This is a genomic window from Salmonella sp. SJTUF15591 (assembly GCF_043356435.1).
Taxonomy (GTDB): Bacteria; Pseudomonadota; Gammaproteobacteria; order Enterobacterales; family Enterobacteriaceae; genus Salmonella; species Salmonella enterica.
The window spans coordinates 1-57671 of the sequence record NZ_JBEUJO010000010.1 but is presented as its reverse complement, the minus strand read 5'-3'; the positions used below and the strand labels follow the sequence as shown (position 1 = coordinate 57671).

The following is a 57671-nucleotide window of genomic DNA, read 5'->3' as shown; positions in this document are numbered from 1 at the left end:
CGGCATCCCGGCATTTCGTCTGCCGCAAAACGTACTCGATCAGGAAATTGCCCGCATTGTAGAAATGGGCGTCAATATTAAATGTAATTGTGACGTGGGCGGGTCGCTATCGCTTGCGCAACTCAAAGCCGAATATCGCGCCGTGCTGATGACCGTCGGGATGTCCTGTGGCTCTGATTTACCGTTATTTGAGCAAGCCAGTCACGTAGAGATTGCCATTGATTTTTTACAGCGCGCCCGTCAGGCCGACGGCGATATTAGCGTTCCGCGTAGCGCATTAATTATTGGCGGCGGCGACGTAGCGATGGATGTCGCCAGTACGTTAAAAATTCTCGGCTGCCCTTCCGTCACCTGCGTGGCGCGGGAAGAATTAGCCGAATTCCCCGCCAGCGAAAAAGAATTTACCAGCACGCAGGCATTAGGCGTATCAATTATTGATGGCTTTACGCCTGTCGCCGTCAGCGGAAATAAAGTGACCTTCCACCATGTACGCCACTCAGGAGAACTGACGCTGGAAGCGGAAAATATTATTCTGGCCGTGGGGCAGCACGCGCGACTGGATGCCTTTGCGGAGATAAAAGCGCAGCATAATATTATCGACACGCACAATTATCAAACCGACGACCCGGCGATCTTTGCCGCTGGCGATATTGTTAAAGGCGATAAGACCGTCGTTTATGCGGTAAAAACCGGAAAAGAAGCCGCTCAGGCTATTCATCATTATTTAGAGGAGGCCTGCTCATGTTAACAAAAGATTTGTCTGTTACCTTTTGCGGCGTTAAGTTTCCCAATCCGTTTTGTCTTTCTTCTTCTCCGGTAGGCAATTGTTATGAGATGTGCGCCAAAGCCTATGATACCGGCTGGGGCGGGATCGTTTTTAAAACCATTGGTTTTTTTATTGCCAACGAAGTCTCTCCACGTTTTGATCACCTGACGAAAGAAGATACCGGTTTTATTGGTTTCAAAAACATGGAGCAAATTGCTGAACATCCGCTGGAAGAGAATCTGGCCGCCATTCGACGGCTAAAACAGGATTATCCGGATAAGGTGCTGATTGCTTCCATCATGGGGGAAAATGAGCAGCAGTGGCAGGAACTGGCGCGTCTGGTTGAAGAAGCCGGCGCGGATATGATTGAGTGTAACTTCTCTTGCCCGCAGATGACCTCGCACGCCATGGGAAGCGATGTAGGGCAAAGCCCGGAACTGGTTGAAAAATACTGCCGCGCCGTAAAACGCGGTTCATCTTTGCCAATGCTGGCGAAAATGACGCCGAATATTGGCGATATGTGCGAAGTCGCGCTGGCCGCCAAACGCGGCGGAGCCGACGGTATCGCCACCATCAACACCGTGAAATCCATTACTAACATCGACCTGAACCGCAAAATCGGGATGCCGGTGGTTAACGGTAAATCCAGCATCTCCGGTTATTCAGGAAAAGCGGTGAAACCCATTGCGCTGCGTTTTATCCAGCAGTTGCGAATGCACCCTGAACTGCGCGATTTCCCGATTAGCGGTATCGGCGGCATTGAAACCTGGGAAGACGCTGCCGAATTTCTGCTGCTGGGCGCGGCGACCCTACAGGTGACGACAGGCATTATGCAATACGGTTACCGCATTGTAGAAGATATGGCGAGCGGCCTCAGCCACTATCTGGCCGATCAGGGATTTGCCTCATTACAGGAGATGATCGGGCTGGCGAATGGCAATATTATCCCGGCGGAAGACCTGGATCGCAGCTATATCGTCTATCCGCGAATTAATCAGGAGAAATGCGTCGGCTGCGGACGTTGCTATATCTCCTGCTATGACGGCGGTCATCAGGCGATGGAGTGGGATGAACACAGCCGCACGCCGCATTGCAATACGGAAAAATGCGTCGGTTGTCTGCTGTGCGGTCATGTCTGCCCGGTCGCCTGTATTGATTTAGGCGAGGTCAAATTTAAAAAAGGCGAAAAAGAGCACGCGTTAACGCTGTAGCTCGCGGTATGAAGCCCGGCGCGCAGTTTCGCTGCGCCGGGTTATCTGATAAGCAAAGTAATAGGTCTGGATAACTACTTCTTACGCGCGTATTTCAGCGAGTCCAGCGCCACGGCGAAAATGATAATGCCGCCTTTGATAATGTACTGCCAGTACGGGTTTACCCCGATATAGGTCAGGCCATAGTTGATGACGGTAAAGATAATGACGCCGGTCACCACGCCGAAGACCGTCCCCACTCCGCCGCTAAACGATACGCCCCCGACCACGCACGCGGCAATCGCATCCAGTTCATACATAAAGCCGAGGTTGTTGGTGGCAGAACCAATACGCCCTGCTTCCAGTAAGCCGCCGAAGGCATAAAACACGCCGGAGAGCGCATAAATCATCAGCAGGTTCAGCGCCACGTTTACGCCAGAAACTTTCGCCGCTTCCGGGTTGCCGCCAATAGCAAAAATGTTTTTACCAAAGCGGGTTTTATTCCACAGCACCCAGACAAACGCTACCGCAATCAGAGCGTAAAAGGTGATGTATGAGAGCCGGAAACTGCCCATCGCCACAAAGCCCTGCGCAAAGGTGGAAAAGCCGCTGTCAAAGCCGGAAATGGGCGAAGCGCCGACAAAGTCATAGTAAAGAGAGTTGATCCCATAAACGATAATCATCGTGCCAAGCGTGGTAATAAACGGCGTCACATTCAGGTAAGCAATGATGATGCCGTTCACCAGGCCAATCACCGCGCCAATCGCGCAGACAATCAGGATGACCAGCGCAATCGGCATGGTCGCCATTTCCGGAAACACTTTGTTGGCGTTTTCCATTGATTGCAGTAATGTTGCCGCCACAACCGCCGCCAGCCCTACCTGACGCCCCGCCGACAGGTCTGTCCCCTGGGTGACGATGAGTCCCGCCACGCCCAGCGCGATAATAATACGTACCGAAGATTGCGTCAGAATATTACTTAAATTCAGCAAACTTAAAAAAGTCGGGTCCTGGAAAATAATAATCGCCAGCAACACTAAAAGAACGACGTAAATTCCGCCCTCTTTCAGCCATGTCAAAAAGCTTTTCTTGTTTAACGCACTCATAAGGAGCCCCTGATCTTAAAGGTGCAAAGAAGCAAGACGCAAAATTTCGTTTTGCGTTGTTGTTTTAGTATCGACAATGCCGGAAACGAGACCGTTACTCATCACCAGGATACGATCGGTAATCCCTAACAGCTCCGGCATTTCAGAAGAGATAATGATGATCCCCTTGCCTTTTTTCGCCAGTTCCGCAATAAGCTGATAAATTTCAAATTTTGCGCCGACATCAATGCCGCGGGTCGGTTCGTCCAGCATTAATATTTCCGGCTGCGTTAATAGCCAGCGACCAATGATCACCTTTTGCTGATTGCCGCCGGAAAGTGAACCAATTTGCGTGCGATGCCCCGGCGTTTTTACCCGCATGGAATCAATGACCCATTGGGTGTCGCTTTTCATCCGGGAATTATCCAGTAACCCCACTTTATTTTTATAATTACGGATATTCGAAATTAATGAGTTAAATCCGATATCCAGATAGGCATAAATTCCGGTGGAACGACGCTCTTCCGTCACCAGCGCAAAACCGTGGTTAATCGCTTCGTTCGCAGTGTGATTATTAATTTTCTTGCCATGTAAAGTGATTGTCCCGGACGACTTCTCACGAATGCCAAACAGCGTTTCGACGATATCGGTACGCTTTGCCCCAACCAGACCGGCAATGCCCAGAATTTCGCCCTTGTGCAAATCAAAGGAGACATCGCGAATGGAAGGCTGGCACAGCGAGGTCAGGTGACGAACCTCCAGAATCACGTCGCCCGGCTTATTTTCTTTATCCGGAAAGCGCTGGTTCAGGGAACGCCCGACCATCATCGCAATGATCTTATCCATATCCAGCCCTTCCAGCGGCTGGGTGGCAATCCACTGACCGTCGCGCAAAATAGTAATTTCATCGCACAATTGAAAAATTTCTTCCATTTTATGCGAGATATAAACAATACCGCAGCCGCGTTCTTTCAGCTTGCGAATAATGGTGAACAGATGATTAACCTCTTTCTCAGTTAACGATGAGGTCGGTTCATCCATAATAACGATCTTAGCGTTATAGGAAAACGCCTTCGCAATTTCGATCATCTGCATTTGCGAAACGGATAACGTTCCTACGCGCGCGCGTGGGTCAATATCGATATCCAGTTCATCAAATATCGCTTTGGTATCCTGGTACATTTTATCCTGGTCGACAAACATACCTTTGGTGGGATAACGTCCCAACCACATGTTATCCATGACCGAACGTTGCAATACCAGATTTAACTCCTGATGTACCATCGAAATCCCATTCTCCAGCGCTTCTTTCGCCGAATGGAAGTCCACTTCTTTTCCCTGAAATACAATGCTGCCGGAATCTTTTTGGTAAATACCGAAAAGACATTTTAATAATGTTGATTTGCCTGCGCCGTTTTCGCCCATTAATGCATGAATAGAGTGCGGACGAACGTTTAAGTTGACATTATCAAGCGCTTTCACGCCGGGAAATGATTTGTTAATGCCACGCATTTCCAACAAATATTCACCCGACGGCGGAGAAATCGTGCTGCCCATAATGATACCCTGTCGGCCTTTTTAATTATGACTATCCGCGCCGGATGGCAAAAGAAATACGTTATCCGGTCTGCGGCGCGTCACCCTTCCACGGTTTCAGGGCGCAACAAAATTGCGCCCACAGACGGAAAAGTTATTTTTGGGTAAATTCGCTCAGATTGTCTTTGTCCACGCCGACATAAGGCACGCGCACGATTTTGTTCTCAATCTTCCAGCTGGTGCCGTCAGCCGCGCCCTTGCCTTCGGCGAGGTTTTTCGCCAGATCGAATGTCGCTTTCGCCTGATTGTTGGCGTCATTCAGTACCGTACCGGCCATCGCGCCCGATTTCACCAGCGCCAGGGCTTCCGGTAACGCATCGACGCCAAAGACCGGAATCGACGATTTATTATGCGCTTTCAGCGCCTCTACCGCGCCCATCGCCATCGCATCGTTATTCGCGATAACCGCTTCAATCTTGTTAGCGTTCGGGCCAGACAGCCAAGCATCCATCTTATCTTTTGCCTGCGCGGTATCCCACATAGCGGTGTCTAACGCCAGTTGCTCGGTCTGAATACCTTTATCATTTAACTCTTTCACCACATACGTCGTACGGGCTTCAGCATCCGGGTGCCCCGGCTCGCCTTTCAGCAGAACATACTGAATTTTACCGTCTTTATTCAGATCCCAACCCTGATTCGCCTGCCAGTGTTTGGCAATCAAGTCGCCCTGAATCACGCCGGATTCTTTAGAGTCAGTCCCGACATAATACGCCTTGTCATAGCTGTCCAGCGCTTTGCGGGAAGGCTCTTTGTTAAAGAACACCACCGGCACATTTTGCCCGCGCGCTTTCTCAATCACCGTACCGGCGGCTGCCGGGTCGACCAGGTTAATCGCCAGAGCTTTAACCCCTTTCGCCAATAAAACGTCAATTTGATCATTCTGTTTGGATTGATCGTTTTGCGAGTCATTCATCAGTAGCTGAACATCCGGCGCGGATTTGCCATCTTTTTCAATAGCCTTACGCACCACGGACATAAAGTTATCGTCATATTTATAAATCGTCACGCCAATACGAGTATCAGCCGCGTGCGCGTGCGCGCCGAATAACAGACTTGCCATCACGGCAGAAAGGGTCAGTACCTTCTTATTCATGGTAGCTCCGGTTTTATTATGTAGGGTATAGCGTAAAAAAATGCCCGGCTGTTCAGCACGTTAACGCGTGTTACTGAACGCCGAAGCGTATTTAGAGCCTATCCCACCAGGCGTTATTGGCGCAGCCAGTTTGGACACGGACAGCGCGCAAAAACCGGAGCGTACACGTAGTACGTGAGGTTTGACTCGCTACGCTCGCCCTTCGGGCCGCCGCTAGCGGCGTTCAAAACGCTAACGCGTTTTGGCGAGCACTGCCCAGGTCCAAAATGGCAAGTAAAATAGCCCTAATGGGATAAGCTCTTATTCAACTCTTTATTTTTGTCCGGTAGTCGCGGGATATTGTGATAACGGTTTTTATAAGCGAAATACCCCAGCAAAACTGACAACTAACTGTTACACATTAGTTACAGTGCGACAAACGTTGTCATCATAGCTATCACAATGTTAATAAACTGTGAATTTACTCACAGATTGAAAACGGTTACATGCGGGGCGTAATCAGTTAGTGATCAGTACCGCATTCTGTCGCCACGCCACCGAATGGCGCCGTACCAGGGTCGGCATAAAGCAGTGCGTCGCCGTGATATCCAGCGTGCCTGCGGCCCCCTGTAACGCCAGCTCGGTCGCGATTTTCGCCATAGAAGCAATAGGATAGCGCACGGTAGTCAACTGAGGATCGGTATAACGAGCAATAGGGATATCGTCGAAACCGATGACAGACAGATGCAAGGGAATGGCGATGCCGTTATCTTTTAACGCCGTCAGCGCGCCCGCCGCCATGTTATCGTTATAGGCAAATACCGCCGTCAGCTGCAGATTGCGTCCCAGCAACTCAACCATTGCCGACTCGCCGCCCTGCATATCCGGCGTGCCGGTGCCAATCCAGCTCTCCGACGCAGCAACCCCCTGCTCTTGCAGCGCGTGTAACCACCCTTCTCTGCGCATCGCGTCATCTTCAATACGGTGGCTGGAGGCCAGGTAGCCGATGCGTTGATGTCCATTATTCAGCAACATTCGGGTCGCCATTCTGGCGCCGCTCACATTGTCGAGACAGACACAACGATGCGCATAACCCGGCACGATACGGTTAATCAGCACCATACCGGGGATCTGATCCATAAAGTCGCTCAGCTCGCGATCGGTTAAGGCTTTTGAGTGAACAATCAATGCGTTACAACGCTGACGGATCAAGACTTCAATCGCATGGCGCTCTTTTTCCGCCTCATGATAACTGTTGCCAATGAGAACATATTTCTGGTGCTGCTGCGCGACCAGATCTACGGCTTTCACCAGAGCGCCGAAAAAGGCATCGGAAACATCCATGACCACGACGCCGATGGTATCGCTCACCTGAGTGGCCAGCGCTTGCGCATTCGCATTTGGCCGATACCCCAGCAGGGTGACGGCCTGCATAACGGCGTCACGGGTGTCGGGACTGACCAACGCGCTGTTATTCAGTACGCGGGAAACGGTCGCTACAGACACGCCAGCCTGGCGCGCTACATCACGAATGGTGATCATATTCACTGCCCTGTTTGAGTTCAAAAATGCTCACAAATGCCCCGTTAGCAGGCGGCTATTTTGTCAGCACCCTGCCCAGGGCTGCGTGAGAAACATCACAGGGATGGAAACGGTTACAGCCATTTTGTTAATGAATGTGATCCAGATCGTTATCTGAGCGATCCTGACGCGCGCAACGTGAGTTGACGCCATAACCACTCGACCGGTCCCTGTCGCCAGAAACGTAGCCAGATGACGGAAAAGAGAAGGTTTATTGCCCATACCGGAACGACAAAGAACAAGAGTTCCAGTCGATTGAATTTCATAAATAAGCCAAACTGATAAAACAGTGTGGTACAGATGATCGTCTGCAGCAGATAATTGGTCAGCGCCATTCGCCCTACGCAGGCAATGGCGAGCGTCAGTCTGCATCGGCTAAGCTGCGGCCAGAAGCCAAACATCAGCGCGGCATAGCCCAGCGTTTGCAACGGCGCGCTCAGTTCGCGCGGCGCCTGCAATAAGAAGGCGCACCAGCGGTACGCCCAGTCCAGCCGCCATTGTAAAATGACCGCAGGCAGGTTGATCATTAGCCCTAACGCCACCAGCAGAACCCCGGTACGGCGATAGTGCCGCAGACTGTACTGACCTTTCAGCCAGCCGCTACGCATTAGCGCGGCGCCCAGCAGCATCATACCCGCCAGTTGCCAGCCATACTGCGCGCCGAGCGCCAGTAAACTATTCGACAGCATCTCTGCCCGGTTGCTGATAGCCTCCATGCCGCCATTCAGCTTCCAGTATTTTTCATACAATATTGCCGACGCATCCGGCGTCCAGGCGCGGCTGGTTTCGCTACTCGATACCACGCCCAGCAGCAGTAGCACGCCAATCCCGACCAGATAAAGGAGTATGCCGGTATTGAACAGGCTTTTTACCGAAGGCGCGTCGCGTACCAGTCGCCAGCAAATTAACCCGACCAGACCGTAGGCCAGCAGAATGTCGCCGTCCCAAAAGAATAACGCATGGATAAAACCTAACAGTACCAATAGCGTCAAGCGCGACTGAATCCACTGTTTACCACGCGGAAGCAGCATTTGTAGCCCCGCGCCAAACAACAACGCGAACAGCGTAAGAAACTTAGCCTGCGCCACAATATCGAGAATCGCCCAGGACCAGACGTCTTCGGGAACGATCGCGCCGTACCAGGCGGGATTGAGATAAGCCGCCTTCGGCAATCCAAAGGCGCTAATGTTAAGAAGCAGGATACCGAGGATAGCGACGCCACGTACAAAATCCAGCGTGACATTACGCTCCATCGTCTCCGCCTTAATCATGGATGATGGCGAACGGCACGCAGAAACTCCTGGCGCGTATTCTGGCTGGACTTAAACAATCCGCCCAGCGACGTCGTCGTCGTGGCGCTGGTTGCGTCACGAATACCGCGCGCTTTCACGCAGTAATGCACCGCATCAATCGATACCGCTACATTATTGGTGCCGAGCAAGGTTTGCAGCGCCGTCAGAATTTGTTGGGTCAAACGTTCCTGAACCTGCGGACGCTGGGCGAAGAATTGCACGATGCGGTTAATTTTCGACAGGCCGATCACGGAATCTTTGGGGATATACGCGACGGTCGCTTTGCCATCAATGGTCACGAAGTGATGTTCACAGGTGCTGGTCAGCGTGATATCGCGGACGGTGACCATTTCATCCACCTTCATTTTATTTTCAATGAGGGTAATTTTCGGGAAATTGGCATAGTCGAGGCCGGCGAAAATCTCGTCAACGTACATCTTAGCGATACGATGCGGCGTTTCCATCAGACTGTCATCGCTCAAATCGAGATTCAGCAACTGCATAATCTCAGTCATATGCCCTGCGATAAGACTTTTTCGCGTTTCATTATCCAGTTCATCCATAGGCGGGCGCAGCGGCGTTTCCAGCCCCCGGGCAACCAGCGCGTCATGAACCAGGGCCGCTTCTTTACTGAGTGATGGCATTAATCGTGTTCTCCTGCAGGTGTGGCGCCTCTGCCCTGCATGGGGCAAAGTTTGTCAATATTGTGACAGTGTGATTATTGTGCGTGAGGTAGCGCACATAATCCAGTATTCACGCCCATAATTGTTGAAATTGTCGCTGCCTTTCATGACATCTTTTCCGGTGCGAGAATGATGGCAGGACAAAGGGCATATTTGTTAACGCAACGTTATTTAAATGATGAAGCATGTTTATGTATTACGGAAGTGAAAGTTACTCACAACGCGGTGAATAATCTGTATTATGAAGAATCTGCATACCTTATCAGGTTCACCATAAAAGGAGCCCCCGCATGGAAATGCTCGAAGAGCACCGATGTTTTGGCGGCTGGCAGCAGCGCTGGCGTCATCATGCCGCCACGCTAAACTGCGCCATGACATTCAGCATTTTTCTTCCGCCGACTCAGGATAATGAACCGCCTCCGGTACTGTACTGGTTGTCCGGGTTGACCTGCAATGATGAGAATTTTACCACCAAAGCAGGCGCGCAGCGTATCGCAGCAGAACTGGGCATTGTATTGGTGATGCCGGATACCAGTCCACGCGGTGAACAAGTCGCCGACGATAGCGGATACGATTTAGGCCACGGCGCCGGGTTTTATCTCAATGCCACACAGCCGCCCTGGGCCAGCCATTATCGCATGTACGATTACCTGCGCGATGAGCTTCCGGCGCTTATCCAGACACAGTTTAACGTCAGCGACCGTTGCGCCATCAGCGGGCACTCGATGGGCGGCCACGGCGCATTAATCATGGCGCTGAAAAATCCGGGCAAATACACCAGCGTCTCTGCTTTTGCGCCTATCGTCAACCCCAGCCGCGTGCCGTGGGGAATCAAAGCGCTTACCGCTTATCTCGGCGAAGATGAATCAGCCTGGACTGAGTGGGATAGCTGCGAATTAATGCTGGCCAGCCAGCCGCAGGACGCCATTCCTGTGCTCATCGATCAGGGCGACAGCGATCAATTCCTCGCCGATCAGCTTCAGCCCGCCGTACTGGCGGAAGCCGCGCGGCAAACCGCCTGGCCGATGACGCTACGAATCCAGCCTGGCTACGATCATAGCTATTATTTTATTGCGTCCTTCATCGAGGACCATCTGCGCTTTCATGCCCGGTATTTACGGGACGAGCGTGAGACGTCACCAACATAATGAATTTTCCAGCGCCGCGCTGTAGTTCACCTCCTCCGACTGCGGCGCGGAAGATTTATTATTTAAATCCGCGGCCTGCTGGCGTACCTGAAGGCGGCCGCTGCCCTCTCCGCCTTCATAACTTTCGTGAAAATTACGCAGCTCGGATTCAAACAGCACCGCATCAAGATTATGCAACTTATCCAGCGCCCGCAGGAGAGAAATTAACGTATCAAGATTGAGCCCTCCCCCCTTCTCGATACGCTTGATGGTGGCAATACCAACGTGCGCGCGATCGGCAAGCTGCTGCTGGGTCATCGAAAGAGACAGACGCGTCTCCTTTAAGCGGGCGCACAACGACAGGATAATCTCGTCGTTATTCATCGTATTGTATTTCACGCTGTTACCCTCTCTTGCGCGGCTGAATTTTCCCCAGCGAACCATGATACGTTTCACGGTATTTAGCGCTCATGTCTTTACCGGTCTCGTACATCGCAGCAATGATCTCATCGAGCGAAATACAGGGTTCGCTTACGCGACTCATCGCCATCGTCGCCGCGTTTATCGCTTTCACGGCAGAGATGGCATTTCTCTCTATACAGGGAATTTGTACCTGCCCGCCCAGCGGATCGCAGGTCAATCCCAGATGATGTTCCATGGCAATTTCAGCGGCGCTCAGCGTTTGCTCCACGGATGCGCCCATCAGTTCAGCCAGGCCCGCCGCCGCCATTGAGCACGCCACGCCGACTTCCCCCTGACAGCCAACTTCAGATCCCAGAATAGAGGCGTTTTGTTTAAACAACATCGCGATAGCGGCGGCGGTCAGGAAGAAACGGGTCAGAGCACCGGGCTCCAGCGGCGTGACAAATTTATCATACCAGCAGAGCGCTGCCGGAATGATGCCGCACGCGCCATTAGTTGGCGCGGTAACAATCTGTCCGCCGCTGGCATTTTCTTCGCTTACCGCAATCGCGAAGGCATTGACCCAGTTCAGCGCGGTGAAAAAATCGCTGGCGGAGCGGTTAGCCTGTAACGTCTTATGTAACGCACAGGCGCGCCGCGGTACCTGATAGGGACCGGGTAATACCCCCTCAGTATGCAGGCCGCGATAAACCGCCTGCTGCATCACGTCCCATATTTGCGCCAGATAATTCTGCAACGTCTGTGGCGAGTGGCGGCACAGCTCATTTTTCATCATCAGCGCCGCCACGGACAGGCCATTACGTCGGCACAGCGCCAGCAACTGCGCGGCATGACTAAATTCAAAGGGCGACACTGTACGCAAAGGAAGCGATGGCGTCAGCGGCTCGCCATGTTTGCGAACTTGTCCGGCGCCGGTCGAAAACCAGGTCTCTTCATACACCGTAAAATAATCATCCCTGGCGCGAAACGTCATGGCATAAGGATGGCCTGGATGCGCCTGGTGATTGGCGATAATCTTGACTTTTATCGTGATTCCGCCCTCGTCGGAGAGCGGGAGTTCGATTTTGTTTTCATTTTCCGCACGCTTAATCACCGCCATATGCGAACGGAGATCGACATTCTCCGGCTGGTAACCCAGCAGCCCAAGATAAAGGGCGGTATCCACATTGTGGCACTTGCGGCTTAACGATAACGCGCCATACAGCTCGATTTCAATTTCCCGAATTAGCGGCAACGTCTCTTGTTCTCTGAGCAATGAAATAAAGTGACAGGCGGCGCGCATCGGCCCTACGGTACGTGAGCTGGATGGACCTATTACTATTTTGAATATATCAAGGCAACTCTCCATCGTTATATCAATCCTTTCAGTGTCATTCGCGTTCAGTAATAAATAACATCCTCGCACAGTTGGCATATCAAAAGTGATACCTTTTGTGTCTGAACTTTACCTGGTATCAAAAACAACGCTTTTTTAGCCCTTTTCTGGCTGTGATATCTGTGATAGCACAAGATTCCACGCCGCAAAAGAGTCATTATAATACCCGTAAATTAAGGGAGTTATCATATGAACATTATTTATTTTATTACTACACAGGATATCGATACGTTTCAGAAAAAATTACAGGAAACGTTATTTAATGCCGTCACCATGCCATTTCCGCTATTATTTGATAAACGTTATGCCGCGCTTATCAATACCGCTTATTTAAAGCTTACGCTGCCAGCGGAATGTCTGACGCCTGAATTTTATCGCTATTTACGCGAACTCTCATTGCAATGGCAGTTTGATTTTTTTATTAAGCCGCAGCCACTGCCTGCTAACGGTATTATCGCGTTTGATATGGACTCGACATTTATTGCGGAAGAAGGCGTGGATGAAATTGCCCGCGAGCTTGGCATGTCGACGCAAATCACCGCCATTACCCAACAGGCGATGGAGGGCAAGCTTGATTTTAACGCCAGTTTTACCCGACGTATCGGAATGTTGAAAGGCACACCGAAAGCAGTGCTGAACGCCGTATGCGATCGCATGACCCTTTCGCCAGGCCTGTTAACTATTCTGCCAGTCATCAAGGCCAAAGGATTTAAAACCGCGATTATCTCCGGGGGACTGGATATATTCACCCAGCGTCTAAAAGAACGGTATCAACTGGATTATGCCTTTTCGAATACGGTTGAAATACGCGATAACGTTCTGACGGATAACATTACCTTGCCGATTATGAACGCCGCAAACAAAAAACAGACGCTGGTTGACCTGGCTGCCCGGTTAAATATTGCCACGGGGAATATTATTGCCTGCGGTGATGGCGCCAACGATCTGCCGATGTTAGAACATGCTGGCACCGGTATTGCCTGGAAAGCGAAGCCGGTTGTACGGGAAAAAATCCACCATCAGATTAATTATCACGGTTTCGAATTGCTTCTTTTTCTTATTGAAGATGAATTATAACGCGACTCACCTCGCCGGAAGGGAATTTTAAAATGAGTATAAAAACATTTATTTTCAGCCAGCCCGATAAGCCGATTGTAAAAGAGAAAAAAGAGATAGACCAGACCTATAAAAAATTTCGTTTTGAGATTATCGCCTCGGTCTTTATCTCTTATGCCGTCTTTTATCTTACCCGTAAAAACTTCTCCGCCGCGATGCCGGCCATGCTGACGGAAACGTCGCTGACCGCAGAAGACTTCGCCATTATGTCTTCTATTTTTTACATTCTTTATGGCGCGATGAAGTTTGTCGGCGGGATGCTGGTCGATAAAATTAACCCGAAAGCCATGACCGGCCCGGTGCTGATTGGCGTGGGGATTGTAAATATTCTGTTCGGCTTTTCCGATAGCGTGGCGGCATTCTACGTACTGTACAGCCTCAACGCGATATTACAGGGCACCAGCTTTCCGCCGATGGCGAAAATTATGGCCTCGTGGTTTTCGAAAAACGAACGGGGACGCTGGTGGGCTATCGTTGAAGCGGCGCACAATATCGGCGGCAGCCTCGCGCCGCTGCTGACCAGCTTTGCTATCGCCTTTAGCGGTAGCTGGAAAATGGGGTTTTATGTTCCCGGCGCCATTTCGCTGCTGATGGGGATAGTGGCGCTATTTACCATTAAAGATCGTCCCGGTACGTTAGGTTTGCCCAACGTGGGGCAGTGGCGTAACGACCCGACGGAACTGGCCCAGGTCAAGGCCAGCCCGGTCAACCTGAGCTTCTGGCAGATTTTTGTGAAATATATCCTGACCAATCCACTGGTATGGATCATTATTATCGGCGATATGTCGGTTTATATTGCGCGCACCATCCTTAACGACTGGCCGCAGATTTACTATTCGCAGGTTCACGGCTGGAGCCTGATAAAAGCGAACTCAATTATTTCCTGGTTTGAGGCGGGCGGACTGGCAGGTGGGTTGCTGGCAGGCTACTTGTCTGACTTTATGTTCAAAAGTAACCGCTGGATGACCGGATTAATCTTCGCGTTAGCGCTGTGCATATGCATCGTGCTGGTGCCGCTGGTTCAGGATACCTCTTACACCCTCACCGCGATTCTGTTCACCATCATGGGCTTCGCCTTATACGGACCGCATATGCTTTTTGCCGTCGGCTGTCTGGATGTGACCCATAAGGATGCGGCAGGATCGATTACCGGCTTTCGGGGATTGTTCAGCTATGTCGGCGCGGCAATGGCCGGTGTGCCGGTAATTATGGTGAAAAATAGCTGGGCGTGGTCGGGCGTTTATATCTATGCGTTAATCGCCATTCTGCTAACGACTCTGTCGCTGGCGCTGCTCTCCAGGCTGCATCGGTTATAACATTCTGGCGACAGCGGCAAAACGCGGCTGTCGCCAGTCTCTGTCAGAAACGGTAATCCACCGCCATAAAGTAACGACGTCCGTCTTCGGTATAACCGTAGTCGTCGCGTTTGAGATCTTTATCGCCCACGTTCAGAACGCCCGCACGCAGTTTAACGTTTTTCGTCGCCTGCCATGCCGCGCCGGTATCCCAGACCACGTACCCGCCCGGCGTTTTCGCCGTTGCGCTGTCGGCCCGCTTACGCCCGGTATAATTCCCTGATACGTAGAATGACCAGTCTTCGAGCTGCGCCGGTTTCCAGTCCAGCGTACCGTTCGCGGTGTGGAACGGCAGATCGGAAAGCGGCTTGTTCCCGCCATTACTGACGTCGCGTCCGTCGTTATAGGTGTAATTCAACGACAGTTTCCACGCCTCGTTAAACGGAACTTTCAACTCGGTTTCCACGCCCTGAATACGTGCTTTATTCACGTTGTAATAACGGAAGACCGGAACGCGCTGTCCCCGACTGTTGGTTTCGAAACCGACAAAGTTGGAATAGCCGGGCGCGGCGTTAACGTCAGGGGTACGGCTAATGCTGATGCGATTGTCCACATCGTTACGGAACGTGGTAACGCTCGCTTCCACGCCCTCCAGTATGCCTTCTTCGCCCCGGTAATAAAGGCCGAGCTCCCAGCTTTCACTGGTTTCAGGTTTCAGATCCGGGCTACCGATAATGCGGCATCCGCCACGGCAGGAGTTGGTCGCCCAGTCCGGACTTAATTGCAATAGCGACGGCGCTTTAAAGGCCGTGGCCCACCCACCTTTCACCGTCAGGGTATCCGTTGCGTTATAGACCAGATAAGCACGCGGGCTCCAGTGATCGCCATAGGTTTCATGGTCATCCATACGAATACCGGTGGTCAGCGCCAGCGGTTCGAAGATGCGCCACTCATCTTCAAGGAACAGAGCATACTGGCTGGCGGAGGTTTTAGTACTGGAACCGCCGGTCAGGTTCACCGCATCGCTCAGTTTATCGTGACGCCATTCGCCGCCGAAGGTGAGGAACTGGTTGACAGACGCTAACGGCAGAACGTATTTCCCGTCAATCGAATTGCTTTCTGACGTGATAGGGCTACTGTTGCCGGGGTTTTTGTTTTCCACTTTTTCGCCGTAGAACTTGAGCTCGCTGTTGCCGAGATCCCAACGTCCGTTATGGCTCAACGCGTAGTTTTGCCGTTCCAGACGATTTTTATCCAGCGAGTCGGAGTCCCGGTCCTGGCGATCAAAACCATAGCCTGCGGTAACGTCATGATTTTCGTTTGGTGTCCAGGCAAACTCGACGTTTCCATCCCGGCTGGTAAATCCTTCAATGCGCGGCGTTTCACCCGTAGCGGTGGTGGCGGAGCTCTGCTGCTCGTCTTTTTCGCGTTTCGCCAGACTACCGTAGGCTTTCATTCCCAGCACGCCGTCGATCAGCGGACCGCTGGTAAAGAACTGACCGTTATAGGTATCGCCACGGTCGCGATGTTCCTGAATAGTGGAGTCAACCGTGACGCTGCCGTGCCATTTCTGACCAATTTTTTTGGTGATAATGTTGACCACGCCGCCCAGCGCATCGGAGCCATACAGCGAGGACATGGGGCCACGCACCACTTCAATGCGTTCGATAGCGTCAACCGGTATCCAGTTCAGATCAAAATCATTATGGCGGAAGACCGCGTTACGGGAGTTAACGCGCTTACCGTCGATCAGGATCAGCGTATAACTGCTGTCCAGACCACGAATACTCACGCCTTTACGGTTATCCCCTTCGTTAGTGAGCTGTACGCCCGGCACCTCTTTCAGGACATCTTTCAGGTTTTGCACGGGCCTGCGCTGTAAATCTTGCTGGGTAATGACGCTGATACTTGCTGGCGCATCTTTCAGATTTTGTTCGATGGCGGACGCGGTAACGACCATGGTTTCACCATCATCCGTTGCCGCGGCAACCGGCCAGGCCAACGTAACTGCGGACATACAAAGCCCTACCCGAACGAAAGGGTTAAACCTAAACATTCCATTTCTCCATGAGGTAAATACGACAAAAAAAATCGGTTATCGCTCACAACGCATTACGTTTCGCCTGCGATAACGGTTATCACGGCGAACTCTTTTTATGCAGGCGAGTCGGGCTCATGAGTGACGGTCGCGCCCGAATCTTCATCCTTTCTGATTTCGAGCGTAACGATAAAGCAAACGATAATAATTATCAATTTAATTGTTAATAATTATGTCATTTGAACCAATCATAAAGAAAAAACAAAAAACCCTCTCGAATGAGAGGGTTAGAAGGGTCAGGTTCAGGCAGTCCGTGCCGGATGGCGGCATAAAGCCTATCCGGCCTATGACGAGAATACCGCGTTACTTTTTAACGCGTTCCGGGAAGTGCATTTCGCTATAGCGCACGAAATGCGTACCTTTTATCAGCTTGTAGCCGAACCAGATAAGCAGGAACAGCGGAATACCGATATAGGTCGCCGCGACGCCGCCCCAGTCGATGGTATCTTTCAGGAACGCTTCATAGTTCTGCCCCAACGTAATAATCAGGCACAGTACAAAGGCGAAAATCGGCCCCAGCGGGAAGAACCCGGAACGGTACGGCAAATCATTCACATCATACCCTTGTATCACGTAACCGCGACGGAAGCGATAATGGCTAATGGCAATCCCCAGCCAGGCGATGAAGCCCGTCATACCGGAGGTGTTCAACAGCCACAGATAGACCGTCTGGTTGCCGAACATTGAGGTCAAAAAGCAAAGACCGGCAATCACGGTGGTGGCATAAAGCGCATTGCGCGGTACGCCGCCGCGGGACAATTTCGCAAAAATACGCGGGGCCTTACCGTCACAGGCCAGGGTGTAGAGCATACGGGTCGAGGCATACATCCCGGAGTTACCCGCAGACAGTACCGCCGTCAGGATAACCGCATTCATTATCGCCGCCGCAGACAACAAGCCCGCATGCTGGAACACTAAGGTAAACGGACTGACGCTAATGTCTTTGACGTCGTTACGCAGCAGGTTTGGATCGGTATAAGGAATGATCAGGCTGATAATCAAAATCGCGAAAACATAAAACAGCAGAATACGCCAGAACACCTGACGCACCGCGCGCGGAATATTCTTCTCCGGGTTTTCAGATTCCCCGGCGGCAATACCAATCAGCTCAGTTCCCTGGAAAGAGAAGCCCACGATCATCGCGACGCCAATCATTGCCGCAAAACCGCCAGCAAAAGGCGCATCGCCCGTCGTCCAGTTGCTCCAGCCGACCGGCTCGACACCTTTAAAGATACCGATAATCATCGCTACGCCAACGATGATGAAGATAATAACGGTCGCGACTTTAATTAACGAGAACCAGTACTCCGCCTCGCCAAAACCGCGTACAGAAATGTAGTTCAGCAAGAAAATGACGCAGAGGAATAGCGCGCTCCAGATCCAGCCCGGCGTGTCCGGGAACCACCAGCCCATCACCAACTGCGCGGCAACCAGGTCAACAGCGATAGTCACCGCCCAGTTGTACCAGTAGTTCCAGCCCAGCGCGAAACCAAAGCCTTCTTCCACATAGTTCTGACCATATGTCGCAAACGAGCCAGATACCGGCATATAGGCCGCCAGCTCGCCAAGACTGGTCATCAGGAAGTAGACCATCAAACCAATCAGAATATAAGAAAACAGCGCGCCGCCTGGCCCCGCCTGAGAAATTGTCGCACCAGATGCAACGAAAAGACCTGTCCCGATGGAGCCGCCAATGGCAATCATCGTCAGGTGACGCGCCTTTAATTCGCGACGTAGCGCGGGCGCTTCTGTGGTTTTAGTTTTGGAACCCATGTGAAAATGCTATCCATCCAAAAAATGAGGCGCGATTGTAACAGACGAAATACTATCCTTCCGACACAAATGCGCGGTTATAAGAGACCTTCATGACCGGCCACGGATTATAAGTAAAGCAGAGAATAACGTATACGTAAGCGGATACTAAAAATGGCGATGCCGCCCGGGCAGCCCTCCTCTTCACCTTTATTCACAGTAACTCAAAAAACGCTGCAACGCGTTAGAAAGATGTTTCTGCCGATGATGAACACGCCACAACGTGCGCACAAGGCGCGGTAACGGCACCGCGACTTCGCCCAGGGTTCCCGCCTGGAGTTGTTCAGCAATCACCCGGCGCGATAAACAACTTATCCCCAGTCCATGACGCACCGCATGTTTGATCGCCTCTGAATTCCCCAACTCCATCGCCATATGAAAGCGCGGCAAATGCGACAACAGCAAATAATCGACAATTTCCCGCGTACCGGAACCGCGCTCGCGTAAAATCCATGGGGATGCCGCAAGCTGTTCCAGCGTCACCGGCCCCTGCGTCAGCGGCGAGGACGGCGCGGCAAAGACCACCAGCTCATCTTCCAGCCACGGCTCAGAGATAATCTCTGTACTGTGACACGGCCCTTCAATCAGGCCGATATCAACCCGAAAATCCAGCACCGCGTTAATCACGTCCTGGCTGTTTCCCACGCTGAGTTCCAGCGGCAAGGCCGGATAATGCTGGCGATAGCGGGCAATCATGGCGGGTAAAATGTAATTGCCGATGGTGCTACTGGCATAAACCCGTATCGCGCCGTTATCCTCACGAAATAGCTGCTCAATTTCTACCGCTTGCTCCAGCAATGCCAGCGCGCGCGGGTATAACAAGCGCCCATGTTCGTTGACCACCAGCCGTTTCCCCACCCGATCAAACAACTGTACGCCGAGCTGACCTTCCAGATCGGTGAGCGCGGCGCTAACGGCGGACTGCGATAATGACAGCATGACCGACGCCTGGGTTGTTGAACCGCTTTTCAGTACTTCAGCAAACACTTCAAGTTGTCGTAGCGTAATATGCATAGCCGTATCCCACCGATAGCGTTTCACTTACCACTTATAAAGATTAATTATAAATATATAATCAATTTTATTTTTAAACCAGATCACCGTAACCTTATTGTCCATATACAGGAGAAGGTTATGACAGAACTCACCTTGCAGAATCATCGTCGTACAATGTGGCATTTTATACCGGGGCTCGCTCTGAGCGCCGTCATTACAGGAGTCGCCCTGTGGGGCGGCGCTATCCCTGCCGTTGCAGGCGCGGGGTTCAGCGCTCTGACCCTGGCTATCCTGCTGGGTATGGTTATCGGGAATACCGTCTATCCACAAATATGGAAACAATGCGACGGCGGCGTGCTGTTTGCAAAACAACATCTGCTGCGTTTAGGGATTATCCTTTACGGCTTCCGCCTTACCTTTTCACAAATCGCCGACGTGGGCATTAGCGGTATTGTGATTGACGTATTAACGCTTTCCAGCACGTTCATGCTGGCCTGCTTCTTAGGCCAAAAAGTCTTTGGTCTGGACAGGCATACCAGCTGGCTGATTGGCGCCGGTAGCAGTATCTGCGGCGCGGCGGCGGTACTGGCGACAGAACCGGTGGTAAAAGCGGAAGCCAGTAAGGTTACTGTAGCCGTCGCGACTGTCGTTATTTTCGGCACCATCGCTATTTTCCTTTACCCGGCAATGTATCCGCTGCTGGCGCACTGGTTCAGCCCGGAAACTTACGGCATCTATATCGGCTCAACCATGCATGAAGTCGCGCAAGTGGTCGCAGCGGGTCATGCCGTTAGCCCGGATGCGGAAAATGCGGCAGTTATCGCTAAGATGCTGCGTGTCATGATGCTGGCGCCGTTCCTGATCATTCTGGCGGCGCGCGTTAAACAGCTTTCACCGGCGACCGGCGCGGAAAAAAGCAAAATTACCATTCCGTGGTTTGCTATTTTCTTCATCGTAGTGGCGATCTTCAACTCTTTCCACCTGCTGCCGAAAGCCGTGGTGGATATGCTGGTGACGCTGGACACGGTACTGCTGGCGATGGCAATGGCGGCGTTGGGTCTGACCACTCACGTTAGCGCATTGAAAAAAGCGGGGGCGAAACCGCTGCTGATGGCGCTGGCATTATTCGCCTGGCTGATTATTGGCGGTGGCGCCATTAACGTCCTAATCCATAGCCTTATCGCATAAATTATTACGTTTCACGCCTGTTAACCCGTTATCATAGCGTTCGTAATGAACCGTTAGCGGGTTTAACAGGAGTCTTTTATGAAATACATCGGAGCGCACGTCAGCGCTGCTGGCGGTCTGGCTAACGCCCCTGCCCGCGCGGCTGAAATTGGCGCAACGGCCTTTGCGCTTTTCACAAAAAACCAGCGTCAGTGGCGTGCCGCCCCCCTTACTCCCCAGGTCATTGATGACTTTAAAATCGCCTGTGAAAAGTATCATTTCTCGGCGGCGCAAATCCTTCCCCACGATAGTTACCTGATTAATCTGGGCCATCCGGTCAGTGAAGCGCTGGAAAAATCACGCGATGCCTTTCTCGATGAAATGCAGCGCTGTGAACAACTCGGCTTAACCTTGCTTAATTTTCATCCCGGTAGCCATCTGATGCAGATTGCACAGGAGGATTGCCTGGCGCGGATCGCGGAATCCATCAATATTGCCCTCGCGCAGACCGAGGGCGTTACGGCGGTTATCGAAAATACAGCCGGTCAGGGCAGTAATCTGGGGTTTGAGTTTGAACAGTTAGCCGCCATCATCGACGGCGTGGAAGATAAGTCGCGCGTTGGCGTCTGTATCGATACCTGCCATGCCTTTGCCGCCGGATACGATCTGCGTACGCCAGAGGCGTGCGAAAAAACGTTCGCCGGATTCGGGAAAATTGTCGGATTTCAGTATTTGCGCGGAATGCACCTTAACGACGCCAAAAGCGCCTTCGGTAGCCGCGTTGACCGCCATCACAGTCTGGGTGAAGGCAATATCGGCCACGATGCGTTTCGTTGGATTATGCAGGATGCGCGTTTTGACGGTATTCCGCTGATACTGGAGACCATCAATCCTGATATCTGGGCGGAAGAGATTGCGTGGTTAAAAGCCCAGCAAATTGCCGAAGCGGTGGCCTGACGCTCAATGTTCTTCAGGTAATAAAAAAGGCAGAGCGCGCTCTGCCTTTTTTAGCGTGTTTCTCTTATGCCGCTTTTGCCGCGACTTCCGTCTCCGGACGTTTCAGGACGGCATAAGCCAGCCCTGCCACCAGCGTACCGGCCACAATTGCCAGCAGGTATCCCAATACCGGCGTAATTGCGCCTGGGATAAGCAGAACAAACAGACCGCCATGCGGCGCCATCAATTTTGCGCCTACCGCCATAGAAATAGCCCCGGTCAACGCGCCGCCAACGATACAGCACGGCAGTACACGCATCGGGTCGCGTGCCGCAAACGGAATAGCGCCTTCAGTGATAAAGCACAGCCCCAGCACCAACGCCGCTTTACCGCCTTCCTGCTGCGCTTTGTCGAACTTACGACGCGCCACCATCGTTGCCAGACCCAGCGCTAACGGCGGTACCATACCTGCGGCCATGATCGCCGCCATCGGCGCGTAAGTTTGCGTACTCAGCAGACCAACGCCAAACGCATACGCCGCTTTGTTCACCGGGCCGCCCATGTCGGTACACATCATCCCGCCGAGAATCGCGCCCAGCAGCACCGCGTTTGCGGTCCCCATGGTTTGCAGCCAGTGGGTGAGCCCTTCCAGAATCCCGGCAACCGGTTTACCGATCAGGTAAATCATCGCCAGCCCCACCACCAGACTGGAAATTAACGGGATGATCAGGATTGGCTTCAGCGCTTCCATACTTTGCGGAAGTTTCAGTTTGGTACTGATAAGCTTCGCCATATACCCGGCAAGGAAGCCGGCAATGATCCCGCCGATAAAACCGGAACCGGTGCTAACCGCCAGCATACCGCCAATCAGACCTGGCGTAAGGCCTGGGCGATCCGCGATGGAGAAAGCGATATAACCCGCCAGTACCGGCACCATCAGCGCAAACGCCGAACCGCCGCCAATCTGCATCAGCGCCGCCGCCAGCGTGTCCGGCACCTTAAAGGCTTCAATACCAAAAGCGAAGGAAAGCGCAATACACAGTCCCCCGGCAACCACCATAGGCAGCATGTAAGAAACGCCCGTCAACAGATGCCGGTATGCGCCAGCGCTCTCTTTCTTCCCTTCGGTCGCCGCTTGCGATGCCTTACCCGCCGGTTGATACGGCGTCGCTTCCGCTACGGCTTTATCCAGCTCCTGCGCCGTCTTTTTCAGCGCCAGGCCGGTCGACGTGCGGTACATCGGGAGACCAGCAAACTTCGCCAGATCCACTTCGATATCCGCCGCCACAATCACTAAATCCGCTTCCGCCACCTCTTCCGGGGTGATGGCATTGCCGGCCCCCACGGAGCCGCGCGTTTCGACTTTTACCCACCAGCCGCGTTTTTTCGCTTCTGTTTCAATGGCTTCAGCCGCCATAAAAGTATGAGCGACGCCGGTCGGGCAGGCCGTTACCGCGACCACGCGTTTCGGACCGCCGCTCGCCGCAGGAGCAGCCGCAGCAGGGGCGCTGTAAAGGGTCGCATGGCTTTTGGCTTCACTCAGAAACAGTTCCGGATGCGCGACGGCGCGACCAATATCCCCCAGCCAAACCTTTTTGCCGTTCAGAGCATTGTCGTTCGGCAGAGATTCGCCCAGTACGATCGCCAGCTCAGCATCATTCGGATTGTCGATAATTTCCAGATTTGCTTTATGCGCCGCCGCTCCAAGCAGGGTTTTCGCCATGTAAGCGCGAGCCTGGCCGAGATTAGCGTCAATTATCAGCAGCGTTTTCATTATGCCTCTCCTGCTGTCAGTTAAACGGTTGTAAGTCGACACGCGCCATCATTGCGGCCAACTGAGGACGATCGGTAATACCCACATTGCTCTGGCTGACCGCCAGCGCGGCAACCGCCGTCGCCAGACGCAGCGTATGTTCGCTGGACTCGCGCATCAGCAGGCCGTAAATCAATCCGCCAACCATAGAATCGCCTGCGCCGACGGTACTTACCACGTCAACCGCCGGTGGTTTAGCGATCCATTCTCCTGAGGCGTTAACCCACAGCGCGCCTTCCGCCCCCAGCGAAATCACCACATGGGCGATACCCTGTTCGCGTAACGCGTGCGCCGCATCAATTACATCTTTCATTTCCGGGAGCTTACGACCCGCCCAAATTTCCAGTTCGCGGCGATTCGGTTTCACCAGCCACGGCGCAGCTTTAAGACCGGCGACTAACGCTTCACGGCTACTATCAAAGATAATGCATGGACACTGGCTGCGCAGACGCGTCATCCAGTCGGTGAACGCTTCCGGACTCACGCCAGCCGGTAAGCTACCGCTGACGCAGACCATATCGAACTGGCCCAGCCAGCTCAGGGAGTCGTTAACAAAGCGTTCCCAGTCTGCGGGGGTCACGTCAAAGCCGGAAAAGTTGAAGTCGGTCACTTCGCCATCTTTTTCCGTCAGCTTCACGTTGATGCGGGTCCGGCCCTGAACCACCTGAAAGCGGTTAGCGATGCCCAGTTCGCTGAACAATTGCTGAAAACCGTCCTGGTTATCTTTACCGAGAAAACCGCCGACGGTGACGTCGATGCCTAAGTCTTTCAGCACTTTGGCAACGTTAATGCCTTTGCCCGCCGCGTGCAGACCCGTGGTTTTCACCAGGTTCACTTCGCCGCGTTCGATTTCAGGGCAAAACCCAACCAGATCGTAAGCCGGATTAAGGGTAATGGTGGCAACACGCCTGCTCATTATGCGCCCTCCCCGAGACCGGCGGCGATCGCATCGCCAATCGCTTTCAGCGCCTGTTCAGCATCTTCACCCTGCGCGGTAAAGCGCAGACGATGGCCTTTCTTCACGCCTAACGCCACCACTTTCATCAGACTACGTCCGTTTGCCGGTTTGCCGGTTCCATCAAGGTTTGTCACGGTAATTTCACTGTTAAATTGTTTAATCGTATTCACCAGCATGGTGCCCGGACGGGCATGGAGACCATGCTCATTACGCACTACAAATTCTGCGCTCAGTACGTCATCCGTCAGCGCATCATCACTGGTCAGCAACGCCAGCAGCGTCGCGGCGTCGGCGCTCAGCAGACGATCGGCTTTATTGTTCAGCAACAGGTCGCCGAGGCGTTTTAGCACGGCAATCGGCTGCTCGTCAGTCATCGCAACAGTGACTAATAAGGCTGCTTTTTCACCCTCTACGTCAAACGCCTGGGTCGCACGGCTTACCGCAACAGCGCTGCGCAAATTGCCTTCCGCGCTGTCGTTCAGCCAGATGCCTTGTCCCAGATTCATCGGACTATCGTTAATCGTTTTTGCGACGAACGCCGCATCAACCGCTCCCGCCTCTTTCAGACGCGCCGCATTTAGCGCCTGCAATGTGACCAGCGAGCTGGCGATGACATCCAACGTCATCGTCTCGTTATCAAGTTTTAATTGTTCACTTTGCTTCTCGCCCATCAGCAATGCACGCAGCTCTTCCGCCGTTGTCGCGGATTTCAGCTGTTCAGCCACGGAGTCATCGCTCAGCACATGCGTCAGCTGACGCAGCAGGCCGAGGTGTTCGTCCGAACTGGCGGCAATACCAATCGCCACGTAGGCGACCTGGCCTTCTCCCCAGGTAACGCCCTGCGGAAATTGAAAGACCTGGACGCCGGTTTTCAGCACCTGATCGCGCGTGTCTGTTGTGCCATGGGGAATCGCAATACCATTGCCAAGAAAGGTCGAGGTTTGCTGTTCGCGCGCCAGCATACCGTCAACATAGCCGCCCGCCACATTCCCCGCCTGCGCTAACGCGGCGGCGATTTGCCGAATGGCCTCTTCTTTATTTCCGGCCTGCTCGCCCGGATGAATGTCCTGAACCGATAACTGGAACATGTGTCTCCTCTCCTGCTGAATTGAAACGATTCAGCCACTATGAGAAAAAAAGCGCCAATCTGAGTTATCAAAAAAACCAGATCGCGCTGAAACGTTTCAAGAAGTCTGGATCTTTCTGCTTCAGCACGCAAGAAAAGTTACCGGTTTTGTAGCAATTTTTTGAGGTGAAGCACATTTTTTCTCCAACAGACCCTCAATAGCTGACGCATAAAAGGCTTCAGCTTTTTTCTTTCAGCTTGCGTCAGCACGCCCTGGTAACAAACTGGAATGCTATTTTGATTTTTCGTGTCGATTTTGATTCAGACGCCTGTTTATTTTCTGACGGGCAGCGTAAACTCCGCCTCTCTTCACACCACTGATATAGAAACATGCACAACAGTCCCGCCGCCGCTGCGCCCAAATCGTTTGACCTGACGTCTACCGCCTTTTTGATCGTCGCTTTTCTCACCGGTATTGCCGGTGCGTTACAGACGCCGACGCTCAGTATTTTTCTGACGGATGAGGTTCACGCCCGTCCCGGCATGGTGGGATTCTTTTTTACCGGCAGCGCGGTTATCGGCATTATCGTGAGCCAGTTTCTGGCGGGTCGCTCAGATAAAAAAGGCGATCGCAAAAAACTGATCGTTTTCTGTTGCGTGCTGGGCATGTTGGCCTGCGTGTTGTTTGCCTGGAACCGCAACTACTTTATTTTGCTGTTCATTGGCGTCTTTCTCAGTAGCTTCGGCTCTACCGCCAACCCGCAGATGTTTGCGCTGGCCCGAGAACATGCCGATCGTACAGGTCGTGAAGCGGTGATGTTCAGCTCAATCCTCCGCGCCCAGGTCTCGTTGGCCTGGGTCATTGGGCCGCCGCTGGCCTATGCGCTGGCGATGGGTTTTAGCTTTACGGTGATGTATTTGAGCGCGGCGGTAGCTTTTATCGTCTGCGGCGTCATGGTGTGGTTCTTTTTACCGTCAATGCGCAAAGATGCGCCGCTGGCAACCGGCACGCTGGAAGCACCGCGTCGTAATCGCCGCGATACGCTGTTGCTGTTTGTCATCTGTACGTTAATGTGGGGAACTAACAGCCTGTATATCATTAATATGCCGCTGTTTATCATCAATGAGCTGCATCTTCCGGAAAAACTTGCAGGCGTGATGATGGGCACCGCCGCCGGGCTGGAGATTCCCACAATGCTGATTGCAGGTTACTTCGCCAAACGGTTGGGAAAACGCCTGTTAATGTGCATCGCCGTTGTCGCCGGACTGTGCTTTTATGCGGGTATGTTGCTGGCGCACGCGCCGGCAACGTTGCTCGGCTTGCAGTTGCTGAACGCGATTTACATCGGCATTCTTGGCGGGATTGGCATGCTCTATTTTCAGGATCTCATGCCAGGCCAGGCGGGTTCAGCCACCACGCTGTATACCAATACCATTCGCGTCGGCTGGATCATTGCCGGTTCGTTGGCGGGAATCGCCGCAGAAATCTGGAATTACCATGCGGTCTTCTGGTTTGCGTTAGTCATGATTGTCGCCACCATGTTCTGCCTGGCGCGTATTAAAGATGTTTAACTTGCAAGCCTGATACTTTTACTCTTCGACACATTTCAGCGCAGAGTTTATCTCTGCGCAATGTTCATGCGCGGTCATTCATTGTCTTTTTCTCAATACGATATTCTGTTAGCGCCCTCGTACATAAAAGACCGGTTATTGAGAAAATTACGCCCATCAGCCCGCAAAGGACCAGCACCAGCCGCATCTTATATTTTGGTGTAACAGCAACATCTATCACTTCAATGTTAGCATTATTTTTAACCGCCTCCGACAACAATGATAGCTTTGCATATGTTTCCGTTTGTAACATATTTTTATGCACGCTATAACGTTTAATGTCACCGTCATCGATATACCATGCTGCCATTTTATCGACACTATTTTTCAGGGTGGAAATAATATTATTGACACTTTCTTCCCTCCCCTGCGCCTTAAAAATGACAAGCTGTTTTTTCGCGTCAAAACTTATTTTATTTTTATAGTCCGTAGGCAAGAAACGGCTAAACTGGTTAAGGATAACCGTTGTTTTACATTGAATATCATTAGTATAGCCACATAACGCATAGGTAGCAGGCGTATCCAGATTAGGTTTGATTGTCATACTCACAACCTTTGTATCATGCTGCACGCTCACAAAAACATAGCCAATGGCAACAAAAATAAAGGTAGCGATCATGATACTTAGCCATTTTCTTATAAGGAATAAGGAAACGTCGACTAAATCAATTTCACTATTTTCTCCCCGCATTTCACATCCCTTTTAAAACGCTAATAGTCAACCCGAATACTGAAATAACAAAAAGCAACACCAGCGTAAAAATAAACGCCCTGGCTGCGAACGTATATTTCTTCATAAGATAAAACCCACACATAAGAATTCGAGTATTTTAAAGGAAAATAACAATACATTCACACTGGTTATATCGATCGGTAAATACATCAATGATAGATATAAACTATCAAATTCATGATATCGATCGTTATAAATAATTAAAATCGATCAAAATTCCTCTTTTTAATAGATAAAAACTATCATATAAATAAAATTGATCGTTTTTGTTTTATGTGACGGTTCATTCGGTACACGTTCAGGCACCAACGGGGTTGAGCGGCGACATCTACCGCTTCAGAAGCCACGAAATAAGGGAATCATGTATTACGCTATTTAATGGTAAAAGGAGGTAATTTGAGGCGCAGCTTTTGCAGACTATTTCGGGATATAACGTAAGCCCCTGCACATTTATCAAAAACGGCTTAGCTCATGGTAAGGTTTTCTGTTCGAGTTCCAGCAAATAAATAATGGCCTCTTCCCGGGTCGTTAAACACATGTCCCCTGCCGGTTGCAAACCAGAGCACACTTTTGGGCGTAAAGGCGAGCCAAAGATAAGGCACAAGTTATCTTCCGAAAGCTGCACGCATCTGGTATTCATCGGCTTGCCATTCGGCATTCCGGGTATCGGCGACGAAATTGAAGGCGCAATACAGCAAGCGCCACAACCGCTACGACAGTCCATGCTCAGCCCTCTATTTATAACCAAATGAAAGATAACAGAATTTGTCCAAAGAAAAATCCAGATTTAAAATGTAGACGTCATCATGATCAGGCCTGCCCTCAGACATTCCGAAGACAAGGCTGGAAACAGAAGGGACAACACAGCACACTTCCCCCCTCCGGGCGACATGCCATCGCGTATTCTCGTTGAACGCGGAACGGAAAGCGGGCGAACAGTATCACCTTTTTTGCACCAGCAAAAGTGACAATTCCACTTGCCTGGACGGCCCGGCGCGAGTAGTTTTACGCGATATTTTAGATAATCTCTACAACAGGATCTCCTCGATGCCAAGAGCGAACGAAATCAAAAAAGGTATGGTACTGAACTACAACGGCAAATTGCTGATTGTGAAAGATATCGACATTCAGTCACCTACCGCCCGTGGCGCCGCCACACTGTATAAAATGCGTTTTTCCGATGTCCGCACCGGTCTGAAAGTGGAAGAACGTTTCAAAGGCGACGATATCGTTGATACCGTCACCCTGAGCCGTCGCGGCGTTGACTTTTCTTATGTCGATGGCAACGAATATGTGTTCATGGATAAAGAAGACTATACGCCGTATACCTTCACCAAAGATCAGATTGAAGAAGAGTTGCTGTTTATGCCTGAAGGCGGAATGCCGGATATGCAGGTTCTGACCTGGGACGGCCAACTGCTGGCGCTAGAGCTTCCGCAGACCGTGGATCTGGAAATCGTCGAAACCGCGCCGGGTATTAAAGGGGCGTCCGCCAGCGCACGTAACAAACCCGCGACATTAAGCACCGGTCTGGTGATTCAGGTTCCCGAATACCTGAGCGCAGGTGAGAAAATCCGCATTCATATCGAAGAGCGCCGTTATATGGGGCGCGCGGATTAAGTTTCGCATTTTTCGGCTGCGCCCCAGGGCGCAGTCTGACCCTTTTCTTTATTGATTGTTCTGCACCAGGCAAGAGAAACGTTAAAAATTTAACATTTTCTGCTCTTAAGATGGCAGAAGCACGACTTCGTCAACTCAGCGCTTCTCTTTTTCACGTTTATTCGCCAGGATTATTAAAAGTTGTTATGTTGTATCAATATTCTGGAGCTGACGTGACCAAAACCAATCTTATTACTGGATTTCTCGGTAGCGGAAAAACCACCTCTATCCTTCATTTATTAGCCCATAAAGATCCGGCTGAAAAGTGGGCCGTCCTGGTCAATGAATTTGGCGAAGTGGGTATTGACGGCGCGCTGCTTGCCGACAGCGGCGCACTGCTAAAAGAGATCCCCGGCGGCTGCATGTGCTGCGTCAACGGATTGCCTATGCAGGTGGGGCTCAACACGCTGCTGCGCCAGGGTAAACCTGACCGGTTGCTGATTGAACCAACCGGACTGGGGCACCCAAAACAGATCCTGGATTTATTAACTGCGCCGGTTTATGAGCCGTGGATTGATTTACGCGCCACGCTCTGCATCCTGGACCCTCGTCTGCTACTGGACCAACAGAGTGTCGCCAATGAAAATTTCCGCGATCAGCTCGCCTCAGCCGATATTATCATCGCCAATAAGACCGATCGCGCCACGGCGCAGAGCGATGCCGCCCTGCAACAGTGGTGGCGACAGTACGGCGGCGATCGTCAACTGATTCATGCCGAACATGGACAGATAGACGGTAAGCTTCTGGATTTACCGCGACAAAATCTGGCGGAACTGCCGGCCAGCGCCGCGCATTCTCACACTCATGCCAGTAAAAAAGGACTCGCCGCGCTAAATCTGCCCGCCCAGCAGCGCTGGCGACGCAGCCTCAATAGCGGACAAGGTCATCAGGCCTGCGGCTGGATTTTCGATGCCGATACCGTGTTTGACACCATTGGCCTCCTCGAATGGGCTCGTCTGGCGCCGGTGGGCCGGGTGAAAGGCGTTATGCGCATACAAGAGGGGCTGGTACGCATCAATCGCCAGGGCGATGACCTGCACATCGAAACACAGAGTGTCGCGCCGCCGGACAGCCGGGTTGAACTTATCTCAAACACAGAAACCGACTGGAATACGTTACAGACGGCCTTGTTGAAGCTTCGTTTAGCGACGCACGCGTAAGGTTGCCACCGTTTAAAAACTATGGCGAAATGACGATGAAAACCCGCTATTCCTTGATAATTCTGCTTAATGCCGCCGGTCTGGCGCTGTTTTTGTCATGGTATCTTCCCGTCAATCACGGTTTCTGGTTCATCATTGATTCCGGCATATTCCACTTCTTTAACCAGAAACTGGTGGAAAGCCACGCGTTCCTCTGGTGGGTCGCTATTACCAATAATCGGGCGTTTGACGGCTGTTCGCTGCTGGCGATGGGCGGACTGATGCTCAGTTTCTGGCTAAAAGAAGACGCGTCGGGTCGGCGGCGCATTGTGATAATCGGATTGGTCATGCTGCTAACAGCGGTGGTGCTTAACCAACTCGGTCAGGCGCTGATCCCCGTCAAGCGCGCCAGCCCAACGCTCTCTTTTGAGCATATTTATCGCGTCAGCGAGTTGCTGCACATCCCGACAAAAGACGCGTCAAAAGACAGTTTCCCAGGCGATCACGGTATGATGCTGCTGATATTTTCCGCCTTTATGCTGCGTTATTTCGGCAAAAAGGCGGGGATTATCGCCCTTATTATATTTGTGGTTTTCGCGTTTCCGCGCGTTATGATTGGCGCTCACTGGTTCACCGATATTGTGGTCGGGTCACTCACGGTTATTTTGATTGGCCTCCCCTGGTGGCTGATGACCCCGCTCAGCGACCGGGCGATAGCGCTTTTTGAGAATTATCTCCCGGGTGGAAATAAACAAATTTTAAACAAATAACCCATGCAATTAACATTACCTTCAGCGATAGTTTTACATCGTTGAAGGTAATTTATGATGATATTCCCCCAGCCCATCATTTTTCGGTCATATTATTCCTCTGCAAAATGAACAGGTTGCACGATTTTTAAACGATTTGCGCTTAATTTGACCCGTGCTGATAGTTCACTTTTCGTATCATAAATTCTTATAAAAAATCACGCGAAATCGCTCGCAATGACAGCAACAATCGGGTAATCTCAAACTCGTTTTGCCTCGCCAGATAATTATTCTCATTGCGAATAAATTTGTGCGTTCCGCCACAGATTTGTGCACAAAGAATTGTCTCAAGCTGTGCAGGTAATTAGTCTCATCACGTTTGGCATTTTTATAACGATATTTATCGTTAAGGACTTCAAGGGAAAACAAACAACATGGTCAAATCTCAACCGATTTTGAGATATATTTTGCGCGGGATTCCTGCGATTGCAGTTGCGGTTCTGCTTTCTGCTTGTAGCACAACCACCAATACCGCAAAGAATATGCATTCTGAGACGCATGCTGTGGGCAATAGCGATAGCTCTTCACTGCAAGCCTCTCAGGATGAATTTGAAAATATGGTGCGTAACCTCGACGTTAAGTCGCGGATTATGGATCAGTATGCTGACTGGAAAGGCGTGCGTTACCGCCTTGGCGGCAGCACTAAAAAAGGCGTCGACTGTTCCAGCTTTGTACAGCGCACCTTCCGTGAACAGTTTGGTTTAGAGCTTCCGCGTTCAACCTATGAACAGCAGGAAATGGGCAAAGCGGTTTCACGCAATAACCTGCGTACGGGCGATCTGGTTCTGTTCCGCGCCGGTTCCACTGGTCGTCATGTCGGTATTTATATCGGCAATAACCAGTTTGTCCATGCGTCTACCAGTAGCGGCGTCATTATCTCCAGTATGAACGAACCGTACTGGAAAAAACGCTACAATGAAGCGCGTCGAGTTCTGAGCCGCAGTTAATCTTCATCAGGCAGCACCTCCCTTGGCTTACCTGATGAGACGACATAAAAAGCACTGCTTCGGCAGTGCTTTTGCTTATTATCCCTTCTGAACCCGTTTTACCGAATAGCGACGTGTCGCCTCTTATCCAGCCTACAACACACGAACATAGGCCTGATAAACATAGCGCCATCAGACATTCAGGTCGTTTCCGCCAACGACTACTGCGACAATACGCTTTCCTGCGCATCACAGAAAAGCATGACTATCCGGGGTAATCCAGGCTATAGTCTTATAAATCAACCAGTTTAACCGGCATCCGCCTTTTCAGGTCACACCAGGAATTATGCTTACACGCGACTCCTCTTCCGGTCGGAAAATCCTGCTTACCTGTATCATTACGGGGATGGCGGCAGCATTACTTATTGGTAGCCTGCAATTTTTCCTGTCGTGGCATAAACGGGATGTTAAATACAATACGCTCCTTTCTGATGTACAACATTACCTGGCCAGCTATTTCGCCGACCTGAAAGCCACCACCGATATTCTTCAGCCGTTGACGATCAACACCTGTCAGCAGGTTGGCGCAGAACTCACCTCAAGAGCCGCTTTTAGCCTTAATGTCCGCGCCTTCTTATTGATTAAAGATAAAAAAGTGTTCTGCTCTTCCGCCACTGGCGCCATGAATATGCCGCTTCAGCAACTGGTACCGGATATAGATATCCGCAAAGACGTTGCTATGGCGATTCTGCCCGGCACGCCAATGATGCCCAACAAACCGACAATGGTGATTTGGTATCGAAACCCATTATTAAATGACAGCGGCGTATTCACATCGCTGAATATTAACCTGACGCCCTACTTACTCTATACCACGCGCCAGGACGATTTTAACGGCATCGCGCTGATTGTCGGCAATACCGCGCTGTCGACCTTTTCTTCGCGTCTGCTGACCGTCGCGGAGCTGCCGGGCACGCCATCACGACAGGCAACTATCAACGGCCTGCCGCTTAAAATACAGCTTTATGCCGATAGCTGGACCTACAATGACTTATGGTATGCGTTGATGCTGGGCTGCATTAGCGGCATCGTAGCGGGGTTTATCTGTTACTTTATCTATGCCCTCCGGACACGACCGGGCAAAGAGATTTTAACGGCGATCAAACACGAGCAGTTTTATGTGGTTTATCAGCCCGTCGTCGATACTCGTACGCTGAGCGTCACCGGGCTTGAAGTCTTACTGCGCTGGCGTCACCCTACGGCAGGCGAGATTCCGCCGGATGCCTTTATCCACTATGCCGAAGCGCAGCAACTTATCGTACCGTTAACGCAGCATCTGTTCGAGCTGATCGCCCGCGATGCACCCACGCTACAGAAGGTGATGCCCGTCGGTGCCAAATTTGGCATTAACATCGCGCCGGAACATCTGCACAGCGACAGTTTTAAAGAGGATATGCACCGGCTCAGGGACGCCCTGCCCGCGCACCATTTTCATATCGTGCTGGAAATCACTGAACGCGATATGCTCCAGCAGTATGAAGCGGCCAAACTGTTCGAATGGCTGCATTCCGCCGGGTTTGAAATCGCTATAGATGATTTCGGTACAGGCCATAGCGCCCTGATTTATCTGGAGCGATTTACTTTAGATTATCTGAAAATCGATCGCGGCTTTATCCAGGCGATCGGCACGGAAACCGTCACGTCTCCGGTTCTGGATACCGTGCTGACGCTCTCCAGACGCCTGAATATGCTGACGGTGGCCGAGGGCGTTGAAACGCCGGAGCAGGCCCGTTGGCTACGCGATCACGGTGTTAATTACTTGCAGGGGTACTGGATTAGTCGTCCTTTACCCCTAAAAGATTTCGTGCTGTGGATGTCGGCGCCTTCCGTGCCTGAATGGTAGTCCCCTTACGGTTTTAACGGATTCACATCAGACGCAACGTCACTTATTATTCAGCGAAACGCCTGCCGGTTTGCAGCGGGCAATACGATAAGGAAACCGCCTTCAGATGATTGCGCGCGTAATGCTTCTGCTTGTCGCACTGGTTAGCGCTGGCGCCCAGGCCCAGGAAATCAAAGAAAGCTACGCTTTCGCCGTACTCGGCGAACCTAAGTATGCTTTTAACTTTGATCACTTTGATTATGTGAATCCTGCTGCGCCGAAAGGCGGTCAGATGACGCTTTCCGCCATTGGTACGTTCGATAATTTCAATCGCTATTCGCTGCGCGGCAATCCCGGCGTACGTACCGAAGCCCTTTACGATACGCTTTTTACCACCTCGGATGATGAACCCGGAAGCTATTACCCGCTGATTGCCGACCATGCCCGCTATGCCGCCGACTATTCCTGGGTGGAAATCTCGATTAATCCCCGCGCTCGTTTTCACGATGGCACGCCCATTACCGCCCGCGATGTAGCCTTTACCTTTCATAAGTTTATGACCGAAGGCGTACCGCAGTTCCGTCTGGTCTATAAAGGTACTACCGTGAAGGCGATTGCGCCTTTAACCGTGCGAATTGAGCTGGCGAAGCCTGGTAAAGAAGACATGCTTAGTCTGTTTTCACTACCGATCATGCCCGAAAAATTCTGGAAAAATCACAAACTCAGCGATCCACTTTCAACGCCGCCCTTAGCCAGCGGGCCATACCGGATTACTCAGTGGAAAATGGGCCAGTACATTGTCTATTCACGCGTCAAAAACTACTGGGCGGCTAATCTGCCGGTCAATCGTGGACGTTTTAACCTCGACACTATCCGCTACGATTACTACCTTGATGACAATGTCGCTTTCGAGGCGTTTAAAGCGGGCGCATTTGATCTACGGCTGGAAAACGACGCTAAAAACTGGGCAACGCGCTATATCGGTAAAAATTTCGATAATCATTACATCATTAAAGAAGAGCAGAAAAACGAGTCGGCGCAGGACACACGCTGGCTGGCCTTTAATATTCAGCGCCCGGTATTTAAAGACCGGCGGGTACGTGAAGCTGTCACCCTGGCCTTCGATTTTGAGTGGATGAATAAAGCGCTGTTCTATAATGTCTGGAGCCGAACCAACAGTTACTTCCAGAATACCGAGTACGCCGCCAGAAATTACCCTGACGCCGATGAGCTGGTATTACTCGCGCCGATGAAAAAAGATCTTCCTCCTGAAGTCTTCACCCAGATCTATCAGCCGCCGGTCTCTAACGGCGACGGCTACGATCGCGAAAATCTTCTTAAAGCTGACGCCTTGTTGACGCAGGCCGGATGGGTGATCAACGGACAGCAACGGGTCAATAGCGTCACCGGTAAGCCTCTGACGTTTGAACTTCTCCTTCCTGCCAGCAGTAATAGCCAGTGGGTTCTGCCCTTCCAGCATAATCTTCAGCGTCTGGGCATTACGATGACTATCCGTCAGGTTGATAATTCTCAACTCACCAACCGGATGCGTAGCCGCGACTATGACATGATGCCGAGGCTATGGCGGGCGATGCCCTGGCCCAGCTCCGATCTACAAATCTCATGGGCGTCGGAATACATTGACTCCAGTTATAACGCTCCCGGCGTACAAAGCCCGGTGGTGGATAAACTGATCGCGCAAATTATCGCAGCGCAGGGTGATAAAGCGAAACTGGTGCCGCTGGGACGGGCGCTGGATCGCGTGCTGACCTGGAACTATTACATGCTGCCGATGTGGTATATGGCGCAAGACAGGCTCGCCTGGTGGGATAAATTCTCCCATCCGGCGATTCGCCCGGTATATACCATCGGGTTAGATACCTGGTGGTATGATGTCAACAAAGCCGCCAAACTACCGGCAGCCAGGAGGTAGTAAGAATCAATGGGCGCCTATCTTATCCGCCGTCTGTTACTGGTGATCCCCACGCTATGGGCCATTATTACCATTAACTTTTTTATCGTGCAGATCGCTCCCGGCGGCCCTGTCGATCAGGCTATTGCCGCGATTGAATTTGGCCAGGGCGGCGCGTTGCCCGGCGCCAGCGGCGAAGGCGTTCGCGCCAGTCATGCGCAAACCGGCGTCGGCAATATCAGCGACAGCCATTATCGCGGCGGCCGGGGACTCGATCCGGAGGTGATCGCGGAGATCACCCATCGCTACGGCTTCGACAAACCGCTGCATGAGCGTTATTTCAAGATGCTACGGGACTATCTCTCTTTTGACTTCGGCGACAGTCTGTTTCGCAGCGCATCCGTACTAACGCTGATCAAAGATAGCCTTCCCGTCTCCATTACCCTGGGATTATGGAGCACGCTGATTATTTATCTGGTGTCTATCCCGCTGGGGATCCGCAAAGCCGTCCATAACGGCAGTCGCTTTGATGTGTGGAGCAGCGCGTTTATCATTATCGGTTATGCGATCCCCGCCTTTCTGTTCGCTATTTTATTAATCGTCTTTTTTGCCGGCGGCAGCTACTACGATATCTTTCCGCTACGTGGCCTGGTCTCCGCCAACTTTGACACATTACCGTGGTACCAAAAAATCACCGATTATTTGTGGCATATTACGCTACCGGTGTTGGCGACCGTCATCGGCGGTTTTGCTGCCCTGACGATGCTGACGAAAAATTCGTTTCTCGACGAGGTGCGTAAACAGTATGTCGTTACCGCTCGCGCTAAAGGCGTGAGTGAAAAAAACATTCTCTGGAAACATGTTTTTCGTAACGCCATGCTGCTGGTGATCGCCGGGTTTCCCGCCACTTTTATCAGTATGTTTTTCACCGGCTCGTTGCTAATTGAAGTCATGTTCTCGCTCAACGGCCTGGGGCTGCTGGGTTATGAAGCAACTGTTTCGCGCGACTATCCGGTGATGTTCGGCACGCTTTATATCTTTACCCTGATTGGCTTATTACTGAATATCCTGAGCGATATCAGCTATACGCTGGTCGATCCACGCATTGATTTTGAGGGACGATAATGCCGCGATTAAGCCCGGTCAATCAGGCCCGCTGGGCGCGTTTCCGCCATAATCGCCGGGGCTACTGGTCACTATGGATTTTCCTGGTCGTGTTCAGCCTGAGCTTATGCGCGGAACTGATTGCTAACGATAAGCCATTGCTGGTGCGCTATGAAGGCCAGTGGTATTTTCCGCTGGTAAAAAATTACAGCGAGCGCGATTTCGGCGGCCCGCTGGCGACAACGGCAGACTATCAGGACCCATGGCTACAACGGCAGCTTGAGAATCGGGGCTGGGTGTTGTGGGCCCCCGTACGCTTTGGCGCCAATACCATTAATTTTGCCACCACGCAGCCTTTCCCCTCCCCGCCTTCGGCGAAAAACTGGCTGGGCACCGATGCGAATGGCGGCGACGTTTTCGCCCGCATCCTGTACGGCACCCGCATTTCTATTTTATTCGGTCTGATGTTAACGATTTGCTCCAGCGTCATGGGCGTACTGGCGGGCGCGCTACAGGGCTATTATGGCGGCAAAGTCGATTTATGGGGGCAACGTCTCATTGAAGTCTGGTCGGGAATGCCGACCCTGTTTCTGATTATTTTACTTTCCAGCGTAGTGCAGCCTAACTTCTGGTGGTTGCTGGCCATAACCGTACTGTTTGGCTGGATGAGTCTGGTGGGCGTGGTGCGCGCCGAGTTTTTACGGACCCGCAATTTTGACTATATCCGCGCCGCGCAGGCGCTTGGCGTCAGCGATCGTGACATTATCCTGCGCCATATGTTGCCTAATGCGATGGTCGCTACCCTGACATTTTTACCGTTCATTTTATGTAGCTCCATCACCACTCTGACGTCGCTGGATTTTCTGGGATTTGGTCTGCCGCTTGGCTCCCCTTCTCTCGGCGAACTTCTTTTACAGGGGAAAAACAACTTACAGGCTCCCTGGCTGGGGATCGCCGCCTTTCTGTCTGTCGCCATTCTGCTATCGCTGCTGATTTTTATCGGCGAAGCGGTACGCGACGCCTTTGATCCTGCTAAGGCGGTATAAGATGACATCTCCATTGCTTGCGATTGAAAATTTATCGGTAGGTTTCCGTCAGCAACAGCACGTGCGCCCTGTCGTTAACGCCATTTCGTTACAGGTGAACGCCGGGGAAACGCTGGCGCTGGTCGGCGAGTCCGGGTCAGGAAAAAGTGTGACGGCGCTTTCCATTCTGCGTCTTTTGCCTACCCCTCCCGCCGTCTACCTCTCCGGCGATATTCGCTTTCACGGCGAATCATTGCTTCATGCCAGCGAGCAGACGCTACGCGGCGTGCGCGGCAATAAAATCGCCATGATTTTTCAGGAACCGATGGTTTCACTTAACCCGCTGCATACGCTGGAAAAACAGCTCTATGAAGTGCTGTCGCTCCATCGGGGAATGCGTCGGGAGGCGGCAAGGGCGGAGATGATCGGTTGTCTGGATCGGGTCGGTATCCGCCAGGCGAGCCAGCGTCTGCGCGATTATCCGCATCAGCTTTCCGGCGGCGAACGCCAGCGCGTCATGATAGCCATGGCGCTGTTAACACGGCCGGAATTACTGATCGCCGATGAGCCGACCACCGCCCTCGACGTCTCCGTACAGGCGCAGATTTTATCTCTACTGCGGGAACTCCAGCGCGAGCTCAATATGGGATTGCTGTTTATCACTCATAACCTCAGCATTGTAAAAAAACTGGCGGATTCGGTGGCGGTAATGCAACACGGCAAGTGCGTAGAGAACCAACGCGCCGACACGCTGCTCTCCGCGCCGACCCATCCGTACACGCAAAAACTACTCAACAGCGAACCCACAGGCGATCCGGTTCCGCTCCCCGCCAGGCAGACGCCGTTGCTGGAAGTGGACAGGCTGCGCGTCGCCTTCCCGATCCGCAAAGGCATTCTGAAGCGCGTCGTGGATCATAATGTGGTGGTTAACAATATCAGTTTCACCCTGCATCCAGGTGAAACGCTGGGTCTGGTCGGCGAGTCAGGATCGGGAAAAAGCACCACCGGTCTGGCGCTGTTACGGCTTATCCGCTCCGAAGGCCGCATCGTGTTTGACGGTCAATCGCTGGATACGTTAAACCGCCGCCAGCTTTTACCTGTTCGCCACCGTATCCAGGTCGTATTCCAGGACCCGAACTCATCGCTAAACCCGCGTTTAAACGTGTTGCAAATTATCGAAGAAGGCCTGCGCGTCCACCAGCCTACGCTTTCAGGCGCGCAGCGCGAACAGCAGGTGAAAGCGGTCATGATGGAAGTCGGCCTGGACCCGGAAACGCGGCATCGTTACCCCGCTGAGTTTTCCGGCGGCCAGCGTCAACGTATCGCCGTCGCCAGGGCGCTGATTTTAAAACCGTCGCTTATTATTCTGGATGAACCGACCTCATCGCTGGATAAAACCGTTCAGGCGCAGATTCTTGCCCTCCTGAAATCGCTCCAGCAAAAGCACCGTCTGGCCTATATCTTCATTAGCCACGATCTGCATGTAGTACGCGCGCTGTGCCATCAGGTTATCGTGCTGCGACAGGGGGAGGTGGTTGAACAGGGGCAATGCGAGCGCGTGTTTACCGCACCGCAACAGGCCTATACGCGTCAGCTACTCGCGTTAAGCTGACGCCTAAAAAGGATTATTGTTAGAAAAAGGTTCCGCTATCGCCACGCCGAAATTTTTCAGCCGACAGGTAGCGGCAAACTCATCCTGACGATTAACGAACAGGCACGGTTCCCCTTCGCACTCCAGCACGGAGCAAGGAACTTCAATATCGCTTAGCGCCTGGCTGAGCTTATGCATCACTGACCACGCGCTATCGCCTGCCGGACTCAACAGTTTAAGCGCCACCAGACTATTCTCGGTGCTCTGCCCGTTTTGCGGAATCGGTTCAACCTTTGACCCCGCAAAACCCGCCGACCAGCGATAGTTTTGCGGCAGACGGTGAACAATTGAGAGCTGTAATGTATTCACTTTCTTTCCCCGGAAGCACAATTACTTCACAATTTACTTACATTTATATTAACACATCATTGACAACCCGTCCTTAAACAGATTGCTAACGCCCTTCTCTCCGTCAGTGGCTCTACAGCAAGCGGGAGTTAAAATAGTTTTACCGACGCGGAGATAGCGGCGGGCTATATGTACCCGTTTCTGCGATCTAACTCAACCTTTTTAACTACAATGATGTGACTTTTTACATAAATGGATTTTACATAAAATAAACATAAAGGAGGAAAATGATGAATTGGTAATTGATATACATCAACTATGAAAGCCGTTTGGCTTTGCCATCGTGTAGCGGATAGCGTCCCCCAACGCCGCCTGCGCATTCTTCGGCGCCATTGAGGGACAGCGCGCCCGTCACCGTTTTTTGGGACGGCTGGCGTAGAGATAAAACAGAATGGAACAGGCGGCGCAAAGCGCAATCGACCAGATCATCGGCCACGCACTGGTAAAGGTAGCCAGCGACAGCAACGCGCCGACGATAGCGCCAATACCAAAGCGGAAAGTGCCCGCCAACGAAGACGCCGTTCCGGCCATATGCGGAAACTCATCCAAAATGACCGCCATCGCATTGGACGAAACCATCGACACACAGCCGACAAACGCCGCAACGCCGACCACCAGCGCCCAGAATCCAATGCCCATCAGCGCGCTGAAAACCATCCACACCGCCATCGCAAACTGAATCCATAGCCCGGCCCGAAACATGTTTAGCGCCCCTACCCGTCTGACAAAACGGCTGTTGATAATCGTCATCACAAACAGAAATACGATGTTCAACGCGAAGTAGTAGCCGAAATCCTGCGGCGGAACATGATTAATTTCGATATAAACAAACGGCCCCGCGCTCAAAAAAGAGAACATACCGGCAAAACTAAACCCGCTCGCCAGCATATAGCTCAGTACGCGTTTGTGGCGAAACAACGCGGCAAAGTTACCTATTGTGGTACGAATATGAAAAGGCTGACGCCGCTCAACGGGCAGCGTCTCTTTAATCAGAGCAAAGATCATGACTGACGCCAGAATCGCCGCAATGGCCAGTATCCAGAAGATATAGTGCCAGCTTAACCATACCAACACCCAGCCGCCGACAATGGGCGCCATTAACGGCGCTATCGTAGTGACCAGCATGACAAATGACATCATGCGCGAAAACTCTTCCTTTGGATAAATATCCCGCATCAGCGCATTGATGACGACGCTTGCCGCCGCGGCCGCCAAACCGTGAAAGAAACGCATCACGATCAGTTGATCGATAGTCTGCGCCAACGCACAGGCGACCGCCGCAGCAGCAAATACCAGCGTCCCGCCCAGGATGACCGGCTTACGCCCGAGGCTATCCGCCATCGGTCCATAGATAAGCTGCCCCAGCGCAAACCCCAGAATATAGGTGCTGAGCGTCATCTGCGCGCTACCGGCAGGCACGCCGAATTGCGCAGAAATCACCGGCAGCGCTGGAAGATACATATCAATCGACAGCGGCATTAACATGGCCAACAGGCCAAGGATAAAGACAATGGCAAAGGAAGAGTGCTGCCGGGTGGTCACATCGAACTCCTGAATTTAACGAGATAGTTAGCCGACGCTGGCGATTTCTTCTTCAGTCAACGGGCGGTACTCGCCGGGAGCCAGATTCTCATCCAGCGTAATGGCGCCAATCCGTTCGCGGTGCAGTTCCACAACGCGATTGCCTACTGCGGCAAACATCCGCTTCACCTGATGATAACGGCCTTCGCTGATGGTCAGACGGACCTGCACAGGCGTTATCACCTCCAGCGTAGCGGGTTTAGTGAGATCTTTTTCATTATGCAACTGCACGCCTTTCGCAAATTGCGCTGCCGTATCGTCGGCCACCGGCGACTCCAGGGTCACCAGATAGGTTTTTTCACAGTGATGGCGCGGCGACGTAATGCGGTGCGACCACTGACCGTCATCTGTCATTAACACCAGACCGGTAGTATCGATATCCAGACGTCCTGCGGCATGCAGCTTATACGCCACCGGCTCATCCAGGAAATACAGTACCGTTGGATGATCGGGATCATCGGTTGAACAAACGTATCCCTGCGGCTTGTTAAGCATAAAATAGCGTGGCCCGTGTTGCTGCGCTAAGGGATTGCCGTCATACGCAACCGCATGTTCCGGGAGCAGTTTGAAGGCCGCATTTTTAATGATGTCGCCATCGACGGTAACGCGGTTACCACGAATTTCACGCCCGGCAATAGCGCGGCTGACGCCAAGCTGCTGAGCGATAAATTTATCAAGTCGCATGTGTGTGATTTAGCCTGTAATAATACGGAAATCGGGCATTCTACCCGAAAAAAGGGAATTGCTATCCGCTCAGTATAGCGGGCTAACTATATCCCTCAAGGGAAATGATTCATGGCATACTATTCCCGGAACCGTTTAACGTAGTGAGACCATGATTTTTACACTCCGCCCCTACCAGCAAGAAGCCGTAGACGCCACGCTCAGCCACTTTCGCCGCCACCGTACGCCCGCCGTGATTGTTCTGCCGACCGGCGCAGGTAAAAGCCTGGTGATCGCCGAACTGGCGCGCGTCGCCCGCGGACGGGTACTGGTGCTGGCGCATGTGAAAGAGCTGGTCGCGCAGAACCACGCCAAATATTGCGCGCTGGGGCTGGAAGCGGATATTTTCGCCGCCGGACTCAAACGTAAAGAGAGTCAGGGCAAAGTCGTGTTCGGCAGCGTACAGTCGGTGGCGCGTAATCTTGACGCCTTCCAGGAGGAGTTTTCGCTGTTGATTGTCGATGAATGCCACCGCATCGGTGACGATGAAGACAGTCAGTATCAGCAAATCCTCACTTACCTGAGTAAAGTTAATCCTCACTTACGTCTGCTTGGACTCACCGCCACGCCTTTCCGCCTCGGAAAAGGCTGGATTTATCAATTTCATTATCACGGTATGGTGCGCGGCAACGACAACGCTCTGTTTCGCGACTGTATTTATGAACTGCCGCTGCGCTATATGATTAAACACGGCTATCTGACGCCGCCTGAGCGGCTTGATATGCCAGTGGTCCAATACGATTTCAGCCGCCTGCAGGCCCAAAGCAATGGGCTGTTCAGCGAAACCGACCTGAACCGCGAGCTGAAAAAGCAGCAGCGGATTACGCCGCACATCATCAGCCAGATTATGGAATTTGCGCAAACGCGCAAAGGCGTGATGATTTTCGCCGCCACGGTCGAACATGCGAAAGAGATTGTCGGTCTGCTTCCGGCGGACGACGCGGCGCTGATTACCGGCGATACGCCAGGGCCCGAGCGCGACGCGCTGATTGATAATTTCAAGGCGCAGCGTTTTCGCTATCTGGTTAACGTCTCGGTGCTGACCACCGGCTTTGACGCCCCACACGTTGATCTCATCGCGATTCTACGTCCCACCGAGTCAGTTAGTCTTTACCAACAAATTGTCGGGCGTGGTCTGCGCCTTGCGCCGGGAAAGACCGATTGCCTGATTCTTGATTACGCTGGCAACCCGCACGACCTGTATGCCCCGGAGGTCGGTAGCCCGAAGGGAAAAAGCGATAACGTCCCTGTCCAGGTATTTTGCCCGGCCTGCGGCTTTGCCAACACCTTCTGGGGGAAAACCACTGCCGACGGCACGCTGATTGAACACTTTGGCCGTCGCTGCCAGGGCTGGTTTGACGATGATGACGGCCATCGCGAGCAGTGCGATTTTCGCTTTCGCTTCAAAAACTGCCCGCAGTGTAATGCCGAAAACGATATTGCCGCCCGACGCTGCCGGGAATGTGACGCCATTCTGGTCGACCCGGACGATATGTTAAAAGCGGCGCTCAGGCTCAAGGATGCGTTAGTCCTGCGCTGTAGCGGAATGACGATGCAGCATGGGCAGGATGAGAAAGGCGAATGGCTGAAAATCACTTACTATGACGAGGACGGCGCGGATGTCAGTGAGCGCTTCCGCTTGTACACGCCCGCCCAGCGTACCGCTTTCGAACAGCTATTTATTCGCCCGCATACGCGCACGCCCGGCGTTCCTTTACGCTGGATCACGGCGGCGGATATTGTCGCGCAGCAGGCGCTGTTGCGGCATCCCGATTTTGTGGTCGCGCGGATGAAAGGCCAGTACTGGCAGGTGCGTGAAAAAGTGTTCGACTATGAAGGCCGCTTCCGCCGGGCGCACGAATTACGTGGTTAATTGTACTTTTCATTGATGTAACGGCGATTTGAGTATAGAATCCCGCCCGCCTTTGCATACGCAAAGCAGATCACTTACCTGTTGCTGGGTCGCCTGTAGCAGGAATTATTAAAGAGAGATTTAAATGTTTACTATCAACGCAGAAGTACGTAAAGAGCAGGGTAAGGGTGCGAGCCGCCGCCTGCGCGCCGCTAACAAGTTCCCGGCAATCATCTACGGCGGTTCTGAAGCCCCGATTGCTATCGAACTGGACCACGACCAGGTGATGAACATGCAAGCTAAAGCTGAATTCTACAGCGAAGTTCTGACCCTCGTTGTTGACGGTAAAGAAGTAAAAGTTAAAGCTCAGGCTGTACAGCGTCACGCTTACAAACCGAAGCTGACTCACATCGACTTCGTTCGCGCGTAATCGCCTGGAAGTTGAAGAAAAACCCCGCCCCGGCGGGGTTTTTTTATGCGTTTAATTGAATTTGACGACATGCAGAGCAACGAGAACCCACTTTGCTTTTCTGCTTTCTTACACCTCGCCACATTCAATTAGCGCCTCCCCTAATCGAGGATCTGTAGTTTCCGCCGCGGTATTCATACCTTTAAGCCGATTGAATAATGCCCGTTGACGAACGCTGGCACTTTCCGGTTTCCATGGCAAAATTCGTATTGGTATAGTTTGCCCGTCATTCAACGCATCAAATACCTTTTCATTGGTCAGTAAGTCGCCGCAGCTCCATGTCTTGCTATCAAACTGAAAATCAAATAAGACATGGAGCTCCAGTTCATCTACACGCACTTGACGCTTTGCATTATCGATGCGTATTTCCACCTTCTCTTTATGCGTCAAAGTTGCATCAAGATTGAGTCCATACCGTTTCAACTGCCCCTTGTCGTAATAGTAACGTATGCTGGACCAGGTTGATTTAAAAGCAAATCCAGTAATGAATAAACCACTTAACAAGAACAGTGGGCATATGAACAAGCTCAGTAACCAGTTGGCACCATAAGTATAAAACAGTACCAACGAGAGAACGGTGAACACCATGCCGAGCACCAACATCATCAAAAATGCGACAATGTGCGCATACAAAACCTGCCGAAATAAACTGAAATTAACAGGCGGCTTCTGTCGTATTCCTTTACTCACTACGGCGTCCTTTTATGTCGTATGCCTTTATTTCCCGCCCGACGTGCGTCGCTGCAACTGGTCGCGCAGATTCGGCGGCGTCCCTTTGATAGTCAGGGTATCGGTCGCCGGGTCCCAGAAAATCCGCTCGCCCAGCAGCATCGCATCAAAGTTAATCGTTAACCCGCCGCCGCTGCCGGCATATTTGGTTAGCTGGCGCAGCGTACTGCGATCCGCCGGAAAGCTCTCTTCCAGCTCATAGCCTTTTTCGGCGGTAAATTCGCTGAAGCTGACTTCACTGACGCCGGAAAGCTCTTTAGATAGGGACTCCAGCTCAATCTCTTCCCCGGCTTGTAATTGCTCGTTGCAGTAGCTGTACACCTGCTGGCGCACGTTCTGACGTTCTGCTTTATCCAACTGCGCTTCTGCGGTGAAATCATCCACTGCCTGCAACAGGCCGCGATTCTGCGCTTTGGCGTTCAACCCTTCGCTGGCGCCGAGGAAATCCATAAAGAAGTCAGCGACCTTGCGCCCTACCCGACCTTTCAGGAACGTCAGATAGCGGGTCGATTGCGGATTAGTTTCCCACTCGGTAAGATCGATACGCGCCACGATATCCGCATGGTTGATATCAAGATAATGCGTCGGGTTAATGTCCAGATTTTCATTGACCCGCATACTGCTCAGGTTGTTCAGTACCGTAACCAGCAGATACTCCACCGCCAGGTAACGATAATGGCAGAACAATACAATGCCGCCGTCCGCAAAGGGATATTTCGCCAGTTCGTCACGCAGGCGTCCGGTCGCCGCCCGGCTAAAGGCAAGAAAATCTTCTTCCCCCTGACGTTGCAACCGCAGCGCTTGCGCCAGTTCACTCTCTTCATTAAACAGGCCATACGCCTTATTCTTGGCGCTATAGACCCGATGCAGTTCAGCCACCATCTCGACAACGGTGGTTGTCGGCTCCAGCAATGAATCGCGCAAGACCAGCTCAAGATTTTGCTCATCGCGCTTGATAAGCTGGTGCAGGGCAATCTGGTTGATATCCAGACTCATGATAAACTCTCCTTTAAGACCGGGCGGTATTCAACCACCGCCTGCCGGAAGACGCAAGCAATCGCCCTGTCATTTCAGGCGTTATCCGTAACGCGAATGATTTAGGGGATAAAAATGCAGAAAAAAAACTGTTGCTACGGTAATATGTTGCCCTTTCATGAACAAACAGATTTTGATTTATGCCACAACTCTCCCGCTATAGTGATGAACATGTTGAACAACTGCTGAGCGAACTGCTCAGTGTACTGGAAAAACATAAGGCGCCGACCGATCTTTCCCTGATGGTGCTGGGAAATATGGTCACCAACCTTATCAACACCAGCGTTGCGCCGGCTCAACGCCAGGCGATTGCGAACTCTTTTGCCCGCGCCTTGCAGTCTTCGATTAGCGAAGACAACGCGCACTAAAAAGCCGACTCCGGAGAAACAAGCGACAGGTATGGTAACTCATCGTCAGCGCTACCGTGAAAAAGTCTCCCAGATGGTTAGCTGGGGGCACTGGTTCGCTCTGTTCAATATACTGTTGGCTACGTTGCTCGGCAGCCGTTACCTGTTTGTCGCCGACTGGCCGACAACGCTTGCGGGTCGCATATACTCCTACCTGAGCATTGTCGGGCACTTTAGCTTTCTGGTGTTCGCCACCTATTTGCTTATTCTTTTTCCGCTCACGTTTATCGTGATGTCCCAGCGGCTGATGCGGTTTTTATCAGCCATTCTGGCGACCGCGGGTATGACGTTGTTGCTTATCGACAGCGAAGTCTTTACCCGTTTTCACCTGCATCTTAATCCCATTGTCTGGGAGCTGGTCATCAACCCTGACCAGAACGAAATGGCGCGCGACTGGCAGCTTATGTTTATTAGCGTGCCGGTTATCTTATTGATTGAGATGCTATTTGCGACATGGAGTTGGCAAAAGCTGCGCAGTCTCACGCGCCGTCGCCATTTCGCAAGGCCGCTTGCGGCATTCTTTTTCGTCTCCTTTATCGCATCGCATCTTATCTACATCTGGGCAGACGCTAATTTTTACCGGCCGATTACCATGCAGCGGGCAAACCTGCCGCTCTCTTATCCGATGACGGCGCGACGTTTTCTTGAAAAACACGGTCTGCTGGATGCGCAGGAATATCAGCGCCGTCTGGTAGAGCAAGGCAATCCGGAAGCGGTCTCCGTACAGTACCCGCTCAGCAATTTGCACTATCGCGATATGGGCACCGGTCAGAATGTGCTGCTCATTACCGTAGACGGCCTGAACTATTCTCGCTTTGAGAAGCAGATGCCGGAGCTGGCTACATTTGCCGAGCAAAACATCGACTTCACCCGTCATATGAGTTCAGGGAATACCACTGATAACGGTATTTTCGGCCTGTTCTATGGCATATCGCCAGGCTATATGGATGGCGTGTTATCCACCAGAACCCCTGCGGCGCTCATTACCGCGTTGAATCAGCAAGGCTACCAACTGGGACTGTTTTCTTCGGATGGCTTCGCCAGCCCGCTTTACCGTCAGGCATTACTGTCCGATTTCTCGATGCCGACAGCGCAGACGCAGTCTGATGCGCAAACGGCCAGCCAGTGGATAGACTGGCTTGGACGCTACGCACAGGAAGATAACCGCTGGTTCTCATGGGTATCGTTTAACGGTACTAACATTGATGACAGTAATCAGAAGAATTTTGTTAAGCGTTACGCCAGCGCCGCAAGCGACGTGGATGCGCAAATCAATCGGGTTCTGAACGCGCTGCGAGAGGCCGGTAAATTCGACAATACCGTCGTGATCATTACCGCAGGACGCGGAATACCGTTGACGCCGGAAGAAAATCGCTTCGACTGGTCGCAAGGTCATCTGCAAGTACCGCTGGTGATCCACTGGCCGGGGACGCCTGCGCAGCGTATTAATGTGCTTACCGATCATACCGATGTGATGACCACGTTGATGCAACGCCTGTTACATGTCAGCACGCCAGCGAACGAATATTCACAGGGCCAGGACATCTTTACCGTTCCACGTCGTCATAACTGGGTAACGGCGGCAGACGGCAGTACGCTGGCAATCACGACGCCGCAAATGACCCTGGTGCTCAATAATAACGGTCATTATCAGACCTATGACTTACACGGCGAGAAGATCAAAGATCAGAAGCCGCAGCTCAGTCTGCTGCTGCAAGTGCTAACAGAAGAGAAACGTTTTATCGCTAACTGATTAATTATAAATCAGTTAGCACCGTTTCCCCTTGCATTCGCGTTGGAAAGAGGTAGTATTAGCACCCACAAGTCGGCACGTAGCGCAGCCTGGTAGCGCACCGTCATGGGGTGTCGGGGGTCGGAGGTTCAAATCCTCTCGTGCCGACCAAAATTCCCCTTAAAAACCAGCCTCTCAGGGCTGGTTTTTTTATGCCTACAATTAAAAAGTTAGCTGATGCCAGAGACGTTATTTTGCATGAACTGATTTTGCATAAACTGATCGGACACCTTTCCCGTGCAGTGGTCAACGTAAAGTCAATGCAGGCAAATAACGTAAACCATGTTTGCACTAAAACAGAAAAAGCGCATCTACACCCTATGCTGGAAGAAATGTTTGCAGTGGCAGGTAAATGAGTAAGCAATCTGTCGCAGCAATAATAAAACGTTCTGGTAAGGTAAACGGCCTACCACTTCTTTGTCACTAACAATTAGCCTCCCTGTCGCCATAGGGCCGATAACGATCGGCTAGTCACCGTACGTTTTTGTAGACAACGTACGGTAATGAATTACTCCTTCAGCCAGCAACTCGCTAATTGTTATTCAACTTCAGAAATTATAACTAATTGAAGCACCTACAAAATTATGCCCTGAATTTTTATCCGTGAGTGATCCATTCGAGAAATGCCGGATATAAGCTTCTGTAGAAAAAGCCCCAAAGTTCCAGCCAAGAAACGCTTTTTCTCCAAAGGTAAATGCAGAATTGACACGCATATCATCTCGCGACTTAGATTTTATATAAGCCCCCAGACCAATACCGGTATAGATACCAGCGAAATGAACCAGCGCCACATCCTTCGAGATACCCAATACGCCCTGGTTATATTTATTGCAGGGAACGCTGCCAGAATGTTTACTGCAATCATCGCTACCCTTAGCCTTAAATCCTCCTAACTCCAGATTATTTCTTGCCTGTAAAAAGAAAAAATCGCTGGGTTCACTGTATGTCAGAAATGCCGTATATAAGTGCTCAACCCCTCCTCTCCTTATACTTTCTCCCCCAGCAAAAGAGATCTGATGCTTGTTGCCCTTGCCAAAAAAAACATTATCATTAGCAGAACATGCGAATGCGCAAAGTAATAATATATATATAAATATTCTCTTCATATACACTCCACCACCATTTCAATGTCAATAGTTATTTTTAACCGGCTAACATATTTAAAATTTTCTACCCCACGCTTACGCTCACAGAAACGGCTGATATAGCATCCAGTATTAATATTATTTTCATAATTACTCCAACCAGCATTTTTGATGCAAACAGGCTGGACATGGACTGTGTGCAGAAATCAAAACATACTCACTACGCTCTCCCCTTGAGTCGCCCCAACGGGTGCTCAAAACGCCGCGAGTGTTGTTCAGGCACATCCAGGATAAGTTATAAGTGAATGACTCTCATTCCTGACCACATTTTCATTTATGATAAGAATATCGTCAGAATCTCTTTATCGCATAAAAATACCTCTGCTATTGACTTAATATTTAATTTAACAGATGTCGCGGTTTATTCGTTCTGCTCAGATGTATTTCATTGACATTAATAAAACCATAAATAAATTCAATTAAAATAATTTGTTAATAATGAAAAGCTTTAGACGCTATGACTTTTAATAAGGAGTTTCCTGCCAGTAAAGATAGTCTGGACTTACGGGGGCAAGGGCGCAGCTACATATGCCACACTTCTGTTATGTCACATTGTCCGAAAAAAGCGTCCAGACCAGTATTCAACCTCAGGGAGTATTCTGTTTTCTCTCACAACGGGTTGTTTTATCCTTTCTATCGTTCAGCTAATGACTCGCCTGTCACAGGTTTTACTACTTACCCATGCACTAATTAGGGTAAAATTTACGCGCTTGACAATGTGGCAAATCTGGACGATTTCCGCGCTGAAAACAATAATCATTCTAATAAAACTCAGGAGATATAGCATGCCTGAAGTAACACCTTTTCAGGTGCTTATTGTGGACGACCATCCACTTATGCGGCGAGGTATTCGTCAATTACTGGAACTGGACCCGGCTTTTTATGTCGTTGCCGAAGCGGGTGACGGGGCGAGTGCGATCGATCTGGCGAATCGCATTGAGCCCGATCTGATCCTGCTGGATCTGAATATGAAAGGTCTGAGCGGGTTAGATACCCTGAACGCGCTACGCCGGGATGGTGTGACGGCGCAAATTATTATTCTTACCGTCTCGGATTCCGCCAGCGACATCTACGCGCTGATCGACGCCGGCGCCGACGGTTATCTGCTCAAAGATAGCGATCCGGAAGTGCTGCTGGAGGCCATTCGCAAAGGCGCTAACGGCGGTAAAGTCTTTAGCGATCGGGTCAATGAATATCTGCGTGAGCGCGAACGGTTTGGCGCGCAGGAAGATCCCTTTAGTATCCTGACCGAACGAGAGTTAGATGTCTTGCATGAGCTGGCGCAGGGGCTTTCTAACAAACAGATTGCGTCAGTACTGAATATTTCTGAGCAGACGGTTAAGGTGCACATTCGTAATCTACTTCGCAAACTAAACGTGCGCTCGCGCGTCGCGGCGACCATTCTATTTTTACAAACACGCGGAATGCAGTAACAAGCCAGGCCCGGTGGCGCCACGCCACCGGGCCGTCAGGGTCTTATTTCTCCTGCGCCAGCCGGATACTGCGCTCTATCACCGCCCGCCTGGCGTCACCCGCCGGCAGCAGCTTCAGCATCATCTCCCAGGCCGCCACCGCCTCGCCAAAGCGCTGCTGCTCAAAGGCGCTGAACGCATACAGGCTTAACACCCGGATATCCGTGTGGTCGCGGCTCACCAGCCGGCGCAGCAGCTCCCCGCCACGGCGGTTATCCTCCGGGTCGGACGAGCGCGTCAGCGCCTCCGCGTAGCCCAGCGCCGCATCGCGGTTTTTCGGGTCCAGCCGGTACGCGTTCGCATAGGCCCCGGTGGCGGTACCGGCATTACCCAGTACCATGCCAATGCGCCCCAGCATGAGCCAGCCCTCAACATTGCCGGCATCATTCTGCAGGCGGGTGCGCAGCCCCAGCGCCAGCCGCGCCATCTCCTCCTCATTCAGCGGCTGCGCCTGCGGGTCCAGCGCCCGCGCCAGCAGCCCGGGCGTCTGCGCCGTCGCCTGCTGCCAGGCCCTCACCTGCGGATAGCTGCCGGTCAGGGCGTAGCTGCCGGCGCCGACCGCCAGCGCAATGACGGCCCCCGGCACGTAAACGCCCCACCCGGCGCGCGCGCCGCAAACCGGGGTGTCCGCCGGCAGCGGCTCCCGGCGCAGGCGCACCCGCCGGCGCGTGCGGGCGACGATTATCCACCCGCCCGCCACGATGGCGGCCAGCGGCAGCACCCACAGCAGCACCGTCAGCGGGGTCAGCGGCGGGTCGTAGGTGACAAAGTTGCCGTAGCGCGCCACCATATAATCGATGATTTCCTGGCGGCTCTTCCCCTCCTGCATCAGGTCATACACCCTGCGGCGCATGTCGGTGGCTATCATCGCGTTCGAGTCCGCAATGCTGTTGTTCTGGCATTTCGGGCAGCGCAGCTGCTCCGTGAGCTGGCGGAACTGCTGCTCCTGCGCTTCATCTTTAAACGGCATCACGTCGGTGGTCGCCCGCGCTGACCCGGCGATAACCAGCGCCAGCATCAGCATCACCATGCCCGGTAACAGTCTCATTGCGCCGCCTCCCGGCTGTATCTGTCCCACAGCGGTTTCAGTTCACTTTCCCATACCCGGGCATTCAAATCGCCCGCATGGCGGTAGCGGATAATCCCCCTGCCGTCGATGAGGAAGGTTTCCGGCGCGCCGTACACGCCCAGGTCCAGCCCCAGCATCCCGTCGCTGTCCGATAAACTCAGCGCATACGGGTTACCCAGTTCTTTTAACCAGGCCACCGCCTTCGCCCGGTCATCCTTATAGTTCAGCCCGACCACCCGGATACCCTGCGCGGCCAGCCGGTTCAGGTACTGATGCTCGGCGCGGCAGGTCGGGCACCAGGTGGCCCAGACGTTAAGCAGCACCGGTTTCCCCTGCGTCAGCACCTCCGCCTGGTAGTACTGACCCGGCGTCTCCAGCGATTCCAGGCGGAACGCCGGCACCGGCTTTCCGGTCAGTGCCGATTCGAGATTCGTCGGGTCATCCCCCTGCGCGTTGCGCGCCAGCTGCCACAGCAGCGCCGCGGCAATCAGCAGAAAAATCAGCAGCGGTAATAACAGTACGTTGCGTTTCATCCGGCCTCCGGCAATGGTTTACGGCGGCGGTAGCGCGGGTCCGCCAGGCACAGCAGCCCGCCCAGCGCCATCAGCAGCCCCCCGGCCCATATCCAGCGGACAAACGGTTTGTAGTACAGGCGCACGGCCCACGCGCCGTTGTCCAGCTCCTCCCCGAGCGCGGCGTACAGGTCGCGGGTCAGCCCGCCGTCAATCGCCGCCTCGGTCATCACCATCCGGCTGGTGTTGTAGAGCCGTTTCTCCGCGTGCAGCACCGCCTCCGGCTCGCCGTGGCGCGTCACCCCGATGAGGGCCACCCCGCCGCGGTAGTTGGGGCCGGTGATGTCCCGCACCTCCCGGAAGGTGAAGCGGTAGTCGTGAATGGTCACGCTGTCGCCCGCCCGCATCCGCACGTCACGCTCCACGCTGTAATTCTGGCTGAAGGCGATGCCGGTAATCGTCACCGCCAGCCCGAGGTGCGCCGCCACCATTCCCCAGTAGCTGAGAGAGGTTTTCGTGCCGCGGGACACGCGCTGTACGGCTTCGGCCACCGCCAGCACCGCAATCCAGCAGGCCATCGCCATCCCCACCGCCGTCATGGCGATGATTTTATCTTCCAGCAGCCATGGCAAAAGTACCGACAGCACCAGGGTGGAGACCAGGGCGGTGAGCAGCAGTTTCCTGATGTTACGCGGCCGGTCCCGGCCCCAGCGCACCAGCGGCCCCACCCCCAGCAGCAGGGCAAAGGGGACCATCAGCCAGGTGAACATGGTGTTAAAGAACGGCTCCCCCACCGAAATGCTGCCCAGCCCCAGCTGTTTGTGCACCAGCGGCAGCAGGGTGCCCAGCAGCACCACCAGCATGGCGGCCATCAGCAGGACGTTGTTGCCGAGCAGCAGCGACTCGCGCGACCACAGCGTGTTGTTCACCCGCGAACGCACCCTGTGCCCGCGCACGGCGAACAGCAGCAGCGAGCCGCCGGTGACCAGCACCATAAAGGCGAGGATAAACATTCCGCGCGCCGGGTCGGAGGCGAAGGCGTGCACCGACACCAGCACCCCGGAGCGCACCAGGAAGGTGCCCAGCAGGCACAGCGAGAAGGCGCAGATGGACAGCAGCAGCGTCCACGCCTTAAAGCCGGCGCGCTGTTCCGTGACCGCCAGCGAGTGCAGCAGGGCGGTACCCGCCAGCCACGGCATAAAGGAGGCGTTCTCCACCGGGTCCCAGAACCACCAGCCGCCCCAGCCCAGCTCGTAGTAGGCCCACGCCGAGCCGAGCACGATGCCCAGCGTCAGGAACACCCACGCCGCCAGCGTCCACGGGCGGGCAAAACGGGTGAACGCGCTGTCCAGACGCCCGCTCAGCAGCGCGGCGATGGCGAAGGCGAAGGCCACCGAGAAGCCGACATAGCCCATGTACAGCAGCGGCGGGTGGAAAATCAGCCCCGGGTCCTGCAGCAGCGGGTTCAGGTCGCGCCCCTCCACCGGAAAGGCCGGCAGCGTGCGGGCGAACGGGCCGGAGGTGAACAGGATGAACGCCAGAAAACCGGCGCAGACCATCCCCATCACCGCCAGCACCCGGGCGACGATATCCGCCGGCACCCGCCGGCTGAACACCGCCACCGCCAGGGTCCAGCCGCTCATCAGCAGCACCCACAGCAGCAGCGAGCCCTCGTGCGCTCCCCAGGTGGCGGCCACCCGGTACCACACCGGCAGCTGCGTGTTCGAGTTGCCGGCGACATAGGCCACGGTGAAGTCGTTAACCACAAAGGCGTGCACCAGCACGAAAAACGCGCCCGCCACGCAGATGAACAGCAGCCAGGCGAACACCCCGGCCGACGCCATCATCCGCGCGTCGCCGCGCGCCACGCCCCACAGCGGGTAAACGGACAGCAGCAGCGCCACGCCGAGCGCCAGGCACAGCAGTGCGTGGCCGTATTCAGGCATCATGATGAGGTGTCCTTATCAGCGCGTTGCGGGCGGCGGTGGTTTTCCTGCATCGCCTTTTCCACTTCCGGCGGGGTGTAGTTCTCGTCATGCTTGGCCAGCACCTCGTGCGCCAGAACGTGGTTGCCCTTCTCCAGGGTGCCCTGCACCACCACCCCCTGCCCCTCGCGGAACAGGTCCGGCAGTATCCCCTCATAGCTCACCGTCACCGACCCTTCGGCGTCGTAGAGGCTGAAGTTCACCTTCAGCGAGTCCGGGTCGCGCCTGACGCTGCCGGGCATCACCATCCCGCCGACGCGCAGGCGCTGGCCCACCGCCGGCAGCTGCTGCGTCTCGCGCTTGCCGTAGAGGATTTCGCCGGGGGTATAGAACAGGTCGATATTCGCGCGCAGCGCGTACAGGACCAGGGCGGTGGTCAGCCCCAGGCCCGCCAGCACCGCGCAGACCACCCGTAACCGGTTTTTACGTCGCAGGTTCACGCGGCCTCCTGTTGCGCCTGTGCGGCACGCATCCGCGCCTCGCGCGCCCGCTGCTGCGCCACGCCGCGCAGAATGGCCCGGCGCTGCAGCACCGTGTGCAGCGCCAGCAGCGCCAGCGGCGCCACGGTCATCGCCACCGCCAGCCAGACAAAAAAGGCGTACCCGCCCATGGCGAAAAAATCGCTCCACGATGAAAATGCCGGACTCACCGGTGCCCCCTTTTCAGTATCAGTTCGCTCACCCACGGGCGGCGTTTTTCCATCAGTAAAATCAGGTTGCGCATCCGCATCAGCGCCAGCGTCATAAAGAGCAGCAGGTAGCCGGCGATGGCCCAGCGCAGCGGCGAGCGCATCGCCGGGTCGATGCTCTGCTGCATCCGCGTCGAGCCCTGGTGCAGGGTGTTCCACCACTCGACGGAATAGTGGATAACCGGCAGGTTCACCACGCCGACCAGCACCAGAATGCCCGCCGCGCGCCCGGCCATTTTACGGTCGTCAAAGGCGTGCCACAGGGCGATGACCCCGGCGTAGAGAAACAGCAGCACCAGCTCCGAGGTCAGGCGCGCGTCCCACACCCACCAGGTGCCCCACATCGGTTTGCCCCACGCCGCGCCGGTGACCAGCGCGATGAAGGTGTACACCGCCCCCACCGGCGCCATCGCCGCGACGGCAAGGCTGGCCATTTTCATCTGCCAGACCAGCCCGGTAAACGCCGCCACCGCCATCGCCGCATAGATACCCATTGACCAGATGGCCGCCGGGACATGCAGGTACATAATGCGGTAGCCCTCCCCCTGCTGGTAGTCCGCCGGGGCGAAACCAAAGCCCCGGACCCAGCCGGTGGCCAGCGCGATGATGCCGGCCGCCGCCAGCCACGGCACGAGCCTGCCGCAAATCTGATACAGCCGGGGCGGCGCCGCCAGCTGATGAAGGGTTTTCCACATAGTCGTCACCTGACCTCCTGAAACCAGTAAAATGTCCGTCGTGCCGGGGCGCTACTGCGTACTGATGCGCAGCGCCGCCGCGGTGGCGAACGGGCTTAACGTCGCGCTGCCCGCCAGCAGCGCCCCCAGCACCGCCAGATAGCCGTCAGCGGGTAAATGCATCGATGCCGCGTCCATCGCCGCAGCGGCGAAAATCAGCACCGGAACACTCAGCGGCAGCACCAGAATGCCCAGCAGGACGCCGCCGCGCCGCAGGCCGGCCGTCAGCGCAACGCCCGGCGCGGCGAGAAACCCCAGCGCCGGCGTGCCGAGCAGCAGCGTCAGCGCCATGATTTTCCAGCCGTACACGTCCATCCCCAGCAGCAGCGCCACCAGCGGGGAGAGCATCATCAGCGGCAGGCCGGTCACCGCCCAGTGGGCCAGCACCTTCGCCAGCACCACCGCCGGCAGCGGCACCGGCAGCAGCATCAGCTGCTCCAGGCTGCCGTCCTGCAGGTCGTCGCGAAACAGCCGCTCCAGCGCCAGCAGCGAGGCCAGCAGCGCCGCCACCTGGATGATGCCCGGCGCGATACGCGCCAGCAGCTGCGGCTGCGGCCCGACGCTTAACGGAAACAGGGTGATGACCATCAGGAAGAACCACAGCGGGCCGGCGATGTCCGCGCCGTGGCGGAACGCCACGCGCAGCTCGAGACAGAAGACACGCCACATCACAGCCCGGCCCCCCCGCCGGTCAGCGCCAGGCGGCGGACGGTGTCCGCGGTCCCCGGCAGCGGCTGGTGGGTGGTGAGAATGACCATCCCGCCCTGCGCCGTGTGTGCCGCCATCCGCCGGGTGAGGCGCGCCACGCCGTTAACGTCAATGGCGGTGAACGGCTCGTCGAGCACCCACAGCGCGGCGCGGGTCAGCCACAGGCGGGCCAGCGCCACCCGGCGCTGCTGCCCGGCCGAGAGCCGGGCGACCGGCACGTCCTCAAATCCCGCCAGCCCGGCCTGCGCCAGCGCCTCCGGGAGGCGCGCGCCGTCACCGGGGTGGAAGAAGTGCAGGTTCTCCCGCGCCGTCAGGCGGGATTTAATCCCCGGCTGGTGCCCTATCCACAGCAGACTGCGATGGAAGCTGTCGCGCACGCGGCGCAGGGGCTCGCCCTGCCAGTACACCTCCCCGCCGTCCGGGCGCGCCAGCCCGGTCAGCAGGCGCAGCAGGGTGGTTTTTCCGGCGCCGTTGCCGCCGGTGACCTGCACCCACTCCCCGGCCTCCACGGTGAACGACAGCCC

Annotated in this window: 54 protein-coding genes, 1 tRNA gene and 1 pseudogene (1 of these 56 running past the window's edge); 25 read left to right on the top strand and 31 right to left on the bottom strand. The window is 53.4% G+C overall.

Translation table 11 applies throughout. From position 1 onward, the window contains the following. Both ABVM99_RS19995 and preA read left to right on the top strand, forming a co-directional pair. On the top strand, positions 1–748 hold the 3' portion of the coding sequence (locus tag ABVM99_RS19995; protein ID WP_023194838.1) for an NAD(P)-dependent oxidoreductase. The gene continues 494 nt to the left of window position 1, outside the view; only the last 748 of its 1242 coding nucleotides appear in the window; the start codon falls outside the window, past its left edge; the stop codon is at positions 746–748. Then, entirely contained in the window at positions 742–1977 is a 1236-nt protein-coding gene (gene preA, locus ABVM99_RS19990; protein WP_000956095.1) for an NAD-dependent dihydropyrimidine dehydrogenase subunit PreA, read from the top strand. Before ABVM99_RS19995 ends, preA begins: the two co-directional genes overlap by 7 nt. Before the next feature lie 74 nt (positions 1978–2051). Here the strand turns inward: preA and mglC are convergent, their stop codons facing one another. The 6 genes from mglC to folE form a co-directional block, all read right to left on the bottom strand. After that, positions 2052–3062 carry a galactose/methyl galactoside ABC transporter permease MglC gene (gene mglC, locus ABVM99_RS19985; RefSeq protein ID WP_001275101.1) on the bottom strand — a complete coding sequence of 337 codons (1011 nt, stop codon included), beginning with the start codon at positions 3060–3062 and terminating at the stop codon, positions 2052–2054. A gap of 15 nt (positions 3063–3077) precedes the next feature. Beyond that, positions 3078–4598 carry a galactose/methyl galactoside ABC transporter ATP-binding protein MglA gene (mglA, locus tag ABVM99_RS19980; RefSeq protein WP_023195329.1) on the bottom strand — a complete coding sequence of 507 codons (1521 nt, stop codon included), beginning with the start codon at positions 4596–4598 and terminating at the stop codon, positions 3078–3080. A 133-nt stretch (positions 4599–4731) separates the two neighbouring features. Beyond that, positions 4732–5730, bottom strand: coding sequence for a galactose/glucose ABC transporter substrate-binding protein MglB (gene mglB / locus ABVM99_RS19975; RefSeq protein WP_023195330.1), 999 nt, complete (start codon positions 5728–5730; stop codon positions 4732–4734). A gap of 498 nt (positions 5731–6228) precedes the next feature. Then, the gene (gene galS, locus ABVM99_RS19970) at positions 6229–7251 is read right to left on the bottom strand and encodes an HTH-type transcriptional regulator GalS (protein WP_000628634.1); all 1023 of its coding nucleotides are present in this window, start codon (positions 7249–7251) and stop codon (positions 6229–6231) included. Positions 7252–7400: 149 nt separating this feature from the next. Next, entirely contained in the window at positions 7401–8543 is a 1143-nt protein-coding gene (gene yeiB / locus ABVM99_RS19965) for a DUF418 domain-containing protein YeiB (protein ID WP_023195331.1), read from the bottom strand. A 14-nt stretch (positions 8544–8557) separates the two neighbouring features. Next, positions 8558–9226, bottom strand: coding sequence for a GTP cyclohydrolase I FolE (gene folE, locus ABVM99_RS19960; protein WP_001139611.1), 669 nt, complete (start codon positions 9224–9226; stop codon positions 8558–8560). Positions 9227–9555: 329 nt separating this feature from the next. On the opposite strand from folE, the gene fghA reads away from it, so the two are divergent. Then, complete coding sequence (fghA, locus tag ABVM99_RS19955) at positions 9556–10413, top strand: S-formylglutathione hydrolase (RefSeq protein WP_000425488.1); 858 nt, start codon at positions 9556–9558, stop codon at positions 10411–10413. Here fghA and ABVM99_RS19950 read toward each other — a convergent pair. Together ABVM99_RS19950 and ABVM99_RS19945 are read right to left on the bottom strand one after the other, a co-directional pair. Next, positions 10402–10791: a helix-turn-helix domain-containing protein gene (locus ABVM99_RS19950; RefSeq protein WP_000876817.1), complete on the bottom strand. Its 390-nt coding sequence runs from the start codon at positions 10789–10791 to the stop codon at positions 10402–10404. The two genes, fghA and ABVM99_RS19950, sit on opposite strands and share 12 nt — an antisense overlap. A 4-nt stretch (positions 10792–10795) precedes the next feature. Further along, positions 10796–12163: an L-serine ammonia-lyase gene (locus ABVM99_RS19945; protein WP_023195332.1), complete on the bottom strand. Its 1368-nt coding sequence runs from the start codon at positions 12161–12163 to the stop codon at positions 10796–10798. Positions 12164–12379: 216 nt separating this feature from the next. On the opposite strand from ABVM99_RS19945, the gene serB reads away from it, so the two are divergent. Next, positions 12380–13267 carry a phosphoserine phosphatase SerB gene (gene serB / locus ABVM99_RS19940; protein WP_052938289.1) on the top strand — a complete coding sequence of 296 codons (888 nt, stop codon included), beginning with the start codon at positions 12380–12382 and terminating at the stop codon, positions 13265–13267. 32 nt (positions 13268–13299) lie between these two features. Further along, positions 13300–14622 (top strand): MFS transporter, encoded by a 1323-nt coding sequence (locus tag ABVM99_RS19935; protein WP_000023806.1) that lies wholly within the window; start codon positions 13300–13302, stop codon positions 14620–14622. Positions 14623–14665: 43 nt separating this feature from the next. Here ABVM99_RS19935 and cirA read toward each other — a convergent pair whose 3' ends face one another. From cirA to yieE, 3 genes are all read right to left on the bottom strand, one after another. Continuing rightward, a complete protein-coding gene (gene cirA / locus ABVM99_RS19930; RefSeq protein WP_000488251.1) occupies positions 14666–16657 on the bottom strand; it encodes a catecholate siderophore receptor CirA in 1992 nt (663 codons plus the stop codon). Positions 16658–17002: 345 nt separating this feature from the next. Next, complete coding sequence (lysP, locus tag ABVM99_RS19925; RefSeq protein ID WP_000534999.1) at positions 17003–18472, bottom strand: lysine-specific permease; 1470 nt, start codon at positions 18470–18472, stop codon at positions 17003–17005. Between the two features lie 189 nt (positions 18473–18661). Next, a complete protein-coding gene (gene yieE, locus ABVM99_RS19920; RefSeq protein WP_000548316.1) occupies positions 18662–19525 on the bottom strand; it encodes a DNA-binding transcriptional regulator YeiE in 864 nt (287 codons plus the stop codon). Between the two features lie 120 nt (positions 19526–19645). Here yieE and ABVM99_RS19915 point away from each other — a divergent pair, with 120 nt between their 5' ends. Both ABVM99_RS19915 and nfo read left to right on the top strand, forming a co-directional pair. After that, entirely contained in the window at positions 19646–20695 is a 1050-nt protein-coding gene (locus tag ABVM99_RS19915; RefSeq protein ID WP_000137966.1) for a YeiH family protein, read from the top strand. A 78-nt stretch (positions 20696–20773) separates the two neighbouring features. Then, positions 20774–21631 carry a deoxyribonuclease IV gene (gene nfo, locus ABVM99_RS19910; protein WP_000873912.1) on the top strand — a complete coding sequence of 286 codons (858 nt, stop codon included), beginning with the start codon at positions 20774–20776 and terminating at the stop codon, positions 21629–21631. 64 nt (positions 21632–21695) lie between these two features. Here the strand turns inward: nfo and fruA are convergent, their stop codons facing one another. The 3 genes from fruA to fruB are packed head-to-tail and all read right to left on the bottom strand — an operon-like array spanning position 21696 to position 25469. Next, entirely contained in the window at positions 21696–23384 is a 1689-nt protein-coding gene (fruA, locus tag ABVM99_RS19905; RefSeq protein ID WP_000854395.1) for a PTS fructose transporter subunit IIBC, read from the bottom strand. 16 nt (positions 23385–23400) lie between these two features. Then, positions 23401–24339 carry a 1-phosphofructokinase gene (fruK, locus tag ABVM99_RS19900; protein WP_000091249.1) on the bottom strand — a complete coding sequence of 313 codons (939 nt, stop codon included), beginning with the start codon at positions 24337–24339 and terminating at the stop codon, positions 23401–23403. After that, positions 24339–25469 (bottom strand): fused PTS fructose transporter subunit IIA/HPr protein, encoded by a 1131-nt coding sequence (fruB, locus tag ABVM99_RS19895; protein WP_023195760.1) that lies wholly within the window; start codon positions 25467–25469, stop codon positions 24339–24341. Before fruB ends, fruK begins: the two co-directional genes overlap by 1 nt. 368 nt (positions 25470–25837) lie before the next feature. Between fruB and setB the strand changes: the two genes are divergently transcribed. Then, positions 25838–27019, top strand: coding sequence for a sugar efflux transporter SetB (setB, locus tag ABVM99_RS19890; protein WP_000551934.1), 1182 nt, complete (start codon positions 25838–25840; stop codon positions 27017–27019). 64 nt (positions 27020–27083) lie between these two features. On the opposite strand, the gene ABVM99_RS19885 is transcribed toward setB, so the two are convergent. From ABVM99_RS19885 to ABVM99_RS19875, 3 genes are all read right to left on the bottom strand, one after another. Next, complete coding sequence (locus ABVM99_RS19885; protein ID WP_001650095.1) at positions 27084–27749, bottom strand: GNVR domain-containing protein; 666 nt, start codon at positions 27747–27749, stop codon at positions 27084–27086. Position 27750: 1 nt separating this feature from the next. After that, positions 27751–27873, bottom strand: a complete 123-nt coding sequence (locus ABVM99_RS19880; RefSeq protein ID WP_001519564.1) for a membrane protein — start codon at positions 27871–27873, stop codon at positions 27751–27753. 387 nt (positions 27874–28260) lie between these two features. Then, positions 28261–28515, bottom strand: a complete 255-nt coding sequence (locus ABVM99_RS19875) for a zinc/iron-chelating domain-containing protein (RefSeq protein WP_023209193.1) — start codon at positions 28513–28515, stop codon at positions 28261–28263. Positions 28516–28838: 323 nt separating this feature from the next. Here ABVM99_RS19875 and yeiP point away from each other — a divergent pair, with 323 nt between their 5' ends. The 9 genes from yeiP (at position 28839) to yejF (ending at position 39859) form a co-directional block, all read left to right on the top strand. After that, positions 28839–29411 (top strand): elongation factor P-like protein YeiP, encoded by a 573-nt coding sequence (yeiP, locus tag ABVM99_RS19870; protein WP_001136822.1) that lies wholly within the window; start codon positions 28839–28841, stop codon positions 29409–29411. A 212-nt stretch (positions 29412–29623) separates the two neighbouring features. Then, positions 29624–30610, top strand: a complete 987-nt coding sequence (locus tag ABVM99_RS19865; RefSeq protein ID WP_000169350.1) for a GTP-binding protein — start codon at positions 29624–29626, stop codon at positions 30608–30610. 29 nt (positions 30611–30639) lie between these two features. Beyond that, positions 30640–31359, top strand: a complete 720-nt coding sequence (locus tag ABVM99_RS19860; RefSeq protein ID WP_023195422.1) for a phosphatase PAP2 family protein — start codon at positions 30640–30642, stop codon at positions 31357–31359. Positions 31360–31772: 413 nt separating this feature from the next. Next, entirely contained in the window at positions 31773–32345 is a 573-nt protein-coding gene (gene mepS / locus ABVM99_RS19855) for a bifunctional murein DD-endopeptidase/murein LD-carboxypeptidase (protein WP_000241015.1), read from the top strand. Positions 32346–32670: 325 nt separating this feature from the next. Next, the gene (locus ABVM99_RS19850; RefSeq protein ID WP_000957763.1) at positions 32671–34227 is read left to right on the top strand and encodes a cyclic di-GMP phosphodiesterase; all 1557 of its coding nucleotides are present in this window, start codon (positions 32671–32673) and stop codon (positions 34225–34227) included. A 106-nt stretch (positions 34228–34333) separates the two neighbouring features. After that, positions 34334–36139: an extracellular solute-binding protein gene (locus tag ABVM99_RS19845; RefSeq protein ID WP_023195423.1), complete on the top strand. Its 1806-nt coding sequence runs from the start codon at positions 34334–34336 to the stop codon at positions 36137–36139. A 9-nt stretch (positions 36140–36148) separates the two neighbouring features. Beyond that, complete coding sequence (locus tag ABVM99_RS19840; RefSeq protein ID WP_000501623.1) at positions 36149–37243, top strand: microcin C ABC transporter permease YejB; 1095 nt, start codon at positions 36149–36151, stop codon at positions 37241–37243. After that, on the top strand, positions 37243–38268 hold the full coding sequence (locus ABVM99_RS19835; RefSeq protein ID WP_001137761.1) for an ABC transporter permease: 1026 nt from the start codon (positions 37243–37245) through the stop codon (positions 38266–38268). Before ABVM99_RS19840 ends, ABVM99_RS19835 begins: the two co-directional genes overlap by 1 nt. Before the next feature lies 1 nt (position 38269). Beyond that, positions 38270–39859 carry a microcin C ABC transporter ATP-binding protein YejF gene (gene yejF, locus ABVM99_RS19830; protein ID WP_023195424.1) on the top strand — a complete coding sequence of 530 codons (1590 nt, stop codon included), beginning with the start codon at positions 38270–38272 and terminating at the stop codon, positions 39857–39859. Positions 39860–39862: 3 nt separating this feature from the next. On the opposite strand, the gene ABVM99_RS19825 is transcribed toward yejF, so the two are convergent. The 3 genes from ABVM99_RS19825 to rsuA form a co-directional block, all read right to left on the bottom strand. Continuing rightward, positions 39863–40207, bottom strand: a complete 345-nt coding sequence (locus ABVM99_RS19825) for a YejG family protein (RefSeq protein ID WP_001094639.1) — start codon at positions 40205–40207, stop codon at positions 39863–39865. A 390-nt stretch (positions 40208–40597) separates the two neighbouring features. Beyond that, positions 40598–41788, bottom strand: a complete 1191-nt coding sequence (locus ABVM99_RS19820) for a Bcr/CflA family multidrug efflux MFS transporter (protein WP_000213349.1) — start codon at positions 41786–41788, stop codon at positions 40598–40600. Between the two features lie 27 nt (positions 41789–41815). Next, positions 41816–42511 carry a 16S rRNA pseudouridine(516) synthase RsuA gene (gene rsuA, locus ABVM99_RS19815; RefSeq protein WP_001234836.1) on the bottom strand — a complete coding sequence of 232 codons (696 nt, stop codon included), beginning with the start codon at positions 42509–42511 and terminating at the stop codon, positions 41816–41818. Between the two features lie 151 nt (positions 42512–42662). Here rsuA and ABVM99_RS19810 point away from each other — a divergent pair, with 151 nt between their 5' ends. Then, positions 42663–44423, top strand: a complete 1761-nt coding sequence (locus ABVM99_RS19810) for a DEAD/DEAH box helicase (protein ID WP_023195425.1) — start codon at positions 42663–42665, stop codon at positions 44421–44423. Positions 44424–44547: 124 nt separating this feature from the next. Further along, on the top strand, positions 44548–44832 hold the full coding sequence (gene rplY, locus ABVM99_RS19805; protein ID WP_000494192.1) for a 50S ribosomal protein L25: 285 nt from the start codon (positions 44548–44550) through the stop codon (positions 44830–44832). A 108-nt stretch (positions 44833–44940) separates the two neighbouring features. On the opposite strand, the gene ABVM99_RS19800 is transcribed toward rplY, so the two are convergent. Then, positions 44941–45561, bottom strand: a complete 621-nt coding sequence (locus tag ABVM99_RS19800; RefSeq protein ID WP_000033429.1) for a hypothetical protein — start codon at positions 45559–45561, stop codon at positions 44941–44943. Between the two features lie 27 nt (positions 45562–45588). After that, positions 45589–46596 carry a nucleoid-associated protein YejK gene (gene yejK / locus ABVM99_RS19795; protein ID WP_000050806.1) on the bottom strand — a complete coding sequence of 336 codons (1008 nt, stop codon included), beginning with the start codon at positions 46594–46596 and terminating at the stop codon, positions 45589–45591. 179 nt (positions 46597–46775) lie between these two features. Here yejK and ABVM99_RS19790 point away from each other — a divergent pair, with 179 nt between their 5' ends. The 5 genes and pseudogenes from ABVM99_RS19790 to ABVM99_RS19770 all read left to right on the top strand — a co-directional run bounded on the left by ABVM99_RS19790 (position 46776) and on the right by ABVM99_RS19770 (position 49190). Then, positions 46776–47003: a YejL family protein gene (locus tag ABVM99_RS19790; protein ID WP_001135904.1), complete on the top strand. Its 228-nt coding sequence runs from the start codon at positions 46776–46778 to the stop codon at positions 47001–47003. Between the two features lie 31 nt (positions 47004–47034). Next, positions 47035–48795 (top strand): LPS biosynthesis-modulating metalloenzyme YejM, encoded by a 1761-nt coding sequence (yejM, locus tag ABVM99_RS19785; protein WP_000256155.1) that lies wholly within the window; start codon positions 47035–47037, stop codon positions 48793–48795. 73 nt (positions 48796–48868) lie between these two features. Then, positions 48869–48945 (top strand) — tRNA-Pro (locus ABVM99_RS19780). After that, positions 48901–48993 (top strand): annotated as a pseudogene (locus tag ABVM99_RS19775) (hypothetical protein); the annotation flags it as partial. The gene ABVM99_RS19780 and the pseudogene ABVM99_RS19775, both read left to right, overlap by 45 nt. Further along, positions 48987–49190, top strand: a complete 204-nt coding sequence (locus ABVM99_RS19770) for a DinI-like family protein (RefSeq protein ID WP_023195426.1) — start codon at positions 48987–48989, stop codon at positions 49188–49190. The pseudogene ABVM99_RS19775 and the gene ABVM99_RS19770, both read left to right, overlap by 7 nt. 192 nt (positions 49191–49382) lie before the next feature. On the opposite strand, the gene pagL is transcribed toward ABVM99_RS19770, so the two are convergent. Further along, positions 49383–49946 carry a lipid A 3-O-deacylase PagL gene (gene pagL, locus ABVM99_RS19765; protein ID WP_077684044.1) on the bottom strand — a complete coding sequence of 188 codons (564 nt, stop codon included), beginning with the start codon at positions 49944–49946 and terminating at the stop codon, positions 49383–49385. 818 nt (positions 49947–50764) lie between these two features. Between pagL and narP the strand changes: the two genes are divergently transcribed. Continuing rightward, positions 50765–51412 (top strand): nitrate/nitrite response regulator protein NarP, encoded by a 648-nt coding sequence (gene narP, locus ABVM99_RS19760; protein ID WP_001115500.1) that lies wholly within the window; start codon positions 50765–50767, stop codon positions 51410–51412. A gap of 43 nt (positions 51413–51455) precedes the next feature. On the opposite strand, the gene ABVM99_RS19755 is transcribed toward narP, so the two are convergent. The 8 genes from ABVM99_RS19755 to ccmA form a co-directional block, all read right to left on the bottom strand. Continuing rightward, positions 51456–52499, bottom strand: coding sequence for a cytochrome c-type biogenesis protein CcmH (locus ABVM99_RS19755; RefSeq protein WP_079810445.1), 1044 nt, complete (start codon positions 52497–52499; stop codon positions 51456–51458). Next, positions 52496–53053 carry a thiol:disulfide interchange protein DsbE gene (gene dsbE / locus ABVM99_RS19750; protein WP_000828299.1) on the bottom strand — a complete coding sequence of 186 codons (558 nt, stop codon included), beginning with the start codon at positions 53051–53053 and terminating at the stop codon, positions 52496–52498. Before dsbE ends, ABVM99_RS19755 begins: the two co-directional genes overlap by 4 nt. Then, positions 53050–54981: a heme lyase CcmF/NrfE family subunit gene (locus ABVM99_RS19745; protein ID WP_023194940.1), complete on the bottom strand. Its 1932-nt coding sequence runs from the start codon at positions 54979–54981 to the stop codon at positions 53050–53052. The genes dsbE and ABVM99_RS19745 overlap by 4 nt, the downstream gene beginning before the upstream one ends. Further along, positions 54978–55457 carry a cytochrome c maturation protein CcmE gene (gene ccmE / locus ABVM99_RS19740; RefSeq protein WP_023194941.1) on the bottom strand — a complete coding sequence of 160 codons (480 nt, stop codon included), beginning with the start codon at positions 55455–55457 and terminating at the stop codon, positions 54978–54980. The genes ABVM99_RS19745 and ccmE overlap by 4 nt, the downstream gene beginning before the upstream one ends. Next, positions 55454–55666, bottom strand: coding sequence for a heme exporter protein CcmD (gene ccmD / locus ABVM99_RS19735; protein WP_000074110.1), 213 nt, complete (start codon positions 55664–55666; stop codon positions 55454–55456). The genes ccmE and ccmD overlap by 4 nt, the downstream gene beginning before the upstream one ends. Beyond that, positions 55663–56400, bottom strand: coding sequence for a heme ABC transporter permease (locus tag ABVM99_RS19730; RefSeq protein WP_000265996.1), 738 nt, complete (start codon positions 56398–56400; stop codon positions 55663–55665). Before ABVM99_RS19730 ends, ccmD begins: the two co-directional genes overlap by 4 nt. 51 nt (positions 56401–56451) lie before the next feature. Beyond that, positions 56452–57111: a heme exporter protein CcmB gene (gene ccmB, locus ABVM99_RS19725; RefSeq protein WP_023194942.1), complete on the bottom strand. Its 660-nt coding sequence runs from the start codon at positions 57109–57111 to the stop codon at positions 56452–56454. After that, positions 57108–57671, bottom strand: a 564-nt coding sequence (gene ccmA, locus ABVM99_RS19720; protein WP_117341593.1) for a cytochrome c biogenesis heme-transporting ATPase CcmA, incomplete at its 5' end; no start/stop codon positions are given. The genes ccmB and ccmA, both read right to left, overlap by 4 nt.

Bases quoted from the DNA above. Each gene is read 5' to 3' on its own strand.
- ABVM99_RS19755 (WP_079810445.1), bottom strand. From the start codon at position 52,499: ATGAGACTGTTACCGGGCATGGTGATGCTGATGCTGGCGCTGGTTATC.
- ABVM99_RS19745 (WP_023194940.1), bottom strand. From the start codon at position 54,981: ATGATGCCTGAATACGGCCACGCACTGCTGTGCCTGGCGCTCGGCGTG.
- lysP (WP_000534999.1), bottom strand. From the start codon at position 18,472: ATGGGTTCCAAAACTAAAACCACAGAAGCGCCCGCGCTACGTCGCGAA.
- ABVM99_RS19845 (WP_023195423.1), top strand. From the start codon at position 34,334: ATGATTGCGCGCGTAATGCTTCTGCTTGTCGCACTGGTTAGCGCTGGC.
- ABVM99_RS19885 (WP_001650095.1), bottom strand. From the start codon at position 27,749: ATGCGGGGAGAAAATAGTGAAATTGATTTAGTCGACGTTTCCTTATTC.
- ABVM99_RS19860 (WP_023195422.1), top strand. From the start codon at position 30,640: ATGACGATGAAAACCCGCTATTCCTTGATAATTCTGCTTAATGCCGCC.
- fruB (WP_023195760.1), bottom strand. From the start codon at position 25,469: ATGTTCCAGTTATCGGTTCAGGACATTCATCCGGGCGAGCAGGCCGGA.
- galS (WP_000628634.1), bottom strand. From the start codon at position 7,251: ATGATCACCATTCGTGATGTAGCGCGCCAGGCTGGCGTGTCTGTAGCG.
- mglB (WP_023195330.1), bottom strand. From the start codon at position 5,730: ATGAATAAGAAGGTACTGACCCTTTCTGCCGTGATGGCAAGTCTGTTA.
- rplY (WP_000494192.1), top strand. From the start codon at position 44,548: ATGTTTACTATCAACGCAGAAGTACGTAAAGAGCAGGGTAAGGGTGCG.
- ABVM99_RS19770 (WP_023195426.1), top strand. From the start codon at position 48,987: ATGCCTACAATTAAAAAGTTAGCTGATGCCAGAGACGTTATTTTGCAT.
- ABVM99_RS19835 (WP_001137761.1), top strand. From the start codon at position 37,243: ATGCCGCGATTAAGCCCGGTCAATCAGGCCCGCTGGGCGCGTTTCCGC.
- mepS (WP_000241015.1), top strand. From the start codon at position 31,773: ATGGTCAAATCTCAACCGATTTTGAGATATATTTTGCGCGGGATTCCT.
- yeiB (WP_023195331.1), bottom strand. From the start codon at position 8,543: ATGGAGCGTAATGTCACGCTGGATTTTGTACGTGGCGTCGCTATCCTC.
- rsuA (WP_001234836.1), bottom strand. From the start codon at position 42,511: ATGCGACTTGATAAATTTATCGCTCAGCAGCTTGGCGTCAGCCGCGCT.
- nfo (WP_000873912.1), top strand. From the start codon at position 20,774: ATGAAATACATCGGAGCGCACGTCAGCGCTGCTGGCGGTCTGGCTAAC.
- folE (WP_001139611.1), bottom strand. From the start codon at position 9,226: ATGCCATCACTCAGTAAAGAAGCGGCCCTGGTTCATGACGCGCTGGTT.
- mglC (WP_001275101.1), bottom strand. From the start codon at position 3,062: ATGAGTGCGTTAAACAAGAAAAGCTTTTTGACATGGCTGAAAGAGGGC.
- fghA (WP_000425488.1), top strand. From the start codon at position 9,556: ATGGAAATGCTCGAAGAGCACCGATGTTTTGGCGGCTGGCAGCAGCGC.
- ABVM99_RS19875 (WP_023209193.1), bottom strand. From the start codon at position 28,515: ATGGACTGTCGTAGCGGTTGTGGCGCTTGCTGTATTGCGCCTTCAATT.
- preA (WP_000956095.1), top strand. From the start codon at position 742: ATGTTAACAAAAGATTTGTCTGTTACCTTTTGCGGCGTTAAGTTTCCC.
- yejF (WP_023195424.1), top strand. From the start codon at position 38,270: ATGACATCTCCATTGCTTGCGATTGAAAATTTATCGGTAGGTTTCCGT.
- cirA (WP_000488251.1), bottom strand. From the start codon at position 16,657: ATGTTTAGGTTTAACCCTTTCGTTCGGGTAGGGCTTTGTATGTCCGCA.
- ABVM99_RS19915 (WP_000137966.1), top strand. From the start codon at position 19,646: ATGACAGAACTCACCTTGCAGAATCATCGTCGTACAATGTGGCATTTT.
- setB (WP_000551934.1), top strand. From the start codon at position 25,838: ATGCACAACAGTCCCGCCGCCGCTGCGCCCAAATCGTTTGACCTGACG.
- ABVM99_RS19945 (WP_023195332.1), bottom strand. From the start codon at position 12,163: ATGGAGAGTTGCCTTGATATATTCAAAATAGTAATAGGTCCATCCAGC.
- ABVM99_RS19790 (WP_001135904.1), top strand. From the start codon at position 46,776: ATGCCACAACTCTCCCGCTATAGTGATGAACATGTTGAACAACTGCTG.
- fruA (WP_000854395.1), bottom strand. From the start codon at position 23,384: ATGAAAACGCTGCTGATAATTGACGCTAATCTCGGCCAGGCTCGCGCT.
- dsbE (WP_000828299.1), bottom strand. From the start codon at position 53,053: ATGAAACGCAACGTACTGTTATTACCGCTGCTGATTTTTCTGCTGATT.
- serB (WP_052938289.1), top strand. From the start codon at position 12,380: ATGAACATTATTTATTTTATTACTACACAGGATATCGATACGTTTCAG.
- ABVM99_RS19850 (WP_000957763.1), top strand. From the start codon at position 32,671: ATGCTTACACGCGACTCCTCTTCCGGTCGGAAAATCCTGCTTACCTGT.
- yejM (WP_000256155.1), top strand. From the start codon at position 47,035: ATGGTAACTCATCGTCAGCGCTACCGTGAAAAAGTCTCCCAGATGGTT.
- ABVM99_RS19880 (WP_001519564.1), bottom strand. From the start codon at position 27,873: ATGTGTGGGTTTTATCTTATGAAGAAATATACGTTCGCAGCCAGGGCG.
- yieE (WP_000548316.1), bottom strand. From the start codon at position 19,525: ATGCATATTACGCTACGACAACTTGAAGTGTTTGCTGAAGTACTGAAA.
- mglA (WP_023195329.1), bottom strand. From the start codon at position 4,598: ATGGGCAGCACGATTTCTCCGCCGTCGGGTGAATATTTGTTGGAAATG.
- yejK (WP_000050806.1), bottom strand. From the start codon at position 46,596: ATGAGTCTGGATATCAACCAGATTGCCCTGCACCAGCTTATCAAGCGC.
- ABVM99_RS19730 (WP_000265996.1), bottom strand. From the start codon at position 56,400: ATGTGGAAAACCCTTCATCAGCTGGCGGCGCCGCCCCGGCTGTATCAG.
- ABVM99_RS19840 (WP_000501623.1), top strand. From the start codon at position 36,149: ATGGGCGCCTATCTTATCCGCCGTCTGTTACTGGTGATCCCCACGCTA.
- fruK (WP_000091249.1), bottom strand. From the start codon at position 24,339: ATGAGCAGGCGTGTTGCCACCATTACCCTTAATCCGGCTTACGATCTG.
- ABVM99_RS19810 (WP_023195425.1), top strand. From the start codon at position 42,663: ATGATTTTTACACTCCGCCCCTACCAGCAAGAAGCCGTAGACGCCACG.
- narP (WP_001115500.1), top strand. From the start codon at position 50,765: ATGCCTGAAGTAACACCTTTTCAGGTGCTTATTGTGGACGACCATCCA.
- yeiP (WP_001136822.1), top strand. From the start codon at position 28,839: ATGCCAAGAGCGAACGAAATCAAAAAAGGTATGGTACTGAACTACAAC.
- ABVM99_RS19935 (WP_000023806.1), top strand. From the start codon at position 13,300: ATGAGTATAAAAACATTTATTTTCAGCCAGCCCGATAAGCCGATTGTA.